Source organism: Lentzea aerocolonigenes, from assembly GCF_000974445.1.
GTDB classification, from domain to species: domain Bacteria; phylum Actinomycetota; class Actinomycetes; order Mycobacteriales; family Pseudonocardiaceae; genus Lentzea; species Lentzea aerocolonigenes.
Window position 1 is genome coordinate 348,937 of the sequence record NZ_BBOJ01000005.1, and the last position, 57,671, is coordinate 406,607.

Annotated in this window: 53 protein-coding genes, 1 tRNA gene and 1 pseudogene (1 of these 55 running past the window's edge); 38 read left to right on the top strand and 17 right to left on the bottom strand. The window is 67.7% G+C overall.

Annotation, left to right across the window (positions count from 1 at the left end; genetic code table 11):
* The 21 genes from AOM45_RS52810 to AOM45_RS12350 all read left to right on the top strand — a co-directional run.
* On the top strand, positions 1 to 226 hold a 226-nt coding region (locus AOM45_RS52810; protein WP_236703368.1), incomplete at its 5' end, for a hypothetical protein.
* Positions 227 to 1,058: 832 nt separating this feature from the next.
* Positions 1,059 to 1,448, top strand: a complete 390-nt coding sequence (locus AOM45_RS12260) for a hypothetical protein (RefSeq protein WP_156094312.1) — start codon at positions 1,059 to 1,061, stop codon at positions 1,446 to 1,448.
* Between the two features lie 320 nt (positions 1,449 to 1,768).
* The gene (locus tag AOM45_RS12265) at positions 1,769 to 2,584 is read left to right on the top strand and encodes a DUF7178 family protein (RefSeq protein ID WP_169792634.1); all 816 of its coding nucleotides are present in this window, start codon (positions 1,769 to 1,771) and stop codon (positions 2,582 to 2,584) included.
* A 24-nt stretch (positions 2,585 to 2,608) separates the two neighbouring features.
* On the top strand, positions 2,609 to 2,908 hold the full coding sequence (locus AOM45_RS12270) for a hypothetical protein (protein ID WP_156094311.1): 300 nt from the start codon (positions 2,609 to 2,611) through the stop codon (positions 2,906 to 2,908).
* Positions 2,909 to 2,955: 47 nt separating this feature from the next.
* Positions 2,956 to 3,264, top strand: a complete 309-nt coding sequence (locus tag AOM45_RS12275) for a hypothetical protein (RefSeq protein WP_030472519.1) — start codon at positions 2,956 to 2,958, stop codon at positions 3,262 to 3,264.
* A gap of 195 nt (positions 3,265 to 3,459) precedes the next feature.
* Positions 3,460 to 4,029: a hypothetical protein gene (locus AOM45_RS12280; RefSeq protein ID WP_030472518.1), complete on the top strand. Its 570-nt coding sequence runs from the start codon at positions 3,460 to 3,462 to the stop codon at positions 4,027 to 4,029.
* Between the two features lie 56 nt (positions 4,030 to 4,085).
* Entirely contained in the window at positions 4,086 to 4,961 is an 876-nt protein-coding gene (locus AOM45_RS12285; RefSeq protein ID WP_030472517.1) for a hypothetical protein, read from the top strand.
* 161 nt (positions 4,962 to 5,122) lie between these two features.
* Positions 5,123 to 5,710: a hypothetical protein gene (locus AOM45_RS12290; RefSeq protein WP_030472516.1), complete on the top strand. Its 588-nt coding sequence runs from the start codon at positions 5,123 to 5,125 to the stop codon at positions 5,708 to 5,710.
* 33 nt (positions 5,711 to 5,743) lie between these two features.
* Positions 5,744 to 6,301 carry a hypothetical protein gene (locus AOM45_RS12295; RefSeq protein ID WP_030472515.1) on the top strand — a complete coding sequence of 186 codons (558 nt, stop codon included), beginning with the start codon at positions 5,744 to 5,746 and terminating at the stop codon, positions 6,299 to 6,301.
* A 6-nt stretch (positions 6,302 to 6,307) separates the two neighbouring features.
* Positions 6,308 to 7,114, top strand: a complete 807-nt coding sequence (locus AOM45_RS12300; RefSeq protein WP_051784553.1) for a hypothetical protein — start codon at positions 6,308 to 6,310, stop codon at positions 7,112 to 7,114.
* Between the two features lie 77 nt (positions 7,115 to 7,191).
* Positions 7,192 to 7,575 (top strand): hypothetical protein, encoded by a 384-nt coding sequence (locus AOM45_RS12305; protein WP_030472513.1) that lies wholly within the window; start codon positions 7,192 to 7,194, stop codon positions 7,573 to 7,575.
* A 116-nt stretch (positions 7,576 to 7,691) separates the two neighbouring features.
* Entirely contained in the window at positions 7,692 to 8,123 is a 432-nt protein-coding gene (locus AOM45_RS12310; RefSeq protein ID WP_030472512.1) for a hypothetical protein, read from the top strand.
* Between the two features lie 240 nt (positions 8,124 to 8,363).
* Positions 8,364 to 9,392, top strand: coding sequence for a DUF4365 domain-containing protein (locus AOM45_RS12315; protein WP_162185749.1), 1,029 nt, complete (start codon positions 8,364 to 8,366; stop codon positions 9,390 to 9,392).
* A gap of 128 nt (positions 9,393 to 9,520) precedes the next feature.
* Positions 9,521 to 9,712, top strand: coding sequence for a hypothetical protein (locus tag AOM45_RS12320; protein WP_030472510.1), 192 nt, complete (start codon positions 9,521 to 9,523; stop codon positions 9,710 to 9,712).
* Positions 9,713 to 9,837: 125 nt separating this feature from the next.
* Positions 9,838 to 10,365, top strand: a complete 528-nt coding sequence (locus AOM45_RS12325; protein WP_030472509.1) for a hypothetical protein — start codon at positions 9,838 to 9,840, stop codon at positions 10,363 to 10,365.
* 59 nt (positions 10,366 to 10,424) lie between these two features.
* On the top strand, positions 10,425 to 10,598 hold the full coding sequence (locus AOM45_RS50770) for a hypothetical protein (protein ID WP_156094309.1): 174 nt from the start codon (positions 10,425 to 10,427) through the stop codon (positions 10,596 to 10,598).
* A gap of 54 nt (positions 10,599 to 10,652) precedes the next feature.
* Positions 10,653 to 11,732, top strand: a complete 1,080-nt coding sequence (locus AOM45_RS12330) for a hypothetical protein (RefSeq protein ID WP_059362374.1) — start codon at positions 10,653 to 10,655, stop codon at positions 11,730 to 11,732.
* A gap of 41 nt (positions 11,733 to 11,773) precedes the next feature.
* Positions 11,774 to 12,574, top strand: coding sequence for a DUF8317 domain-containing protein (locus AOM45_RS12335; protein WP_030472507.1), 801 nt, complete (start codon positions 11,774 to 11,776; stop codon positions 12,572 to 12,574).
* Between the two features lie 70 nt (positions 12,575 to 12,644).
* Complete coding sequence (gene dprA, locus AOM45_RS12340; RefSeq protein WP_051784551.1) at positions 12,645 to 13,526, top strand: DNA-processing protein DprA; 882 nt, start codon at positions 12,645 to 12,647, stop codon at positions 13,524 to 13,526.
* Entirely contained in the window at positions 13,523 to 14,308 is a 786-nt protein-coding gene (locus AOM45_RS12345) for a M48 family metallopeptidase (RefSeq protein ID WP_030472505.1), read from the top strand. The genes dprA and AOM45_RS12345 overlap by 4 nt, the downstream gene beginning before the upstream one ends.
* A gap of 180 nt (positions 14,309 to 14,488) precedes the next feature.
* Positions 14,489 to 14,767, top strand: a complete 279-nt coding sequence (locus tag AOM45_RS12350) for a hypothetical protein (protein WP_030472504.1) — start codon at positions 14,489 to 14,491, stop codon at positions 14,765 to 14,767.
* Positions 14,768 to 15,021: 254 nt separating this feature from the next.
* Here AOM45_RS12350 and AOM45_RS52145 read toward each other — a convergent pair whose 3' ends face one another.
* Positions 15,022 to 15,213 carry a hypothetical protein gene (locus AOM45_RS52145; protein ID WP_030472503.1) on the bottom strand — a complete coding sequence of 64 codons (192 nt, stop codon included), beginning with the start codon at positions 15,211 to 15,213 and terminating at the stop codon, positions 15,022 to 15,024.
* A gap of 42 nt (positions 15,214 to 15,255) precedes the next feature.
* On the opposite strand from AOM45_RS52145, the gene AOM45_RS12360 reads away from it, so the two are divergent.
* Both AOM45_RS12360 and AOM45_RS12365 read left to right on the top strand, forming a co-directional pair.
* Entirely contained in the window at positions 15,256 to 15,849 is a 594-nt protein-coding gene (locus tag AOM45_RS12360) for a hypothetical protein (protein WP_156094308.1), read from the top strand.
* Positions 15,850 to 16,290: 441 nt separating this feature from the next.
* A complete protein-coding gene (locus tag AOM45_RS12365) occupies positions 16,291 to 17,208 on the top strand; it encodes an aminoglycoside phosphotransferase family protein (RefSeq protein WP_162185748.1) in 918 nt (305 codons plus the stop codon).
* A 383-nt stretch (positions 17,209 to 17,591) separates the two neighbouring features.
* Here the strand turns inward: AOM45_RS12365 and AOM45_RS12370 are convergent, their stop codons facing one another.
* From AOM45_RS12370 to AOM45_RS12410, 9 genes are all read right to left on the bottom strand, one after another.
* The gene (locus AOM45_RS12370) at positions 17,592 to 18,551 is read right to left on the bottom strand and encodes a C40 family peptidase (RefSeq protein WP_030472500.1); all 960 of its coding nucleotides are present in this window, start codon (positions 18,549 to 18,551) and stop codon (positions 17,592 to 17,594) included.
* Positions 18,552 to 18,555: 4 nt separating this feature from the next.
* Positions 18,556 to 19,599, bottom strand: coding sequence for a replication-relaxation family protein (locus AOM45_RS12375; protein WP_030472499.1), 1,044 nt, complete (start codon positions 19,597 to 19,599; stop codon positions 18,556 to 18,558).
* 127 nt (positions 19,600 to 19,726) lie between these two features.
* On the bottom strand, positions 19,727 to 22,270 hold the full coding sequence (locus tag AOM45_RS12380) for a helicase HerA domain-containing protein (protein WP_030472498.1): 2,544 nt from the start codon (positions 22,268 to 22,270) through the stop codon (positions 19,727 to 19,729).
* A gap of 47 nt (positions 22,271 to 22,317) precedes the next feature.
* Positions 22,318 to 23,163 (bottom strand): GP88 family protein, encoded by an 846-nt coding sequence (locus AOM45_RS12385; protein ID WP_035913249.1) that lies wholly within the window; start codon positions 23,161 to 23,163, stop codon positions 22,318 to 22,320.
* A 56-nt stretch (positions 23,164 to 23,219) separates the two neighbouring features.
* Positions 23,220 to 25,124: a VirB4 family type IV secretion system protein gene (locus AOM45_RS12390; RefSeq protein ID WP_030472496.1), complete on the bottom strand. Its 1,905-nt coding sequence runs from the start codon at positions 25,122 to 25,124 to the stop codon at positions 23,220 to 23,222.
* Positions 25,121 to 26,356 carry a PrgI family protein gene (locus AOM45_RS12395; RefSeq protein WP_030472495.1) on the bottom strand — a complete coding sequence of 412 codons (1,236 nt, stop codon included), beginning with the start codon at positions 26,354 to 26,356 and terminating at the stop codon, positions 25,121 to 25,123. Before AOM45_RS12395 ends, AOM45_RS12390 begins: the two co-directional genes overlap by 4 nt.
* Positions 26,353 to 28,269, bottom strand: coding sequence for a TrbL/VirB6 family protein (locus AOM45_RS12400; RefSeq protein ID WP_030472494.1), 1,917 nt, complete (start codon positions 28,267 to 28,269; stop codon positions 26,353 to 26,355). Before AOM45_RS12400 ends, AOM45_RS12395 begins: the two co-directional genes overlap by 4 nt.
* A 2-nt stretch (positions 28,270 to 28,271) precedes the next feature.
* A complete protein-coding gene (locus AOM45_RS12405) occupies positions 28,272 to 28,571 on the bottom strand; it encodes a pilin (RefSeq protein WP_156094317.1) in 300 nt (99 codons plus the stop codon).
* A gap of 200 nt (positions 28,572 to 28,771) precedes the next feature.
* A complete protein-coding gene (locus AOM45_RS12410) occupies positions 28,772 to 29,662 on the bottom strand; it encodes a hypothetical protein (RefSeq protein WP_236703377.1) in 891 nt (296 codons plus the stop codon).
* A gap of 628 nt (positions 29,663 to 30,290) precedes the next feature.
* Here AOM45_RS12410 and AOM45_RS12415 point away from each other — a divergent pair.
* From AOM45_RS12415 to AOM45_RS49425, 4 genes are read left to right on the top strand one after another with little or no spacing between them, the layout of a single operon-like run.
* Positions 30,291 to 31,271 carry a hypothetical protein gene (locus tag AOM45_RS12415; protein WP_030472491.1) on the top strand — a complete coding sequence of 327 codons (981 nt, stop codon included), beginning with the start codon at positions 30,291 to 30,293 and terminating at the stop codon, positions 31,269 to 31,271.
* On the top strand, positions 31,264 to 32,202 hold the full coding sequence (locus AOM45_RS12420; RefSeq protein WP_081902658.1) for a DNA methyltransferase: 939 nt from the start codon (positions 31,264 to 31,266) through the stop codon (positions 32,200 to 32,202). Before AOM45_RS12415 ends, AOM45_RS12420 begins: the two co-directional genes overlap by 8 nt.
* The gene (locus AOM45_RS12425; protein ID WP_051784550.1) at positions 32,199 to 32,960 is read left to right on the top strand and encodes a recombinase family protein; all 762 of its coding nucleotides are present in this window, start codon (positions 32,199 to 32,201) and stop codon (positions 32,958 to 32,960) included. Before AOM45_RS12420 ends, AOM45_RS12425 begins: the two co-directional genes overlap by 4 nt.
* On the top strand, positions 32,957 to 34,276 hold the full coding sequence (locus AOM45_RS49425; protein ID WP_162185747.1) for a DNA cytosine methyltransferase: 1,320 nt from the start codon (positions 32,957 to 32,959) through the stop codon (positions 34,274 to 34,276). The genes AOM45_RS12425 and AOM45_RS49425 overlap by 4 nt, the downstream gene beginning before the upstream one ends.
* 27 nt (positions 34,277 to 34,303) lie before the next feature.
* Here the strand turns inward: AOM45_RS49425 and AOM45_RS12435 are convergent, their stop codons facing one another.
* Positions 34,304 to 34,591 carry a helix-turn-helix domain-containing protein gene (locus tag AOM45_RS12435; RefSeq protein WP_236703379.1) on the bottom strand — a complete coding sequence of 96 codons (288 nt, stop codon included), beginning with the start codon at positions 34,589 to 34,591 and terminating at the stop codon, positions 34,304 to 34,306.
* Positions 34,592 to 34,885: 294 nt separating this feature from the next.
* Between AOM45_RS12435 and AOM45_RS12440 the strand changes: the two genes are divergently transcribed.
* A complete protein-coding gene (locus AOM45_RS12440) occupies positions 34,886 to 35,371 on the top strand; it encodes a recombinase family protein (protein ID WP_156094306.1) in 486 nt (161 codons plus the stop codon).
* A gap of 130 nt (positions 35,372 to 35,501) precedes the next feature.
* Positions 35,502 to 36,590, top strand: a pseudogene (locus AOM45_RS53775) (recombinase family protein); the annotation flags it as partial.
* Positions 36,591 to 37,478: 888 nt separating this feature from the next.
* On the opposite strand, the gene AOM45_RS12455 reads toward AOM45_RS53775, so the two are convergent.
* A tRNA-Arg gene (locus tag AOM45_RS12455) sits at positions 37,479 to 37,550 on the bottom strand.
* Positions 37,551 to 37,700: 150 nt separating this feature from the next.
* Here AOM45_RS12455 and AOM45_RS12460 point away from each other — a divergent pair.
* Positions 37,701 to 38,609 carry a cation diffusion facilitator family transporter gene (locus tag AOM45_RS12460; RefSeq protein ID WP_030472483.1) on the top strand — a complete coding sequence of 303 codons (909 nt, stop codon included), beginning with the start codon at positions 37,701 to 37,703 and terminating at the stop codon, positions 38,607 to 38,609.
* 259 nt (positions 38,610 to 38,868) lie between these two features.
* Here AOM45_RS12460 and AOM45_RS12465 read toward each other — a convergent pair whose 3' ends face one another.
* From AOM45_RS12465 to AOM45_RS12480, 4 genes are all read right to left on the bottom strand, one after another.
* Positions 38,869 to 43,101, bottom strand: coding sequence for a GH92 family glycosyl hydrolase (locus AOM45_RS12465; RefSeq protein WP_030472482.1), 4,233 nt, complete (start codon positions 43,099 to 43,101; stop codon positions 38,869 to 38,871).
* Between the two features lie 471 nt (positions 43,102 to 43,572).
* A complete protein-coding gene (locus AOM45_RS12470; RefSeq protein ID WP_030472481.1) occupies positions 43,573 to 45,447 on the bottom strand; it encodes an acyl-CoA dehydrogenase family protein in 1,875 nt (624 codons plus the stop codon).
* A gap of 137 nt (positions 45,448 to 45,584) precedes the next feature.
* Positions 45,585 to 46,271, bottom strand: coding sequence for a DUF305 domain-containing protein (locus AOM45_RS12475; RefSeq protein ID WP_030472480.1), 687 nt, complete (start codon positions 46,269 to 46,271; stop codon positions 45,585 to 45,587).
* A complete protein-coding gene (locus AOM45_RS12480; protein ID WP_030472479.1) occupies positions 46,271 to 47,092 on the bottom strand; it encodes a thioredoxin-like domain-containing protein in 822 nt (273 codons plus the stop codon). Before AOM45_RS12480 ends, AOM45_RS12475 begins: the two co-directional genes overlap by 1 nt.
* Before the next feature lie 477 nt (positions 47,093 to 47,569).
* Here AOM45_RS12480 and argS point away from each other — a divergent pair, with 477 nt between their 5' ends.
* The 6 genes from argS (at position 47,570) to rho (ending at position 56,094) form a co-directional block, all read left to right on the top strand.
* Entirely contained in the window at positions 47,570 to 49,198 is a 1,629-nt protein-coding gene (gene argS / locus AOM45_RS12485) for an arginine--tRNA ligase (protein WP_030472478.1), read from the top strand.
* Positions 49,198 to 50,616, top strand: a complete 1,419-nt coding sequence (gene lysA, locus AOM45_RS12490) for a diaminopimelate decarboxylase (RefSeq protein WP_030472477.1) — start codon at positions 49,198 to 49,200, stop codon at positions 50,614 to 50,616. Before argS ends, lysA begins: the two co-directional genes overlap by 1 nt.
* Positions 50,613 to 51,914, top strand: a complete 1,302-nt coding sequence (locus tag AOM45_RS12495; RefSeq protein WP_030472476.1) for a homoserine dehydrogenase — start codon at positions 50,613 to 50,615, stop codon at positions 51,912 to 51,914. The genes lysA and AOM45_RS12495 overlap by 4 nt, the downstream gene beginning before the upstream one ends.
* On the top strand, positions 51,911 to 52,966 hold the full coding sequence (thrC, locus tag AOM45_RS12500) for a threonine synthase (protein ID WP_030472475.1): 1,056 nt from the start codon (positions 51,911 to 51,913) through the stop codon (positions 52,964 to 52,966). The genes AOM45_RS12495 and thrC overlap by 4 nt, the downstream gene beginning before the upstream one ends.
* Positions 52,963 to 53,808: a homoserine kinase gene (thrB, locus tag AOM45_RS12505; RefSeq protein ID WP_030472474.1), complete on the top strand. Its 846-nt coding sequence runs from the start codon at positions 52,963 to 52,965 to the stop codon at positions 53,806 to 53,808. Before thrC ends, thrB begins: the two co-directional genes overlap by 4 nt.
* 321 nt (positions 53,809 to 54,129) lie before the next feature.
* Positions 54,130 to 56,094, top strand: coding sequence for a transcription termination factor Rho (gene rho, locus AOM45_RS12510; RefSeq protein WP_030472473.1), 1,965 nt, complete (start codon positions 54,130 to 54,132; stop codon positions 56,092 to 56,094).
* 184 nt (positions 56,095 to 56,278) lie between these two features.
* On the opposite strand, the gene AOM45_RS12515 is transcribed toward rho, so the two are convergent.
* Positions 56,279 to 56,665: a hypothetical protein gene (locus AOM45_RS12515; protein WP_063757166.1), complete on the bottom strand. Its 387-nt coding sequence runs from the start codon at positions 56,663 to 56,665 to the stop codon at positions 56,279 to 56,281.
* A gap of 256 nt (positions 56,666 to 56,921) precedes the next feature.
* On the opposite strand from AOM45_RS12515, the gene rpmE reads away from it, so the two are divergent.
* Both rpmE and prfA read left to right on the top strand, forming a co-directional pair.
* Positions 56,922 to 57,134 carry a 50S ribosomal protein L31 gene (rpmE, locus tag AOM45_RS12520; protein ID WP_030472471.1) on the top strand — a complete coding sequence of 71 codons (213 nt, stop codon included), beginning with the start codon at positions 56,922 to 56,924 and terminating at the stop codon, positions 57,132 to 57,134.
* Positions 57,135 to 57,222: 88 nt separating this feature from the next.
* Positions 57,223 to 57,671: the start of a peptide chain release factor 1 gene (gene prfA / locus AOM45_RS12525; RefSeq protein WP_030472470.1), read on the top strand. It continues 616 nt past the right edge of the window; 449 of the gene's 1,065 nt are visible here — the first part of the coding sequence; the start codon lies at positions 57,223 to 57,225; its stop codon lies beyond the right edge, outside the window.

Below are 57,671 nucleotides of genomic sequence, written 5' to 3' on the forward strand. Positions count from 1 at the left end.
CGTGCGCTGGGCGCCGTCGTGCCGGTCGCTGGTCGCGTGCGCTGGGCGCCGTCGTGCCGGTCGCTGGTCGCGTGCGCTGGGCGCCGTCGTGCCGGTCGCTGGTCGCGTGCGCTGGGCGCCGTCGTGCCGGTCGCTGGTCGCGTGCGCTGGGCGCCGTCGTGCCGGTCGCTGGTCGCGTGCGCTGGGCGCCGTCGTGCCGGCTGTTCCCTTCCTATGCAGTCCCTGAACCAAAGGGTGCGGGTTGGCGCGAGTGTTGATGCCACGTGCACGTGGGGGCTGACCAAGACATTTACAAGATCAGGTCACGGCAAGGTCACGGCAGAGGCCCCTCCTCTTGCGAAGTGTCCTACTTGGATGTCTAATAGACATGTCAGTAGGACAGCAACCAAGGGGGCGACGAGGACCAGGGCACGGCGTCCCTGCGAGTCGATCACCACGGCAACTTTCCTAACGACAACAACCTTAAGTCCCGTATAGCGCGGGCAACGGCTTGGGCCGTGCGGTCAGCAGCGAATCCGTGCAGAGCGGAATGGTGAACGACGCGTAGCCAAACGCTCATTTCCGAGCGGGAATGTGTAGTAACTGCGCTTGCAGCACCATTTGTATAGCTCTTGCTATAGAGCGGAGTAGCGCGCATAAATGGCATGCCTGCCACAGGTGTGTCCCCAAGATAAGTCAATGGTGGTCTAGCACCGAAAAACGTCGCAATGTGTAGGCGTTCGGGGTTGTCTTAGGTGGTTGCCGACATTGGGTTTCTCTGGCTTGAGAGCGTCGCTCTCGCCTGCCCATAGCACGCCAAACCCTTACGGACATGGTTCCTTGCGTTGCGCGCTAGACATAACGGCTTATCCCAACAGTTTAGAGATTCAGGGAATGTGCCATCGGAACGCGCAACCCTCATCACGCGAGTAGTGCCGTATTGCACGGATACGGGATGTGTCCCCTTTGCGGAGATCTCACAACGGTGAGGGTTGCGCGTTTCGGTGCCAGTTCACAACTGGCCTGAATCACTGCCGGTCAATCACTTTTCTCGCACGAAATGGAGTACCGCCATGACTATGACTCTGATCGATTGGTCCGCCCGGATTAGCGCCATGGCGGACGCTTTGTCCGTTCCTGACGGCGGATTTTCCGTCAACCCGAACGACGGTTCCGACATCGGCACGGGCTATGCGGTTGCCGTACACCCGGAACACGAACGCGTTTTCGACGGCCCCGTGACCAGTAACGATCTTCACGAATACATCGGGCAAGCGAAAGACGCTCTTTCGCTGCCCGGTCGCGTTCTCGGCGGATGGCGCGACCCTGCGACCGGTCGCGTCTACTTGGACGTTTCCGTCGTGACCGCAGACCTGTCCGAGGCAATGACGCTCGCGCGGGAAACCGCACAGCTCGCCATTTTCGATTTCTCCGCCATGGAATCAATTCCGGTCACAGTAGCGGCGTGAATCAAAGAGGCAAACCATGAGTGTAGTCATCGTCATGATCAGCGACGGATAAGCGCGGCGTATCGCGTCCGATTGGCACGGCGGCATGTCGTCCGCCCTGTATTCCCTCGCCTCATCGGGCGCGATTGACCTTGACCGTGCGCGGGATGAGATCTCCCGTGAACTGTGGCAATTGGACGTCGGAGAAGTGCGACGCGCATTGCTCGCCCTGGACAAATACGTACGAACGACCGGCGCGCGTCCCGCGCAATCGGGATGGGCCCGCTTGTGGGACGACTCGCCGGCGACCGTGAATCACACCTAAAAGGGACTGAATTGTCATGCCTGCCCCCAGCGATCACCCATGGTTCCGGGCACACCCCGTGAGCCACGAAAACATCGTGTGGCACTGGGAACAGGCCACACCCGACGAAATCGCGCAGGGAATGCGCTGGTATGCCGACGCACACCACGTGGCAACCGCCATCGCGAACGGTGACGCCCATCTCGGCGCCGGAATGCTCGCGATCTACTCGCCCCAGCAAGGATGGATCGGCAACGTCCTTAATGCCGCTCGCGTACTGCGCGAGGGTAAGGGAATCGGCGGGCCCGGTTCCGGAATGTTCGCCACAACCGGGCAGAAACGCGCGGCTGACCGGTTGCTCGACGGTGAGCGGTATGAGGACATCCTGAACGGTCCCAAGATCCGCGACTTTGCCCACCTGATCGAGTTCGGCGGAGATCAGGACCCGAATGACCCGCGCGTGGTGATCGACCGGCACGCGCTGTCAGTGGCGCACGGTCGCGCGCTCACCTCCGAGGAGTACGACTCCGCACCGGTCAACGGGTTCCGCCGCAAGGACGGAACGGTTTCCCGTCGGCAGTACGACCACGTGGTGAGCCTGTACCGCCGTGCCGCGGAGCTGATCTCCGAACGCACGGGAGAACGGGTCTCGGCACACCAGGTGCAGGCCGTGACCTGGCTCGCCCGTCAACGGCTCAACCAGGAAGCCGAACAACGGCGCGGCCCCAACCGACTGGACCGTGGACGCAACCGGGCCCGCGCGAACTCCGAACGCGCGTGGAACGACTTCCGAACCGTCTACCTGCCCCATCTCGCCAATTGCCCCGGCACGGGCTACCAGTCCGCCGCCTAACGCATCACCGAGTGAGGTCTCACGATGACTAACACGCAACGCCATTCGATTCGGATGACCGCTATTCGGATCGGTGATCTTATCTTCCTTGACAGTTTCTCCGGACTCGTCCCGGCCAAGGTGACCGGGTACACCCCGCGCGGCGAAATCGCCGTGCGGGTCACCGCCACGCGCGGCGCCTACCGCCGTGGCGAACACACCACATTCACCCCGAGTGGCTCTGTCCCGCGCGCACACGTCCGCGTGCGTTGCGGACAGTTCCGCATTTTCGGCGCGTGGACCTTTGACGGACTGCGCGACGAATTTCAACCGCGCTGGGCCTGAAACCGGCGCACGTAACCGACCGATCGGCCAACGTCAAGGGAGATCACATGTCCACCGACGCGGACAACGTCGTAGAGCTTCACTTTCAGTACGCCCAAAACGGCTACGTCATGACAGACGACACGTACGGCGAACAGGACGCCGATAGCGCGGTCGCGTTCACGCGCGATGGGTGTGCGTTTGTCGCCTGCGAGCGCGCACCGCGCGGACGTTGGCGTATCGAGTCCACCGACGGCGCGGCTGGTCCGGTGCCGCTGTCCGCCTACCGGTACCGATTTTCGGACCTGGCGGACGCTGCGGAGTACGTCGCCAATAAGTGCGGCGCCACGGTCCGCCGAGTCGATTCCTGGATCTAGCGCAATCGTCCAGCGCATTCCCGAAAATTTCACTGATAGACAGCCGCGTGTCTCGGCGCCCGTTCATGACGGGCGCCGCGCAGCTCTCACCCGCGCGCAACGGTTGCAACGGCTCGGCTTTCCGTTGCGGATTGTTCGACTCATCCGCGCGCACGTCATCACCACTGTTTCCCGAATCAGTAAAGGAGTTCAACCATGTTCGTGTACGGCGTGTCCCTCACCGATATTCACCGCGTCGTACGCGACGCGTCCAGCGCGCTCTACGACGGAAACATCGCCGTGCGCACGGGCGAGGATCGCAGCAACCGCGCCGGCCCCCGCGCGACATTCACTCTCCGCGCAACCGACACGGCCGGTTGTGGCGCCAAGGGGAGCGCATCCGCGTTCGGCAAGGGCACCGGCCCGAACGGCAGGCGCCGCACGATTTCCGCGTGCTGGCACGCCCATTACGACGTGTTGGCCGAGTTGTTCGCCCGATTCCCGGCCGCTCGCGTGGTTACCGCGATTGCCACCTATACCGCGCCCACGTTCCGTGACCGCGCGCTGGCCACCGCGTCCCGGAACGTCGGAAGCCAGTTGTACCCGGTCACCGCGCCGGACTGCTGCGAATGCGACCACACCGACTACGTCAACACCTTCGACCACACCGACCGCGCCGACTACGTCGACGACTTCGACTGGATGCCCTCCGGCGACGCGATGCGCCCGAACACCGACGTCGACTACTTCCTTGATCAGCTCGACCGCGTGCTCGCCGAACAGTGACCCCCTTTCCCATCACGCACATTCACGCAATTCGACCGACGAAAGCGAGCACCACGATGACCACCGACCACCCGACCACGCTGGACGCACTGCGCGCGGAACTCGACCGGGAACGCGCACGGGCCGACTCCCTGGAGACGGTGAACCGCGTGCAGGCCGCGAGCCTCTCCGGCCTGGCCAGGCTCGCGGCGGAGCTCCGCTGCCAGGTGGCCGACCTGCACGACGACGCGCTGAGCTCGCGACCGATGCCGGTGCAGGGCCTGCGCAGCGTCACCGGCCGCATGAACGGCTTGGCCGACACCTTGAGCCGCGCGGCACGCGGCTACTCCGGCGTCCGGACCACGGACATGATCTACCCGACCATTGACGACGATCTCCGCGCACACGGGTGGACGCCCCGACCGGACCGGGGCCTGGACGGCGTGCTGCCACCGATCCCGATCACCGAACTGGGCGACCGGCGCGGCTATGCGCGCGGCTGGCATCGCGGCCCGCAGTGGATCACGTTGTGGTTCACCGGCCCGTGCGCGCTGGCCTACTCGGACAGCAGCGACCACGGCCGGCTCACCGACGTCGACACCGTGCGCGCCGTGATCACCTCCCGCCGACCGCTGTCCGCGGACGCACTGGCCGAATGGGGCGCGGCCCGGCAGAAGGCCCACACGGTGCCGTTCGACGCCCCGTACGTCCGGGTGTTCGCGCACCTGCGGTCATCCTGGGGCGGGGGCCTGATCGTCGATGATCGGTGCGACCAACACGGCGCCCCCGCGCCCGACGGGCCCGGTCAGCGCTCCGTGTGGGCCTGCCCGAGCGACCCCGATTTCCGGCTCTACGTCTGGGGAATCGGCAACGAACCGGCCCACGTCCGCTACTGGGCCGGTCCCGTGGTCGACATGGCCCACCTGGTCCAGATCACCGGCCACTGCCGCTGACCTCCGTCTCTCTCCTTTCCCACCGGTCGGCCGTCCCCGTCGACGGTCGACCGGCGCCCCGTTGATCACCTCCGGCCGTTCAAGCCGCCTCCGTGGCCGAACGGCCGGCCTACGCCTTCCCCGATTCCGCCCATTACCGGCCTGAAGGGACCGATACCGCCATGACCACCTCCTCTACCGCCCTCGTGGCGGACGTCCTCGACTGCGGCCACCCGCCCACCCCGGACCCCAGCGGGATCGGCACCGGCCGCGCCATCGACTCGACCACCGGCGCCACGAGCTGCTACCCGTGCTCGGACGAACACGAACGCCACGCGATGACCCGCGCGAACACCTTCGTCGCCTACGTGTCCTCGACCGGTGACGCGCTGACTACCTGGCCCGGCGGGCACCTGGCCACGATCGACCCCGCCGACGCCCACCAGATCGGCCGGCGCACCTACACCCCCTCCGGCGGACGGTGGACCCGCTACGTCTGGCACGCCACCGACATCGACGGAGGCCGCTGGACCGGCGTCAACGGCGGCCCTGGCCTCGTCATCCGCGTCCACCGGCTGCGCGTGTGCACCTGGCAAACCGAGTTCGGCAACGGCCGCACGCCGCGCTACTGCCACCGCCGCGCCACCCACGCCGGCCAGGGCGGCGCCTTCGACCTCTACTGCCGCACCCACGCCCGCCAGGTCCTCGACCTCTACGGCTGGACCACCACCGCCCTGCCACCCCACGCACTCGCCCAGACCCGCGCGTGAAACCGCGCCACCGCACCGAAAGGGGAGTCCCTCGTGTTCGTGAAGTTCTACGACCGCCTCGACCTGTCACGTGCCCGCCTGGACGACGTGCTCACCGTGCCCGCCAACCGCGCCAAGGCGCTCGACGTGGCACGGGAGCGCCACCTGCCGCGCCAGTCGCTCACCCGCGCGACCAACCGCATGGGCTTCTGGGTCTACGTCTTCCAACTCGGCGCCGACGTCCAGCTCGGCACGGTCACGCTGGCCGGCGCCGAGCCCGGACCCGAGCACGTGGTCACGCTGCCGGTCCGCCAGCTCGACCACTACACCACCCCCGGCATGCCGTTGCCCGAAATGGCCGGGTTGCTGGCCGCGGTCGCCGAGGACTACCCACCCACCGCGCTGACCGCGCTGCTGGCCGACAGCCTCACCAAGGTCATCGACCTGTGGGCCGACGCCCGCCGCAACGGCCGGACCGCGATCGACATCCGCGACCTCGACCGCGCCGTCACCAGCGAACTCGCCCCCGCCGTCCGCGCCTGGCGCACCGGCGACGCCTTCCCACGCCCTCGCCTGGCCGACACGGCCTGGCCCGAACCCGTTCCGAGGTGAACCACCATGCCCATCGACGACCCCACGACCGCAACCCCGTCCGAGATCGACGAAGAACTCGCCCAGCTCGGCATCGAGCACGCCAAGGCCCAGGACGCCCTCGACAAGCTCACCGCCCGCGTCCAGCGCTTGGTGAACGACGGCATGGCCGAGTACGCGACCGAGTCGCAGCCCCGGATCGAGCAGGCCCGCCAGACCATCGCCGAGTGCGAGGCCGCCGCGCGCCCCCTCGATGCGGAGTTCGAACGCCGAGGCGGCTGGACCCGCGCCTGGCTTGTCCTCAACACCGGCGGCCACGTCCACCGCACCATGGAGTGCCGCACCTGCTTCCCGTCCACCCGCTTCGCCTGGCTCACCCAGTTCTCCGGGCACGACGAGACCGAGATCGTCGAGCAGGCCGGCAAGGCCGCGTGCACCGAGTGCTACCCCAGCGCGCCGGTCGACGTCCGCAATCGGCCCAGCCGGATCAAGACCCCGGAGCAACTCGCGCGGGAAGCGGAGAAGACCGAACGCGCGAAAGCCAAAGCCGCCAAAGCGATCACCGCACCCGACGGAACCCCCTTGCACACCAAGGGCTACGGGCAGATCGACACCGAGTTCACGGCCCGCCGCTCCTACGCGGACGCCTTGGCCTACGCCCGGTACCTGACCAGGGCAAGCATCGCCCACCATCGGGACACCATCGCCGCGTACCAAGAGGACGCACGGCTCATCCTGGCCGCCCTGGCTGCAAAGCATGACCGGACCGAGGACGACCTGCGCGCCGAACTGGCGCCCAAGGTCGAAGCCAGGTGGAAGCGCGAATACAAGTAGCGCCGCCACCTGCCGCCTGCGTCCGGCCACGTCCCCTTCCCGCGCACCCATCCGCTTCCCACGAAAGGGTCCAACCGATGATTCTGGTCGAAACGCTGGAAGACCTGGTGCACAACTACCTCGAAAATCCCGCTCGGCCCGGCTCGGCCGTCGGCAAGGTCAACGCGCAAGACCTGGTCAGCCACGTCGTGCAACACCTCGCCGAGCGCGGAGTCGACGTGGGATTTCAGGACGGCTCACGCCTCACCGTATCGGGCTGCACGCCCCAGCGGCCCGAGCCCGAGCGACACCGACTTCCCTTGGTACTCCAGGAAAACGACGACGGGCACGTCCGCATCTACTGCGACGGCCGCGACTGCGTCTGGTCCTGGCCGCTCTACCAGCACACGAGCGCGCAGACCAACGGCGACACGATCACCAACGCCGTCGAGCACGCCCGCCGGCGACACCGCCACTCCTGACCACTCCCTCAACCAGCAACGCAACATCGGCGCGATGCCCTCCCCAGCACCAACTCGCCACGGGGAGGGCATCGCGCTGCATGGGCTGATACACATCCGAAGGAGCTCTAACCGCCATGACTACCAACGACATTCACGATGCCCGGCAACTCATCGCCGAGATCGACGTCCCCACGGAACGCCCGCGCTGGGCTTGGTGGGCCCCCGGTGACGCCACCCGGTACCACGCCACGCTGATCAACGCAGCACCCAGCGCCAGCATGATCGGTACCGCGCCCGGCGCCACCTTCCGCGCTCTCGTGATCACGATCGACCTGTTCACCTTACGTCCCACCTCGATCGTGATCCCGCGGCCCAATGCCGACCTAGACCGTTACACCGCCGAGGAATGGCTCTTCCGGCGGCTTCCTGGTGGCTGGTGGGCCGGTATCCGGCCGCTGCTGGCCGCACTGGGCTGGACGCCCACGACCGACCGCGACACCAACTACCGCAGCACGGACCACCGCGACATCACCACGGCACAGTGCAACCCAGACGCCGATCGCTAGGACCAGGAACCCGCGGGTTGCCTCCGGCCACACGGCCGGGACCATTCCACAAGCCAGCGGCTGCGTTCGAGCACCAATGATCAGCTATAGCAGCCCGCCGGAGCGGACGTCTTGGCTGCTGCCTGGTCGGCATCGTCGATGCAGCGCATGGTGGCGGTGAGTCGGGTCGGTGCCGCGGGTCGCCGAGTCGCCCTTGACCACGTACACCTCCCACGGCTCCCCGCGCGGTACCGTTTGTTCATGGGGCCAGCGTCGGACAGGGTCGGACGGTCAGGCGTTCATGGAGTCGCGTCCATCGTCCTGGACGGGCTGGGATGGAAGTTTCGTGAGCACCACGAGTCGGACTGGGGAGTCGACGCGATCATCGAGATTGCCGACAACGACCAGCCAACGGGGCGCCTGATCGCTCTGCAAATCAAGGCCGGCGACGCGCGTACAGCTGACCTTCGTCGAGCTGGGCACTGGACTCTGTACGGCCACAAGCACCACCTAGCCCGCTGGCTTGAATACTCCATCCCCGTCCTGATCGTGCTCTACGACCGCACGCGAAAGACTGCGCACTGGCAGCACGTCAACGACAAGACCGCTGTGTGGACGCCACGCGGATTCAAGATCGACATCCCTGACGGCCAACGCCTGGACGCCTCGGCAGCCGAGACGATCCGCGCCATCACCGATCGTTGGGTACCGCACCGCGGCAGCCAACGATCCCGTGCGCTGCAGACCATAGCGATGTGCGGTGTCGCGGGCGTGCCGGTGCTGCCCACGGAACAACTCTGGCAACTGTTCATGGGCGAAGCGGCGAACCCGTCGCGCAGTGGAGCTTCGGCCGTCCGAACGTATCGACTGCCGTTGACCGGTGATGCGCCTGCGGTCGCGTCGGTCAACGAGAGCCCAGAGAGCGCTGTCACTCTTGACATGGACAAGCTCCGAGGCATTTGGAGCGTGCCAGCCGACACGACCGTTTATGTCTGCGAAAACGGCATGGTGCTCGACACAGCCGTTGCTCAGCTTGGCGCCAACTGCCAACCGATCGTGTTGCTGAACGGGTTTCCTACCCTTGCTGTCGAGTACCTTTTGATCGGCCTCGGTGCCTGTGGCGCACGGCTGCGGGTCCACGTCGATCACGACTCGACCGGACATCGCATCGCGGACTCCTTGTTCATGCGCAGCGTTCGCTTCGAACAGTGGTGCCCGCACGGATTGGTTGGCAACGCGAGGTTTGAGGAAGACTGCCTCCCGCAGATGCTCGGTGAACTCGCCGACTGACGCTCCGGCGGGAAACATCGTGCTATAGCGCGAGAAGGACGAAGCTGCCAACTGTGGCGACATCGTGCGGTCCCTCGCACCCTCCACGCCCTCGGTCGGCGAGGAGATCCACGCTCGGCGCCGGCACGTTGTTCACCGACACCGATGCTGATCTCGGTGTACCTACCGCCGTCGGCCTCGCGCCGGACGACGACCGGGACACCGACTGGCTCGACCCGCGCGCCTTGTACCGCTGCCACAACCAAACCGTGCGGCTCGAAGTCCGCATCGGCAGCCACACCAACGGGTGCGCACGCGACACCACGTCACGCGCCGCCTGACAGCCCGGCAGCCGAACTCGACGCGGGCAAGTCGCCTGGCCGTCATTCACCCACCTTCAGCGTCGCGCACGGGCCTTCGCGTGCGTGCGCGACGCCATAAACCCATGGAGACAGGAGAAAGGATCATGAACGACGTCATCGTGCCCCCGATCCCGTTGTCGCTACAGCACCTCCCGACCGTGGGCGGACTGGTCGTGCCCTGGATCACGCCCCGCATGGCCGACGGTCGATACCTGTTCGGCTCGGTCGACCGCGATCGGATGGGCCGCGCCTTGGTCAACCGGTGGTGCGGAGTGTGCGGCCGGCCGCTGGAGCACCGCGCCGTGCTGATGATGCGACTGTCCGACCTACCACGGCAGTGCACGAGCGAGCCAGCGCTACACCCGTGGTGCGCCGCGTACACCAGCGAGTCCTGCCCGATGATCGGCGGACGCCTGGATCACTACCGCTCGTCCCTACCTCGGCTGGACACGAACATGCTGTCGGCGCCCGACGCGTCGGCCCGCCGAGGCGCTGCTGCCGAACCGTGGTTCGCCGTGTGGCTCGCTGGCTATCGAGTCGTCACCGACCACGGCAACCTCGCCGCCTCCTACGCCGGCGCGCGGCCTCTGCGTATCCGGCCCATCACCTGGCGCCTGCCGAACATCTTCTAGTTTCGCAGGCGATCCACGCGGATCGCCTGCCCGGCAACGACATCGCCACGGAGGACAACATGCAAAGGAGGACACGAACAACCGCCGAACCCCTCGACCTGATGCCCTATGTCTGGTCGTACGGGATGGGCGCGGAATCAACAGCCGGAATCCTCTGCATGCTCACCGACCCGACTGCTCGACCTGACACGATCGCGTCGGACTTCTCGAACCTGGTCGTCGTCATCGCCTAGACCGGAGACGAGTGGAGCACAGCCGGAAGACTGGTCCAGCACTACATTCTTCCCTTGCTCCGCAAGCACAACATTCGCCTGGTCGAAGTCGCCCGCAAGGGCCCGACCAAAAAGGATGGTGTCGCTGTACTTCAGGACACCCGGCAGCCGTGTCGGCTGCACCTCGACGGGGTGTACAAGCTTTCCCGCGAGAACCGCGTCACCGGCACCATGCCGCAGCTCGGCGGAGTCCGCAAGTGCAGCCAGAAGGCGAAGGGTGCACCGCAGGATGCGTGGCGTGCCAACGAGTTCGGTGACCGGCCCTACATCCATGCGATCGGTTTCAACGTCCACGAGGGAACCAGGATCACGCGCGACTCCGCGTATTCCATGGGCGGACAACGCATCCCGACGTACCCGATCTACGAGTGGGGATGGAGCCGACAGGACTGCCTTGACTACCTGTACCGCAAACTCGGCGTAGCGTGGCCGAAAAGTTGCTGCCGACACTGTCCATACGCTGGCAACAAATCCGGCTGGCCCGAGCAACTCGCACGGTTCGCCGCGCTGCCAACCGAAGCGGCGCAGCACATCATCGACGAGTACGTGTGTCTGGCGCTCAACCCTCGATCGGGACTGTTCGGGCCCGGCAAGTCACTGATCACCCGACTGCGCCGTGACCAGGTGACCGAGCCCATCGCCCTTGCCGTCGCCCGGATGAAGACGATGCCGTGGACGATCTACCGCGTGCGCCGGCTCTACTACGCGCCGGCCAACGCTGCCCGGTCCGTGGACAGCGTCCTGCTCGGTGGACACCGCACCGTCCACACCGCGCTGACCGAAGTCAGCCGGCTCGTCGACATCCCGCTGACGAACAACGAGGAGATCGCTGGAGCACCGGCCCGCGATGGCGATCGTGATACCCACCGCCGGCTGTGGCTCCGCAGGCGCGGTGACGGGACCTATCCAACCCAGGAAAAGTTCTACACGGTCGCGCCCGCCCAGGCACAGGACAAGGAGCTCGACAGCTTCGCCGACGCCTGGACCGACCACACCGACGAGGCACTGGCCCGGCTGGAACGCCGCGTCGACACGGCCGTTGCCGTTGTGCAGCAAGCCCTCGTCGAGGGCCAGGGCCGCAGCAACGCGGCCTGAACCACTCACCGAAGTTTCCGCTCTCTTGAAGGGATACCGCCATGTCTCGGTTCGACCTGCAGCCTGCGCACATCGACGGACTCGTCAACGCCGGACTGCAATTCGGCCTGATCGACGTCTTCGACGATCTCACCCCGGTCGGCCAGATGCTGCTCCAGCAGCACCAACCTCACCGCGACATCGAGCAGGACGACGGTAAGCCGCCGGACTACGTCGCGACGGTGACCGACCGCGTGCTGCATCCGATCGCTGTGCTGTGCCTGTTGGAGTGCTACGAGTACCAGACCAGCGGAACGATCGGCTGGCGCACCAGCCAGGCGTACGCCTGGACACAGCGTCTGCGTGAGACGGTGCTGACCCGGCTGCCCGCCGAGGCCAAAGCCACTGTGCGCCATGGCGCCGACAAAGTCCCGGCCTACCGGCTTCTTGCGGCGTACACCGAGACACCCTGGGGCATCACGGAACTCGACCAGATCTCGGAACTCGGGGACGGCGTCATCGCGGTTCCGGTCATCCGCAAGGGACTGCGCGCGGAGATCCTGACCGGCCCGATCCACTGCCCGAACAAAGGTCTGTCCTCCCGCGTCCGCTACGTGACCATCCTCGGCGTCGGGGAGGACCGGAGCCTGCCCGCCTTCGCCCGGATCTCCGAACCCTCGGACGACGCCCCAGGCGTCTACCTGCTGTTCCAGTACGGCCGCTTCGTTGCGCGCCCGGCCGATGCCCCGCCCGGCAAGTGGTTCATGGCCTCCGGTGCTCACATCCACACCGGCGATTCCCGCTGGCGCGAGCTGATCGGTCACCGGCTGCCGATCCCACTGCACGACCGCACCGAGCCCTAACCAGACCAGCGCCGGTCAAGGCTCGGAACCTCCCCGACTCATCAATCCCAACACATCCAGGAGTGTGACCATGCCTTCACGCGATGAACTGCACGCCAGGCTGTTCCTGCTGCGCGCAGCCGAACCACCAGCACCCGCCATCCACCAGTACGTCGCCGTCCACGGGCCGGTCGACGCCGTCGCGCGCATCCGGCACGGCACCGCCCCCGCCGCCGTCCTCAGCGAGATCACCCGGCCCGAGGCCGAGATCGATAACGACCTACGAGCCCTCGACGGCGGCACGGCGCGCCTGCTCACACCCGAAGACGACGACTGGCCATTCGGCCGGCTGACCAGCCTGGCGGCCAGCCACGGCGTACCGCTCGCGCTCTGGGTGCGCGGCAGCGGCTCGTTGGCCGAGCTCACCACGCCAGCAGTCACGGTCACGGGCTCACGTGCGTCCTCGGCGTACGGAAACACGGTCGCCGCGGACCTCGGCTACGAGCTCGCCCGCGCCGGAGTGACCGTCGTCAGCGGCGGCGGCCTCGGCGTGGACGAGGAGGCGCACCGCAGCACGCTGGCTGCTGACGGTCGGACGATCGTTGTGCTCGCCAACGGTGTCGACCGGACCCATCCGCACCAGCACGCTCGGCTCTACCAGACCGTGATCGAGCAGGGCGGATTGCTGGTCAGCGAGTACCCGATCGGCACACCACCGGCCCGCATCCGGTTCCACGCACGGTGCCGCCTGCTGGCTGCTCTCGCCGCGGCGACCGTCATCGTCGAGGCAGGACAGCGCAGCGGTGCCCTCGCCGTCGCCCGTGCCGCTGGAGAACTCGGCCGCCGGGTTTACGGCGTGCCGGGCTCGATCCACTCCGTGACGTCGAAGGGCGTGAACGAGTTGCTGCGCACCGGCGCGGCGACGGTGGCCAGCTCGGTCGAGCACATCAACTACCAGGAGGGAGTGCGATGACCGGCCCTGACGCCTTCCGGGCCGCCCTGGCCGCCCTCGACCTGCCGCCCGAGTGGCAGGTCGAGGTGGCCATCCGTCCACGACGGCGCAAGACCGGCATTCAGGTCAATCCAGGAGGCGGTGTCGCCGTGCTGATCCCGCCGACGGTCGCCCCGGAGCAGGTTGCGCGGTTTGTCGGCAGCCACCGTCGATGGATCGCCGAGAAGGTCGAGAGCGCCACGCGGTTGGCCCCGGATCACGCGGTCAAGGAGTTCGTCGACGGCGAGGAGTTCGACCTGCTCGGCCAGCGTTACCGGCTCCAGCTCGTCGATGCGGCGCCCGCGGGCGCCGCACAGCTGCCTCTGATCACGGCCGACGGAGTCCTGTCCGTGCGGAGACAGCGGCCAGAGCTGGTCCGCCGGGCGGTGATCGGGCTGTACCAGCTGGTCGGGCTCGCCTGGTTGCGCCGCGAGGGACGCCAGTACGAACTGGACGGCCACGTCATCGGCCTGAGCTACGCGGTTCGCGATCTCGGACGGCGCCGCTGGGGCAACTACGAGGAACCGCCGAAGCACACGACCACGCTGCACTGGGCCGTGTTCGGCCTGCCGATGCAACTCATCCAGTACGGGCTCGCACACGAACAGGCTCACGCCACCCAGCCCGACGGACGCCCACACGGACGCGCCTGGCAACGGCGCATGAACCTGTGGATGCCCGACTGGCGGCAGCGTCAGGCCGAGCTTGCCGAAGTCGGCCGTCACTGCTGGCTCGGGGACTACAAGGAGCGTGCGGGTGGCTAGGTCATCGCTCCTGACTTCCAGCCTTGTCGCAAGCATCAGCGAGGGCGACGTCAGCCTTATCCGACGTCGCCCTCGCTATGTCCTCACAGAGGGGAATGATAGACATGTGTGATAGACATACCCAGAACACGCCGTGTCGTCGCGTACGACACAACGACGACACGCGAGAGAGGCTCCCTGATGAGCGACCCCGAGGAAGTCCTTCAGCTTCGGGCCAGCCGGGCCGAGGTCGAGGGGATCAAGAAGGAACTGGAAGCCGCCCGCACTCAGCAGGCCGAACTTGAAGAGAAGATCAACGGGCTGCTCGCAAAGCAGCGAGAGGCCCGTAAGAAGCGCCGCAAGGCTGTGCTCGCCGCGGACGCTGCCGGAGTGCCTCGTTTGCGGATTTCCAAGGAAGTCGGCATGCAGCGCAGCAACGTCTACAAACTGCTCGAAGGCGACGACAGCGACGAATCCTAGGTGCCGTTGGCGCCCAGCCGAATCCCGTGGCAGGGGAGAGAACGGCAGCACCGTCGCGCAGCAGGAGTCACATCATGAGCAAGGACCAGTGGCCGACCTCCGACCACTGGGCGGAACTGTTGGAACCAGATGTGCCACAGCTCCCGATCTGCCGCAGCCTCACGCCGAGCCGGAACCCGGTGACGTCCAAGCGCTCGTCCAGACTGTCCACGATCAACTGCGGCCAGTTGATCACGATCGAGCGGAGCCGGGGTCTAAGCGCCGCAACAACTCCGGATGCATGCAGGACAGCGTTGTTCGCCCTCGTAGTAGGCGTCCAGCAGTTCGAGTTCAGGGAGCTGCGCGTTGTGCAGCCGCGCGAGACGGGTCACCCACTGCTCGGGCGACAACGTGAACTTCGTGGTGATGGCCAACGGGACCACCACCAGCGAAGTCAGGGCGTGCACGCCCGTGGCTATGGTTGATCGATGGGTGGAGCGTCAGCGCCGTTGTGGGTCACGATCATGCTCGGCGTTCTCGCTGTGATCGGCACAGTCGGCGGAGCATGGGGCGGACAGGTCATCGCGGCACGCCGTGACGACCGCAGATGGGAGCGGGAGCAAGCTCGCGAAGACCTGCGATGGCGTCGGGACCAACACTTACGTGCGGTACAACTCGATCACGACGCTCGGATGCAGTGGCGGGAGCAGCGTCTCCAGGCGTTCACCGAGATGGTCAGCGCAGCGGCCGCTTGGACGAATCTCGTCGCGTTACACCGTCACTCCATTCTTAAAGAGGGACTGTCTGTCGATCGCTTCAACCTGCTGCACGACGCCTTCAAGGCGGTAGGACATGCGTGGTCCAGCGTTGAACTCGTCGGCTCCGAGAAGGTACTAGCTCGCGCCCGGTCACTCTTCAAGATCGTGCAGGAGGAGTTCTTCGCAGTACTGCAAGAAGATCTCGACTTGCTCGATCAGCGTGACCGTAAGTCGGTCCTCTCAGGGATCGAGGAGCTAAAGGCGGTGTTCCGGCACGACCTGGGAGTACGCTGCAGCGACACCGAACCGGTTAGCCGAGAACGACCATTCGAGACGACTTCTTGAGCTCGCTCGGGCTTGTCCGGCCGGATGGGATCGGGTTCGCCGGGCGGGTGGCGGATCTCCACGGAGTCGAAGCAGTATTCGGCGACGGGGGTGCCGTGGGCGACCAAGCGGGCCAGCGCTCCACACACCACCAGGTACGCGTCCACATCCCAGGCTGTGAGCACCCCGCGTTCCTCCAGGTCGGGGCGAGGCGCTGCCAGATGGTACGTGCGTCCTCGGATACCCAGTCTGGGCAGCGGACATCGTCGTCTGGTGGTTCGGATTCGTCGACGTTGATCAGGTCGGCACGGTCACCATGCAGGACGCGCAGCTTGGTGGGCTTACCGGCGTGCCCGCGCTAGCACATGGCATCACCCCGTGTCGCCGGGCATGTGGTTGCCGCGGTGGCTAGCCTGTGATCAAGCGTGGTTGACGGGGATGTGTGAGGCGGCCGTGAATGCTGTGCGTGATGCCGTGGTGGCGTCGACCTATGTCTCGGTGGGCGCGTTGTTCGGCGTCGAGCTGGTCGGGTGGGAACCGCTCTCCCTGGGCGTGACGGGAAGGGCGTACAAGGTCACCGATGGCCACGACGACTATGTGTTGAAGGAAGTAGCCGACGAGCCGGGTGTGAGCTTTGAGCTCGCCTGGCTGCGCGACCTCACCGGAAACCCCGATGTCCGCACGCCCGTACCGCTGGAGCGGGCAGACGGTGGCCTGATGCCGGTGTCGCGGGGTGGCCGGAAGTGGACGCTGTCGCGCTGGGTCCCAGGACGTGCCAGTGCCTTGGAGACCGAACAGCTCCTGACCGCCTACGCACGTGTGCTGACGGCATTGCAGCGCACCGAGCTGTCGAAGTCGACCACGCGCGTGATGGGCTCGGCCCGCCGCTATGACTCCACCTACTTCGACAACGCCGCGGGCATCGTCACTCACGCCGTGGGGGACGTGCTGGGAGGTGGGGAGTTCGGTTCCCTGTGGCGGGCGATGATGCGCGCCGAAGAAGTCTTGGAGAGCCTGGACAAGATCCCCGGCGAAATCGGTCCTGTGCACGCCGACGTCCATGAGGATCACCTGATGTTCGACGAGGCGGCTGGATCAGTCGGGGTGGTGGACTTCGCACGCTGTGGCGTCGGGGTCCGCGGACTCGATGTAGCGATGGTTGCGCACTATCTGCCCGACGAACTGCACGACGAACTCCGCTTGCAGTACACCACGCACGGCGGCAGCGCCGCAGGACTGGACGGCGACGAGTGGCCGAGCCTGCTCCTGCTCGCCGCCGTCGACAATCTCGCGACACTGACGACGAAGTCCCCCACCCGAGAGATGCTCCTTTCCGGGGTACCGGATCTCCTGCACTGTGTTCACAACGCGTTGAACTGAATTGCTAGGTGCCCGAGCTGCGGCCCGGCGAAGGGATGGCGGCGCGGCGCGAGATGGCGCAGCGGGCGCCTGCGATCAGTCGGCCGAGACGGCTTCGCAAACGTTCACTCCTCTCCGTTGTCGGTGGCGGCATGTTGACGCAGAGGACCGCGGCGGCGGCTCGGCCGTCGAGGTACTTGTCTCCGATGTGCATCAGGAGCGCGGCCGTGAGGAACGGTTCCTTGTCCTCGCGGGACTTGAAGCACAGGGCGAACCAGGACTCGGAGTCGGTGGCGGGGCGGAAACGTTCGTCCTGGCGCTTGGTGCGTTCGCGGAACCGATCGCGAGTGCGTCAGTGAATCGTTCGCGGTACATGATCAGTGGTCATGTGTGCGCGGGAGTGGTCAAATGCGCGCGGAAGCCACAACGCGCGAATCGGTGGCAGGGCGACTCGCGGCTAGATAGTCATCACCGTTCCAGCGGTAGTTGCTGACCTGGACCGGCTGGCCGAACGTCGGCGCGTGCACCATCTTGCCGGCACCGATGTACAGGCCGACGTGGTGGACGTTGCGCGGTGTGCCGTAGAGGACCAGATCTCCAGGCATGAGTGGCTGCCCGCTGGGGACCAGCGGTCCGGCGTTGTAGAGGTCCTGGGTGTGCCGGTGAATATGGATTCCTGCGGCGGCGTAAGCGGCCTTGGTGAGACCGGAACAGTCCCAACCAACTTCCCCGTTACCGCCCCACACGTAGGGTTCGCCGAGTTGCTCACAGGCGAACTTGATAGCGATGGCTGTGGCGGTACTGGGCGCCTGGATGTTGTTGCAGTCGCCGGTGCCGACCAGGGTGTCGCTGTATTTCTTGGCTTGTGCAAGGACTTCGTCGACGTACCAGTCGGCGTGGTTGTAGGCGAAGATCGCCTTGCGTAGGTCCTTGGGTGCTCCCGAGTCGCAGAGGTAGTAGGCCGCTGCGTAGATCGCGTCATGCGGGTTGTACCGGGATGGTGGTGTGGCGCCGCCTGGGGGCAATGAGTGGCGGGCGACGACGCCGTCGAATGTGGACTGCAAGAACTGCATAGGCCCACCGGCACCGGCGTAGTTTTCTCCGCTGGAGACCCCCGGCAGCGGTGACCGGCCGTGGTTGGTTTCGACCTTGCCTATGGCGGCGAGGATCGACCAGTCCAGGCCGGGGCACACGCTCGTGGCTTGCCGGTAGAGGGTGAGATAGTCAGCGGGGATGTCGGCGAGTGCTGCCTGGCTGGGTTGGGTGCTGCTGCCGAAGAGGGCCTTGACGACGGCTTGGCCGACACCGCCGATGAGGATGGGGACGGCGATGATGGCCGCGACAGCGGCAACGGCGATCTTCATGGGGTCACCTCCGGAAGCGGCTGGTGGGAAGCGGTGGTGGAAGCGGGTCGGGCGCGGCCAGTTCCGCAGGGGTCTGCTGGGCCTGGGCGGAGGTCGAGGATGGCGTCGCAGTGAGTGGGTCGGCGTGGGGCCACAGCTGCGCGAGCTCGACGAGGCGCAGTCGGCCGGGCCGTTGCGATGCTGGACCGGAGATCGGCAGCCACCGCGCGACGGCGGGGTTGTTCTCGCCGGCCACGCCCGCGACGTTCGCGGCGCTGGTGGCCACAGGTACGAGCGCTGGGCGGTCCAACTGGGACAGGGCGTCGGCGAGTGCTCGACGTGCTGTGGTTTCGCGGCGGCTGGTGGGCAGCCACATCAGGACGGGTGTGGTGATTCCTGTTGCGGTGGCGAGCTTTTCGTAGCCGTGCAGCTTGCGGCCGAGCTTGCCGAGGTCCTCGGTGCCGAAGTCGAATTCGAGGAAGAACTCGATCTGGTGGCCGTCTTCGCGCCAGCGGCCGTAGGCGTCGGGGCGGACCATGTCGCCGAAGAGCCGGCCGCAGCGTAGCTCGGACCACCACGCGGTCAGTCGGCCGCGGGCACTGGGCTTCCGGCTCAGTGCGACGAGGCCGGTGAAGAAGCCGTTGACGCCTACAGTGTGCGCGAGGCGCAGGGAGTGGGCGATGCCGATGGCGTCTTCGTGGCGATAGCCGAGTTGTTTCGGGTCGAGACCGTCCTCGTAGGCGAGCGCCACGGAGCCGGCGATGTCGAGCACGTAGTGCATCGGCGCAGTGCCGGAGCTGACGAACGGCTGAAAGCGGTCGACGACGCGCCACTTGAACAGGTCGAGCAGGCGGTGGTTGGCCGCGCGCATGGTCGGGTAGCAGAGCTCGACGATCTGCTGGGTGGTGAAGACCTTGTGTTCGTGCAGCATCCGGGCCAGCCACCGGTCCCGAAGGGTGAGCCGCCCGGCGAGCCGGGTGTGGTGCTCCCCGGTGGTGGCCGCCCGCGGTGTGGGGCGCTGGGGCATGTGCCCGCGCAATGCCCTTTGAGGCGTGGGATTCGAGATCACGGGTAAGCACCTCCCAGGCGTTGGCCGGAATGAGGGAAGGTGAAGCGCAACGCATGCGGGGATCACCGGAGCGGACGTGCGCAATAGGTGAGCCCGCATGCGTTTAGGGAGAACGAGATCTGCCGAGTCAGGCCGCGAGGCGCGGGTCCACAGTGGGCTGATCCGCGCGGCGTGTTGCGGCGTCAGCGTCGGTGACGGGTGGGCGTGTGTTGACCCTGGCTGCTTTGCGGATTGCCTTGGCACGTCCGGGAATCGCGGGCGGGAGCTTCTCGGTCACCGCGGTGAAGGGTGGTGCTTCCTCGCCGCCCAGGACGAGCCGGGCTGCGACGTGGTAGACGCCGAGGTTGGACAGGTCGTGATCAGAAAGTCGCGGCATGGTGTGCCGTGCCAGGCGTTTGGCGTCCTCGGGGCTGGCGTTGAAGAAGATCTTTGATCGGGCGTTGGTGCTGATGCCCTCTTCGAGCTCCTTCGGTAGCTGCCCGAGGTACTGGTGCGCCAACGCCATGGAGAGCCGGTAGCCGCGGGCCTCGGCCAGCATGTCCTCCAACGGATAGGCCAAGTTCAAGAAGTTGTGGCACTCGTCCACGTACAGCCCGCAGTCACGGCGTTGACGCTGCGGGACGCGAGCTCGGCGAGTCGCGGCCTGCCAGGTGCGCGCCACGACGATGGAGCCGACCAGCCGCGCGGTTTCCATCCCCAGAGCGTCGCGAGCGATGCGCACCAGGCAGATTCCGCCGGTGTTGAGCACCTCGTCCATGTCCACTGTGGACTGGCCACCGGCGATGGCCGCACGGACGAAGGGACGCAAGAGGAATCCACGGACCTTGTTCATCAGCGGCGCGATCACTTGCGCACGGTTGGCTTCGGACAGGTCGTCGTACCAGGACCAGAAGCCCTTGAGGACCTCGTCGTCGATCTGACCGCAGACCCGCTGCCGGAACGCCGGCACGGTCAGCAGCTTGGGCAGATCGACCAGCGTCGGCGTACCCGGCATCGCGGTCAGCGTGAGCAGCCCCGCCCGCAGGATGTCGTCGGTGCGCGGGCCCCACGAGGAGGCATAGACCCGCGCGAAGATGCTCACGAGGTTGTCGACCGCGCGGGCCTTGTCCGCACCCTCCAGGGGGTTGAGCACTGGGGGACGGGTTCGGGAGTCGGCGTCGAAGAGCACGACCTTCTCGCCGAGCTCCTCGGGCAGGCGCATGAGGATGTCGGAGACGAGGTCTCCCTTGGGGTCGACCACGACGACGCCGCGGCCGGCCTCGGCATCGGCCAGGATCATCCGGGCCATCAGCTCGGACTTGCCGGAGCCGGTGGCGCCGAGGATGTGCAGGTGGTGGCGGGCGTCGGCGACGTGCAGGCCGACCGGGCGGGAGTGCCCGGAGTCCGACAGCCCGAGCGGTTTGATCTGATCACCGGTCGTAGCGATGCCCGGCGGGGGCGGCACGGCCTTCGCTCCGGCCCGCTGCAGGCCGGGAATCGACTCGTCGATCGGCAGGTGCGCGATCGCGGCCAGTTCCGGGATCGAGAGCAGGTCACCCTTGCCGAGGCGACGTTCGGCCAGGACCTGGACCGGATTGCGGCGCAGCCGGACCCGGCGGTAGTAGTTGTGCTCGGAGTAGGCCGCGAACGCCGAGGCGATCGCGTGCCCGCGGCCCCGCAGCACCTCCCGTATCGCCTGGACCTCGCCCGCGGTGGCGTCCTCGGGCACGGTGGTGGCCACGGCGTAGCGGATGCGGGTCTCGAACTGGTTCGCCCGCAGCTTCTCGACCACAGCACGGTCCTCGGCGGCGTACTCCAGACTGGTCTGCCGATCCAGCTGCGGTATCCGCGTGCTGGTCGACGCCTTCGGGGTCTTGCCCGGCGTGATGACATCGAGCAACCGGCCGACCAGGTGGACCGAGCCGCCCTCGTGCACCCGCCGCGCCGCGCGGCGCGCCTTGGTCACTCGGTGGCCGGTGACCGGGCGGGCAAGGATCTGCACGCAGGCGCGCTCGTGAGGGCCGAGGCCGACCGGTGCGCCGAGCATCGCCCGGATCGGGTCTGCTGGGTGCTCGGTGCGGATCGGCAGGGCCTCCGAACGCGCCAGCCGCAGCTCGCCGCCGACCGCTTCGACGCGCCGGCCCGGTGTTGCCCTGGTCGGGATCGGGGACTTGGCGGGGGTGGTGCGGGTGTGCGCGCCAGGCCAGGCGGCCTCGATCGCGCGCTCGACCATGCCGGGTGGCACCAGGCCCGGCACCCACAGACGGATCTGCACGCCGTCGTCGGTGAAGGTCAGCTCGAAGGCCAGGTGCGGCTGCCCGCCGAAGCGGCGCAGCCAGCCGGGCCGCAGCAGGCCGACGAGGTTGGACCACACGGTGATCGCGCCCGTGGGGTCGACCGTGGGCGGCGCGAGGACGGTGATCAGACGGGCGTCGGTCATCAGGCGCTGGTGGTAGCGGCGGTGCCACCGGCGCCGCGCGATGACCGCGGCGGTGACGGCGACCGCGAGCATCGGCCCGATGATCGGACCCCACGTGAGGGCGAGGTCGCGCAGGTGCGCCAGGACATTGTGGAACGCACCGAGCGGGTCACGCAGGTAGTCGCCGATCGGTGAGGCGAGGACCTCCGCCGTTCGCTCGACGCGCGGGGACGGGGCGGTGGACAGGGGTGTGGTGGTGATTGGCCAGGACATCGGGTACCTCTCATGCAAAGCGTCGATGGGACGGGCGTGAGCTGCGGTCAGGCCGCTCGTGGCTGGTCGCCCCGTGCCGGGCGGGGCTCGACCGTGGGCGGTTGGCTGTGGTCGGGGCGGGTGTTGTCGACGACGAGCCGCAGGTGCCGGCGGCCTCGGCGGGCGGAGCGTTCGGCGTCGACCTCGGCTTGCCACTCCGAGAACCGGCGTCCGGCCAGCCGCTTGAGGTAGGCGGGAATGCGGTTGGCCGGTACCCCGACCAGCCGCGGGCCCAGGACCGCGAGCAGGTCGCTGGCTTCCTGCGAGGCCCAGCCCGCCTCGGCGATCGCGGACTCGTCGGGAAACACATCCGCGACCCGGTCGACGGCGGGATCCAGCGCGGCATCCTGTGTCCCGCCGTAGGAGTAGACCCACAGAAAATTCGGCGGCGGGTCAGGCTCGACGAATGTCCGGAATCGGGATACCTCTTTGGTGTAGGCGTAGAAATTTGTGTCGGGGCGTGCCCGGCAGATATCCAGCCATGCTTGCAGGTATGCGTCGGAGAAGAAATCGCCGCTGTCGTGGATTCTGATCCAGGCGCCGCGGAACTTGGTCGCGCCGAGTTCGGTGACTATCGCGGCCTGCCAGCCGGTCAGGTCGTCGAGGACGTACGCCAGGTTCGCTTGGTGTTTGGCGCGGACGACCGGCCAGGTGTAGGTGCCGTGCCGGGCGTAGCACGCTTGGGCGCAGATTCCGGCGCTGGGACAGGTGTTGTAGGTGCGGCCGTCGGCCAAGCGGCCGGCCCAGGCGGGCAACGACCAGTTCCACACGCCGATCTGGCGCATCTCGCTGTTTTGTGTCAGGAGCCGAGCGGGTCGGCTGACTGTGGCGGAAATGGGCAGCGACGTAGACATGGGTATCCCCTGGGTATGATTCGGTATGAATGGATTAGTTATTGCGATTAAGGTGGTTAGGCAGCGTCGAGTTCGATGTGTGACGCGTCGCCTTCGTCGAACGAGTTCGGGATTCCTGCGGTGTCGTCTGCGCCGAGTTCGACGAAGCCTGAGTTCGTTTCGGAATCCTGAAGAGTTGCGAGGAACTCCGGGGAAGTCGTGACCAGTTCGTGCTCGACTGGCGAGGCGATGGACTGGAACGCCACGCGCTGCGTTCCGGTCGACAGAAGCCCTTGGCCGCGGTCGGCGGAGAGCAGGAACTGGCGTTCACCCATGGACAGGTCGAAGGTGCGGGTGATCTCGTCGATCGCCTGGGAGGCTTGCCGCAGCAGGATCTGCGTTGCTGCGTTGGCCACGACGGCTTTGCCGAGATCGGAACCCAGCACGTCCGCGGTGTCCTGGGTGGCGACCGTGAGGCCCGCCCACCGCTTGCGGCTCGCCTTGGCCATCCGGAACAGGAACTCGGCACCGGCGGGTTGCTTCATCAGTAGCCACGCCTCGTCGACCACTACCAGCCTCGGCTTGCGGATGGCAGGGTTGGAGACCTGGCGCCAGACCGCGTCGAGCGTCAGCAGCGTGCCGATCGGCTTGAGCTCGTCGGCGAGATCCCGCAACGAGAACACCACCAGGTGCCCCTCCGGACGGGTCGACGTCGGACCGGAGAACAACCCGGAGAACGCGCCGGTGACATACGGGTGCAGCCGCGCCGCGAGCTCCACGCCGGCCGGATCTCCGGCGTCGGCGAGAACCTCGGCGAGATCAGCCAGCAGCGGCGCCGGACGGGTCCAGGTCCGCGGATCCGAGGTGATCCCCGCGCGCTGGTAGGTGGCGGTAATTGCCCGGTCCAGCGCCGCCCGTTCTGTCGCTTCGAGCTCGCTGCCCAGCAGCACCGAGATCACGGTGTGCAGGAACAGCGACCGGCGGATCAGCGCGTCGCGCGGCGCGGTACGGCGCCCGTCCGGGCGAGTGTGGATCGGCAGGTCCATCGGGTTGAGGCGGACCTGCTCGGCGCCGAGATGGACATAGGTGCCGCCGACCGCGGCGGCCAGCCGGGCGTACTCGTCCTCAGGGTCGATGACGTGGATCTCGATCCCGCGGTACAGCGACCGCAGCAACTCCAGCTTCACCAGGTAGCTCTTGCCCGCGCCGGAGCGGCCGAGGATCACGCTGTTGTGGTTGTCCAGGGCGAACCGGTCGTGGTGCACAAGGCCCTGGCTGCCGATGTTGAAGCCGTAGAGTACGCCGCTCGGCGCGCCGACCGAGGTCGGGTCCGGTGGGGGCAGGTCGGGTGAGGTGAACGGGAACGCGGCGGACAACGCCGAGGTGTCGAAGGTGCGGCGCATGCCGACCAGATCGAGGCCCATGGGCAGGCTGGTGATCCAACCCTGCAGGCTCCGGTAGGTGGTCGGTTTGCAGTCCAGCAGTAGCGACGCCGCCAGCGACCGGATGGCCGAGACCTCGTCGCCGAGGGCTTCCTCGGTGGGGGCGTGCACGGTCAGATACAGCCCGAGCCTATAGAGCTTGCCCTCACCACGAGCGACCCGTGCGGACAGGTCGTAGGCATCCTCGGTGGCGGCTTCGACGTGCGGGTCGATCAGCCGTCCTTTCTCGCTCGTATGCCGGCGACCGCTTTCGAGCTTCGCCAGCTGTTTCTTGAGCCGGTTGGCCGCGGTGACCGGGTCGATCGGCTCGATGTGCAGCGAGACGTCGACCCGTCCGGGGTAGGTCAGCAGCGGCTGCAACCAACCGGGGTGCACCTCGCGCGGGTAGCCGGTGACAGCGAAGGAAGCGACCCATTCGCCGCCGACTTCAAGCGCGCGTGGGCGTATGGAAACGGCGTCGGGTGTGAAGGCGCTGGCCCGTCCGAGCGGAGGCTGCACGGCCTGGGTCTTGCGGTCGCGGCGCTTGGTCTTGGTCTTCATCGGTGGAACCTCCTCGCGGAGTTGGCGTAGTCGTCGGGGTCCTCGGCGAAGTCGTCGAAGCCGTCGTCCCAGGTGTCCTCGGCCTCACCGAACCTGTCGTCGGCGGGGAACGCGGCGCGGCCGAACGCGCCCGTGTCCCAGGCTTCGTCGGGGGCGGTGGTGATGACCTCGTCCGAGCCGGCGAGACCAGAGTTCGGCGGGATCGCGCTGTCGGGGTTGCAGGCCGCGGCGAGCACCGCGGTGGCCTGTCCAGCGTCCAGCGGAGTCACCACGATCCCCGACGGGGACAGCAGCTCGACCGCCTCACCGAGCCGGCGCACAAGCCGCGCTTCGGCGGCCCGCCGGGTGGCCTCGTCGACAGCGCCGGCCTGCTTGGCGACCCGGCGTTTTACGGTCAACGCGGCCAGCGGCGAGGCGCCGCCCAGCCCGTCGGTCGGCCCCGTGGCCAGCAGCGGTTCGCGCAGGATCAGCAGGACCTGGCGGCGCAGCAGGTCGGTGGCGCGGCCGAGCTGGTCGAGGTACTCGGCGTGCTCGCGCGCTGCCTGTTCCAGCGCCGGATGCGGCAAACCGCCGGCCTGCTCGCGAAGCTCGGCGATCTGCCCGGACAGGTCCAGCCGTTCCGCACGCACCAACACCTGCACCGGCGCGGTCAGCGAGTGCAGATAACGCCCGAAGGAGGCGACGAGGGACTCCTGCTCGGCCGGGGTGCGCAGTCCGAAGTTGATCGTGGAGCAGACCGCGACCACGGCGACGCCGTCCTTGCCGAGGTCGATGACACCGGTGTCGGTGACCGCTTCGGCGGGCAGACGCAGCGGGGCCGGCGATACCGTCGATGCCGCGGCATCCGTGCTGCCCGCGTTGTCCTTCCGCTTGGCCCGGCCGTTGCTACTGGTGTTCGCGACCTGGCTGCCCAGCCACTCGGGGACGGGCCGGATGCCTTCCGGCGCGGCCACCCGATGCTGCGGGCTCATCCGCTGCCGCAGCGCCGCCAGCACCAACTGGTCAAGGGGAATGCCGTCGCGCTGACCGAGCGCGAGCAATGCGGCGATCACCCCGATCGGGATGGCTACGACGAGGAACGCCACTAGCGGCACGAACTCGCGAGTGAGCGTGTACGCCCCGTACAACACGATCCCTGCGACGGCGAGGACGAGCAGCTGCCGCGCGGTCAGCGGACCGATCACGCGGTCCTCGCGATCGACGTCGGCGGGAATCCTAACCGGTTGACTCATGTCCCTTCACCTCCTGGTGCGGGTTTCGGTGCGCGGAACACCGGCGGCGGAACCGAGTGGGTGCGCCGGTAGGCATCACCGATGCGCGGCTCGGGCTGCGCTTGCCGGAACACGGGTGCCGTAGGAGCTGACTTCGGCGTCGGGGGCGACGGTTGCGGCACTGGTGGCCTGGCGGGCTGGAACTGCAATTGCGGAGGCACTGAGGCGGTGCGGATCGCGCGAGCCGGAGGTGGGGTGCCGCGTCGACGAGGACCTCCGGCGGCTTGGAACTGGGGCGAAGAACCGGGACGTGGTCCACGCCGAGGCCGAGTCATCGGCGTGTCGGGTGCCTGTGCGGAGCTGAACTCGGGCTGAGCCGGTCCGAGAGTCGCGGACATGACGGCGGGATCGTGGATGGTCTGTTGTGGCTGCGGCTGGAGGAACTTGGGTGCTTGGGAGGGCACTCGTGGCCGACGCGCCGTACGCCTGCGTTCCGCGTCGTAGGCCTCCTTGAGCCGCTTGCTGACCATCTGCGGGGTAGGAGCCAAACGTGGCTGTGCGGGCCATGGCGGGTCTCCCGCGCCGGACGGTGTGCGGCGTGCCCCACCAGGCCCGTGCGCTGCCCGAGCACCCGCGAAGCCGAGACGGCCTCCCGATACGAGCGCCATGGCTTTGCCGAAGGCGAAGGCGTAGGCCAGGCCGCCGAGAAACGAGCGACGCCCACCGCCTATCCGGACCTGGTGCAGCACCCACGTCGGGATCTTCACCAGGATCCACACCAGCGCGATCAGCACGATGAGGTTGACGATCCCGTCCGGCGTGGGCGTACCGAAGAAGCTGAAACCACCTGGCTGCAGGAACACCTTCAACGCACAGATCAGCGCCAGGCTCTGCCCGACTTGGATGCCGAGCACGCCTCCTCCGACGCGCCAGTACCACTGCGCCACACCTTCGGTCTGCGGCAGGCCGTGACACATCAGCGCCAGTGGTGCACCGCCGAGCCAGATGACGGTGAGCGCGACCCGCACGACATAGCCAATCAGCAGCCCGACCAACAGGATCGCCAGTACAAGCGACAACAACCCGGCGGACAGACCGCCGTCGAGCATCGACCTGCTCACCAACGCCACGAACAACTCGGAGATCGCCTGGCCGGCGGACTGTGGATCCAGGCCGTCACCGAGTACGGCCAGCGACGCCGCGTTGGCGAGCCGGATCGCCTGGTCTCCGAACAACAGACTGAGGTTCGCGGCGAGGAACCCGACCACGAGGCGGGGCGCGATCTCTCGGATCGAGTAGCGGGTCTGAACGCTCTGGTGGCTCATCACCAGGATCCCGGCGAACAGCACCAGCAGCGAGTACACCGCGACGACCAACAGCCGAGACTGCTCCCAGATCTCACCGACGCGCGGCAACTGGTCCAGCGTCGGCGTGGAGAGGAGGGTGCTGCCGAGCATCCGGAGCAACCAGTTCAGCGACTCGCCAACCAACAGGTTGATGAAGGAGCCGAACCCTTCACTGACGCACGCGGTCAGATCCGTGATGCCGCATTCCGAGCCACCCGTGCCGGGCCGCGGCGCACTGATGCTCGGCGGCGGAGTAGTCGGCAGTGACGTCGTTGGTGCCGCTGACGTGGTGGAGGGCGGTGTCGGTGTCGGGGCGCACGGAATCGGCCGCGGTTCAGGCCCGGAACAGGGGGAGGCGGGAGCTGGCGCGCTGGGTTGCGCAACGGCAGTCGCACCGAGGATGCCCACCAGTACGACGACGATGCCGAGCACCAGCAGCCAGCCCACACGGCGTGGCCGACCACCAGACCGCCGACCGGTCGTGGTGGCGAGAACCGGGGACAGCAACGCCCGGTCGTCCGCGGTGGAGGCAACCGGACCGCCACCACCGCGGTACGGGCGAACCGTGGGCAGGACGCTGACGGCCATGATCAGGCCCCCACGATCCCTTTGAGGATCTCCACGACCAACGGTGCGAGCGCGGCCAGGCCATAGCCCCACCCGGCGGACTTGAAGCACTCCTTGGCCTTCTCGTGCTCGCCGGGATCACCGCCGGCCATCACCCGTCGGACGCCGCCGATGGTCAGGAACACGGTCGCGAGCCCCGCGAGGATGCCCATGATCCAGTTACGGATGTTGTTCAGAACATCGGTAACTGAGCCGGCAAGGGCCAGGACCGCCGTATCTGCGTGCGCCGGGAGAACTGAGGCCAGCAGCACCAGGACCACCAGCCCGGCTGCTCCCGTCGCCCGTGACAAGTGACTGCGGCCAGCCCGCGCCAGGGAGTCCGGTTTAGTGATCGGAGCACTGATCGGCTGGCGGTCGATAAGTCCGTAGAGCTTGCTCGACGTTGCGGGGTCGGCCGTTGGCTGCGGATTGCCGATGAGGCGGGCGCGACGCGGCTCGCTCGCGGCGGGGAGGAAACGATCGATCAGGCGCATTGGGGCACCTCCGAAGGTCGGGCTGAGCGCGGGTGTGTCCCGCAGCCCTGAACTCCGGATTTCGCGTCCGTTTTGGACACGGGACCCTGAACTTTCTGCGCCGATTCGCCCTCGACGATGGACACGGAAAGTGACGACCGTGGCAGGTCGCCGACCGGCGTGACCGGACGCGTCAAGGCCACCGCGGTGGCCACCTGGTCGGTCAGCGGGTCGGTCGGATCGGTCTCGGCGGCACCGTCACGCAGGTACGCGGCGAGCCGGAGCTCTGCGCGTTTGCGCATCTTGTAGACCGCCCACTCGCCGGTCTGGTGCGCCTCGGCCCAGTCCGCGACGGGCACCTCTTCCAACCGAGTCGCCCCGATCAGCGCTGCCTCGGTTTGGGTCAGGACTCCGTCCGCGACCGCGCGGGCGAGGACCAGATCTGGGTGTCCCCACGGCGTATGCGGCGGGGTGGATCGAAAGCCCGGCGCAACCGGAGTCGGACCCGCCAGTGCCTCGGCGAGCGCGTCGTAGCCGCACCGGTAGGCGGCCCATCGCAGCCGCAGCATGATCCGCGGTGGACGCAGGTCGATGGTCGACAACGCGGTCAGAAAGCCGCGCAGCACCTCGGCGTGGACATCGGCCGGATCGCCGGCGAACCGATCGGACAGGGTGGCCGCGACGCAGGTCAGCGCGGGCAGTGCGACACCTACCGCGGCGACCGTCCAGGTCGCTCCTTCAGTGCGGGAGCGAAGCACCAGATGCGCCCACACCGCGTCCCGCGTCGTCTGCGGGCACCGGCGCGCCAGCAGACGGTCGCGGACCTCGTCCAGCGGGATGTGCCGGTCTGGCAGACCGGGGAAGAGCCGGCCGTTCAGCGACACCGGATGTGGTCCGGTCACCAACCAGGTAAACGTGTCCCGCGCGATATCCAACGAGTTCGGAACAGCCTCGCCGCCACCGCGACGAAAGACGGATTGTGCTGCCATGTCGTGACTCCACAGCGTCGATGCGAACAACAACGACGTCAGGAAGCCACAACCGATACCACGGAAATACCACGGCACTACTAGGCGCCAACTAGCAACCCGCGTTGAGGCTACTAGCGAACTACTATTTCGCCCCACAGACGAGCTCCAAAAAGATCAACTAATCGGCCCTGTGGACTGCGTGAATTGATCGACACTAGTAGCCGATTAGCTGCGGTAATGGTTGCTCACTAGTACGACGCTAGTAGTCAGTCCGCGCGTCAACGCGGTCGCCTGTAAAGATCAACATGGCTACGGTGAAAAAATCTTGAAAAATCTTACCCCAGGCCGGTCCAGTGAGCGGTTCTGGGCGCGGCCAGGAGTCGCCGAACCAGCTACTGCGGGTCGCAGCTTGGTGAACTGTCTGAGCCCTTTCGAGGTGGGAGCAATGCGGGCTTCGTGATGCAAAGAAATTTGACGAGGCGTGTCCAAAACGGGGTCGAAAAACGGAGTTAAGGGGCGTCAGAACGTACGGCACCCACCTCGTCAGAGGAGACCCGCGATGACCCCGACATACGGCAACGGCTCACCGGGAGACAGCTCCCATGAGCACGGCCCGACCGTCCCGATCCCGCTCCACCAGAGGCGGCGAACATCACGTCTGCGCGCCCTGCGCCTCACGCTGCGCCATCCGCGTCCGGCCCGGCCGAGCACCGTCTGGCCGTGCGCTCAGGACGACCTCCGTGAAGGCACCGGACTGCTCGCCAACTGGCTGCTGACGGCGATCATCAAGATCGTCACCACCTACACCCAGCCCGGCCAACGGGTGCTCCTGCTCGACCCCGCGCCCTACCTCGCGCCGCCCGCGTCGTGGTCACCAACAGGGAGCCGCAACCAGTTCCGGCCCAGGCCGTACGCCGGACTGCACGAAGCGGGCTGGACCGTGGTCCGACTCGGCCGCAGCGTCCACACCCAGACCGCCGTCGCACACCCCGACCCGCTCGACGAACCCGTCAGCACCGCGGCAGCTGAGTCCGAGTCCGGACCCCGGCCGAACGCCGACAGTCCGACCGCCGACCAGCCCGCCGGGCCGTCAACGCACTGCCGGACCGGATCCGGTCCGACTGCAACCGGCGTCGGTCCGGACCGCTACGACCTCGTCGTCACCGCGGCCGACCCGCGCACCCTCGACTGGTTCTGCCCCGCCGACTGGGCCGGTCTGCTGACCCCGACCGGCACCCTCGCGGTCATCACTCACGGTGACCGTTCCTGTGACCGGCTCACCGACCCCGCCGGCTCACTGGTGCGCGCCGCGCACCGCACCGGACTGCGCTACCTCGATCGCATCGCACTGCTGCGCGTCCCCGTTCGCGACGGAGCGCTCGCTGCCGCGACCCCGGCCCCACACCCCCGGCCGCAGGGACCCGCGCGACCGTTCGCGACGCCCGCTCGGCACACCCAGGTGCATGACGACCTCCTGGTGTTCGCCCGCCAGCCGGCCCTGACCGACGCCGCCGACGGTGAGGAGACCTCCGATGACTGACCGTCCCACGTCGCCCTGGCCGCTGCCCCAGCCGCCGGGGGAGGAGCCACCGATGCCGCTGCTGTCGGTCTGGCCGACCGGCCAGCGTGACCCGCTCGCGCAACTGCACGAGGCCGGCTGCGTGCCCGGCACCGAGACTGACACCGAGCGGATTCCGCCCGCCGTCGCCGCCCACGCGATCGCCCTCTACACCCGTCCCGGCGACCTCGTCCTCGACCCCGACTGCGGCGCGGGCACCGCCCTCATCGAGGCTCTGCGCGCCGGCCGCCATGCGCTCGGACTGACCGTGCGCAACCGGTGGTGGACGCTCGCTCGCGCCAACGTCACCGCCGCCAAGACCGCGGGCGCCTGGCGCGACGGCTCGGTCCTCGACGCCCGGCCGAAAGTACTCGCGACCGTCCGGGCGGCCGGACTGATCGGACGAGTCGGACTCGTCCTGACCACCCCGCGCACCGCGGACCGCGCGAGCAGTCCGGACCGCGACCCGGTCGAGTCCGCCCTCACCGACCTCGCCACGACCCTGCTCTACTGCGAGCCGCTGCTGCGCTCCGGCGGTCACGTCGCCGTCATCGCGCGACCTCTCCGGCACCCGGACGGCTCGCTGGCTGATCTGACCACCCCGCTCATCGCCGCCGCCACCGCTGCAGGGCTGGCGCCGGTCGAGCGGTGCATCGCGCTGACCGCCGGCCTGCGCGGCAGCCGACTGGTCACCCGAGCCTCACTCGCCGAACGTCGCGCCGCTGCCCGAGCACGCGCCGCCGGTGCGCCGACCGCGCTCACCGCGCACCACGAGGTGCTGGTTTTCCAACTCGCCCACGACGCCGAACTCGCCGCCGCGACGGCAGCCGGCATCCCGTGGCCGAACGAGGACGACGTCATCCGGCCCGCCGTCAACGGCGTCACCTACCCCGGCTGGAGGCGAGCGGCATGACCACCCGCCTGCACTGCCGCGAGTGCGGCTGGCACCCCGAGTTCCGCCGCAAGCGCGCCGCCCTTCGCGCCGCCTCCCGCCATCAATGCCTCGGCGCACCGGTGGCCGAGATCCGTCCACCGTGGTGGTCCCGCATGTGGACAAATCTGTGGACAACGCGGTCGGGCGACTCCGGTGGCGACACCGAAGTCGGCGCGGGCGACCGGACCGGTGACGGCGAACTGGTCGACGCTTGCGGCAACCGGATCCAGTGGGCTGCGCTCGCCGCGCATCACGCCGAGACCACTCGCCGCGCCCGCGCCGCGATGGTCGACATCGTCCGAGCCGGCTACCAGATCGGGCCGCCGCCCTACGGCTACCGCGCCCTGCGCATCCGGGTCACCGACCCGACCGGACACAGCAAGCTGAGGGCGGTCCTCGTGCCGGACTGGCAGACCGCTGCGGTCGTCAAGCAGATCTTCATCTGGCGCGCCGACCACGGCATGACGTTCGCCGTCATCGCCGCGCGACTCAACAGCGACCCAGGGCAATACCCGGCATCCGTGCCCAACACGCGGTGGACCGCCCAGGCTGTCCGGCGGATCGTCGCCAACGTCAAGTACACCGGGCGCCAGGTCTGGGCGCGCACCATCTCCGGCCGCCCGGCACCGGTGGAGCAATGGGTCATCTCGGCGCCGAAGGTGCACGAGCCACTGGTCGACGAACGCACCTTCCACCAAGCGCAGCCCAAGCGTGTGGCAGGGGGGAGGCGGCCATGACAGTGCTGCGTGACTGCTTCCCCTCACATCTCGGAGAGAAGGCCGACCTCACATTTGGCTCGCTCTGCACGGGATACGGCGGCCTAGACCTCGGCGTGGCGACCGCGCTTGGCGGCGGACGACTGCTGTGGGTGGCAGACCCGGACCCACACGTGAGCAAGGTCCTTTCCACTCGTATGCCGGACGTTCCCAACCTCGGCGACATCACCACCATCGACTGGCAACAGGTTGAGTCCGTCGATGTTCTCACCGCCGGATTCCCATGCCAGGACATCAGCGCCGCCGGCCGTCGAGCCGGCATCAGGAAAGGAACCCGAAGTGGAATCTGGCACCAGGTCGTCACAGCCGTTCGCCGTCTACGACCGAGGCTCCTCGTCGTGGAGAACGTCGCTGCCCTCCGCTGGCGCCAAGGCGGCCTCGACATCGTTCTCGGCGACTTGGCCGAAGTCGGGTATGACGCGCGGTGGACAAGCGTTCGAGCGTCCGACATCGGTGCACCCCATCGACGCGAGCGGGTGTTTCTGCTCGCCTACCCAGCCGGGACCGTCTTCTCCACGCAACCGGTCACGAAAGAAGACAACCTCGACGGCAGCCCGGCCGAGCCGGAATCCGTGCGAGACCGTCAGGCTGCTCCCGACACCGCAAGCAAGGGACGACACGCGAGGCGGTTCCTCGCCGGAGTCCCGTCTGGCAGGTGGACACCAGGTGAACCTCACCGACACGGTGACGACCTTCCTGCCGACACCGGCGAGCAGCAACCCCAACGACGGCGAGGACCCCTCCGGTTGGTTGCGGCGGCAGGCTCGCCACCGTGCGCGGGGCATCAATGGCAACGGAATGGGCATGCCCCTGTCGATCGCAGTAAGGCTGCTGCCGACGCCACGAGCGAGCGACACGGGGACGTCCGGCAGGAGAGCAGGAGAGGGTTTCCGTCCGCCCTTGTCCCAGGAGGTTCTCCCGCTGTTCCACACGCCGCCCGAACCGTAGACGCTCATCAGGCCAAGTCCGAGACTGAGCACGTCAACTGGGGCCCGTATGCGCCAGCGATCCGGCGGTGGGAACTCGCCCGTGGCATAGCGGTCCCGCATCCGACGGAACCTGGCACCAGGGGCCGTGCCCGCCTGTCACCGCGATTCGTCGAATGGATCATGGGTCTCGACCCAGGCTGGGTGACCGCCGTCGAAATACCTCGGGCCGCACAGCTGAGAGCACTAGGCAACGGCGTCGTTCCTCAACAGGCCGAGTTCGCCGTCCGACTCATGCTGGCCGACCTGCTGCATCTCGATATGCACGATGACGAGGCTCAAGCCGCATGAACGTCCACCACACCCTGAGTTCGGACGTCACCGGCTCGCCGGGGAATCGCTCGCCCCCGGCTCGTCGGTGAGCGAGATCTCGCGCGGAGGTACGACGCCGTACAGCTCGTCCGGCGTGCACTTCAGCGCGGTACATAGCGCTTGCAGGGTCTCGGTCTTCATCTGGACCGGCTGGTTGTTCATCAGCGCAGAGATCGACGGCAGGGACAGGGCGAAGTTGGCGCGTCGGGTGAGCAGTTCCTGCAGCTCCGTGCCTTTCCACACGTCGCGGGAGGCCATTACCTGCCTGAGCCGCCACCGAAGCTGCACCGCCACGCCTTCCCACGCTCGCCCGTCACCGGCACCTGTCTGAGCGCCTGGTTGCCGCTGAGTCTCCCGTATGGACGCCGGGGACCCGACGGACCTCGCGGTGTGTTTCGGCCACTGCGACTAGGTAATACGTGAAGCACCTCATCTTCTTAAGTTGCACGTATGAAAATTAGGCATTACCTTAGTTTGATGGCAGACGATTGCCGCCACTCCGAGCCGACGTAGTCGGCACTCGCAGCCGTGCAGTCCTCGGTACGGCCCGGAGCCGCCGCGGCCTGCGTCGCCGAAGGGAGCAAAGCCATGAGCCGAACCGTCAGTTCTGGGCCGACACGTGTGCGGCTCGCCTTCTACGGACGTACCAACCACACCGGGGAGAAAGCCGGGGCAGACATGTCCCGTCAGTACCTCGCCTGCGGTGCGATAGAGGCCAAGCTCGGCGCGATGACCCAGTGGTTCTACGACGCCCCGCATGCCCTCGACGGCAGCTTCTGTCTCAGCGTCCGCGACGTCGAGTCCCGGCTCGGCGCAGCACGCGGCGACTGCCGGGCGCTCGCTGTCAGCGTTGCGGATCCGGAGCGTGAGTTCGACGCGGTCGTCTGCGCTGCGCTCGATCGACTTCCACGGCAGCCGCGCATGCGGGATCCACTTCTGCGCGCGGCGAGCATGAGCAACGTGCCCTTCGTGTTCGCTGACGACGACCTGTCTCTGGCTCGGCAACTTGCGTCCAACGCCCTGGTCTTCTACCGACTCGGGCTCAGCTGTCCCGAATGGCCGGCGCTTCGATGACCCCCACGAACGACCGCTTTCCCGAACCAGTCGCTGACCCGGAGATGCGGCTGGACATTCGCATTGCTGAAGGCGCCGAAGCCGAACGGCTCCGGCTCGAACAGGCCCAGGTACTGATGGAGGTGACGCAATGGCTGGCCCGGAGGCAATCCGAGACTGGCTCAACCAACAGGGCAGCCTGAGTGCCCACGCGGGCCCGTACCGCCCCGGCTGGCGCGGCTTCGAGTCGGCTGTGGTCACAGCCGCGCCCGCCCTGATCCCCGTCGCGTTTCTCGGACGCACCTCCACCGACGACCAGCAGGACCCAGTCGGATCATTGCTGCGCCAGCTGCGCATCTCGCAGGAAGCGCTGCCTGAGGGCTGCGTCATCGTCGCGCACTTCTACGACGTCGAGTCAGGTCGCAAGGATCTCAACGCACGTGGCCGGGGCGACCGTCATGAACGGCTCGCTATCCCCATTCCGCGCGACGGTGGCATCCATGATCTGCTCACTGAAGCGGCCAGCCCTGACCGGCGCTTCCAAGCCGTCATCTGCGAACAGATCGACCGCATCGCCCGCCGGACGTACTACGGCACACAGATCGAGCACCAACTCCAGTCGGCCAACGTCGGACTGTGGGCAGCAGACGAACCCATCCGGCTCGACACCGACATGCTCATCGACCCGACCACGGTTCTCACGCGGCGGGTCAAGCAGGGCATCGCCGAGTGGTACGCGCTGGACATGATCAAGCGCGCACGCGACGGGTTCGAGACCCACACCGATCAGGGCTATAACGTCGGTAAAGCGTGCTACGGCTACCGCAACGTCCAGGTGCGCCTCGACAAGCCGGACCCTGGCAACGGGGGCGTCGAACACGCGGTTCGGAACCGTCAAGGCAACCGGGGCAAAGGTCGAAACGGCCCGCGGACGAAGAGCAAGCTGGTCGTCGAGCCGGTCGAGGCTGCAGTCGTCAGAAGGATCTACGACTGGCGGATTACTGAACGGCTCGGCTACGAGGCGATTGCGGACCGGCTCAACCTCGACCTCTCGACCAACCCTCCGCCCATGCCGCCGGATCCCGAACGAGCGGTTGGCCGATGGACGGGCAGTAGCGTCCGGGAGCTCCTGAACCAGCCCAAGTACACCGGCTACATGGTCTGGAACCGGCGGGCGATGAAGACTCGCAACGGCAGCCCCAACCCGATGGAGAAGTGGGTCTGGTCCGAGGCGCCCACCCACGAAAAGATCATCGAACTGGAGGACTTCATCGCGGCCCAGCAGGTCGTCCAGCGACGCGAGCGGTCCCGCACTCAGGCGGGCGCGAACCCCCATCCGCAGACGAAGCGCACGTACCGGCTGCGGTCCTACCTGTTCTGTGAACTGTGCCACCGCCGGATGTTCGGCAAGAGTCGGCACGAGACCGCCTACTACGCCTGCGCGGCGAAAAAGGGCTACGTCCCCGAGGGGCATCCGAACAGTCTCTGGGTTCGTGAAGACGCGCTGCTATGCGGCCTGAATGACTTCCTCAGCCACCACGTGTTCGGGCTGTACAGGCAAGAGTTGCTGGCGTCCGCCATGCGAGACCTTGACGCGCGATCGGAGCAAGAACGAAACGATCGAATCGCGGCCATCAAGAAATCCATCGCGGATCTGGATGCGCGGAAGAAGCGACTGGTCCGCACCCTTGAGGTCACCGGTGACGACGACGGTGAGCCCGACCAGGAACTCATCCAGGACATCAAGAACCGGCGTGCCGAGATCAAGGCCGAACGTGCCGAACTCGCCGCCGAGTTGACGACGCTTGAGGAGCAGGCCAACGACCAGCAGAACCCCGATCTGCTTTGCCTCCTGCCGGTCGGCAGGAGCGATCTCGAAGAACTACCGGAGGCACTCGCTCGCAAGCTGTTCGAGGCGCTCCGGCTGGAGGTGCACTACAACAAGATCGACAACACTGCTGTCTGCAGGATCACGCTGAGCGGCGAGACCCTCCCCGCGGTCCAGCAGGCTGTGCAAGAGAGCGGGGTGGTGATCCCGTTCAAGAAGCCGACGCGCGGAGCCAAGACGAGTTCAAACAGTGAGGGCGAGCCGTTCGACGGCTCGCCCTCACTGTTCCCATCTGCTGTGTGCCCCCGGCAGGATTCGAACCTGCGCACCCGCCTCCGGAGGGCGGTGCTCTATCCCCTGAGCTACGGGGGCGCTACCAACGTGGAAGATCCTAGCGCACTCCGGCGAGCCCGTTTCACGCCTACCCCCAAGAACGGTCCGACCGTGGTGTCCGTCACCTCCGCGCCTGGTCAGAGGTGCTGCCGATTGCACTCATGCGCATATCGCTATATGTTCCTGGTCATGGGTCACGGCCACGGTCATGGACACGCGTCGGGGAGCGGGCAGCACGTCGGCAAGCTCTGGATCGCGTTCGGGATCGGCGCGGCGTTCATGGTGGTCGAGTTCGTCGTCGGGTTTGCGACGTCCTCGCTCGCGCTCATCTCCGACGCCGCGCACATGCTCACCGACGTGCTCGGGGTGGGGATGGCGCTGGCCGCGATCATGGTGGCGCGCCGGGCCAAGGCCGGGAAGAACCGCACGTTCGGCTTCTACCGGGCCGAGGTGCTGGCGGCGCTCGCCAACGCCGTGTTGTTGTTCGGCGTTGCCGGTTACGTGATCTACGAGGCGGTCGGGCGGTTCCAGGACCCGCCGGCGGTGCCTGGCTGGCCCGTTCTCATCGCCGCGTCGCTCGGGCTGGTGGCCAACCTCGTCAGTTTCGGCGTCCTGCGAGAGGGCGCGAAGGACAGCATCAACGTCAAGGGTGCCTACCTGGAGGTGCTGGCGGACCTGATCGGGTCTGTCGGTGTGCTGGTCTCGGCGTTGATCATCCTCACCACCGGGTGGCGGTACGCGGACCCGATCATGGGTGTGCTGATCGGGATCTGGGTGTTGCCGCGGACGTACGGGCTCGCCAAGAACGCCTTGCACATCCTCTTCCAGCACGCGCCGGAGCGGCTCGACGTCACGGAGATGCAGAAGGCGCTCACCGCGCTGCCTGGTGTCACGGAGGCGCACGATCTGCACGTGTGGACGCTCACCAGTGGCATGGAGGTGGCTTCGGCGCACCTCACGACTGCTGAGGACGCTGATCACGAAGGTGTGCTCAAGGCCGCGCAGTCGTTGCTGGCGACCGAGTACGGCATCGAGCACGCCACGTTGCAGGTCGAGGGCGGCTCGTCAGCGCAGCGGTGCCGGGAGCTTTCGTGGTGAGCCGGGCAGGTCGCGCAGCTCGTCCTTAGTGGACGGGGCGCCGGTCCGTGACGGAACAACCATTCGCGGGTGTGGCACGAAGACCCGGACACGGCCTCGTTCGAACGGCACCACAACAGCCTCCCCAGTCACCACCACACGAATTGCCAAGATCTCATCGGAGTATGTCCGAAGGAGATAGATCCTTTCAGGTGAATGAGAAAGGCCGCGCTCCGTGACGGAACGCGGCCTTTCTCATTCGAACGAACTCAGTTGGTCGTTACAGACCAGTGCACTGTCCTGCCTTCGGTCCCTTGACGTCGTTGGCGAACCCGTTGTTCGACGGCTCCGGGTCGTTGCCCGTGCAGGACAACGGGCCGCCGACCGTGGAGAAGGCCACGACCGTCCTGGTCCTGTTCGACGTCAGTGACACCGGGCCGCCGACCGACGTGTTCTCGACGGCCACTTCGGTCGCGGAGCCGTTGACCGACACCGGGCCGCCCACGCGCGTGCCCACGAGCACCACGGAGGCCCCTTCCGACGCCGACAGCGGGCCCTTGATCTTGCCGCCGAAGACGTACAGCGTGGCGCCCTTCTCGACGGTCACCGGGCCGTTGATCGTGGCACCGTCCACATAGGTCACGCCCTTGACCTGCAGCGGACCGCTGACGGTGCCGGTCACCGTGGTGGTGGCCGCGGGCAGCGGCTTCGACATCAGCTCGAACTCGGCGAGCGTCACGTCTGCCGAGAACTCCAGGCGGTAGAAGTTGTAGCGGCCCGGCGAGGCGATCTTGAACGACCGGGTGTACTGCTGCCACTGGAAGTTCTCACCGGAACGCTTGTCGACCGTCGCCCACGTCTTGCCGTCGTAGGAGGCCTTCAGCTCCCAGGACGACGGGGACGTGCCGGTCTTGGCGTTGGTCAACGTGTAGAACTCCGCCTTCTCCTTCACGTCCGCGGCCTTGAAGTCGAACGAATGAACCACCGCGGAGGTGCCGGAGTTGTTGTCCACCAGCGCGCCCAACGACACACCGGACGACACGTCGCGCAACGGCGTCGGCACCGCGTCACCCTTGGTGATCGAGTCCGGCACGTCGTTCACGCCCGTGCCCCACTTCGACGGCGCCGGGCCCATGTCGAAGTCGATCGTGGCACCGGCCGCGAGCACATCGTGCGGCAGCGACGTCTTGTTCCACGCCTTGCCGTTGACCTTCACGCCCTGCACGTAGATGTTCTTCGCGCTGTTCTTCGGCGCGTTGATCACCAGCTTCTTGCCGTTCTCGAGCGACACCGTCGCCTTGGTGAACAGCGGCGAGCCGATCGCGTAGGCCGGCTTGCCCATCTGCAACGGGTAGAAGCCGAGCGACGAGAACAGGAACCACGCGGACATCTCGCCGTTGTCCTCGTCACCGGCGTAGCCCTGGCCCTGCTCGGAGCCCACGTACAGCCGCGACAGGATCTCGCGCACCTTCTCCTGCGTGCCCGACGGCTTGCCCGCGTAGTTGTACATGTAGGCGATGTGGTGCGACGGCTGGTTGGAGTGGCCGTACTGGCCCATCCGCACGTCCCGCGCCTCGATCATCTCGTGGATCACGCCGCCGTAGCCGCCGGGGAACTTCGCGGTCTCCGGCAAGGTGAAGAACGAGTCGAGCTTCTGCGCCAGCTTGTCCCGCCCGCCGTACAGGTTCGCGAGGCCCTGCCCGTCGTGCGGCACCGTGAACGCCATGTTCCAGCCGTTCGTCTCGGTGTAGTCGTAGCGCCAGTCCTGCGGGTTGTACTTCGCCGGGTCCTCGACGCGCCACGAGCCGTCGACGTTGCGGCCCTGGAAGAAACCGATCCGCTGGTCGAACGTCAGCACGTAGTTCTGGGCGCGGTTGAGGAAGTACTCATGTTCTTCCAAGTACCGCTTCTCGCCCGTCTTCTCGTGCAGCGCCTTCGCCATCGACGCGATGCCGAAGTCGTTGAGGTAGCCCTCGATCGCCCACGACCACGCCTCGCCCAGCTGGTCGTGGCCGGTCCAGCCGAGGAAGACCGAGCGGTCCATGCCCTTGCGGCCGACCCCGCTGCTCGGCGGCACCACGGACGCGTTCTTCACCGCCGCGTCGTAAGCGGCCTTGATGTCGAAGTTGCTGACACCCTTCAGGTACGCGTCGGCGAACGCCACGTCGGAGCTCGTGCCGGTCATCAGGTCCGCGTAACCGGGGGAGGACCAGCGCGAGATCCAGCCGCCGTCCTTGTACTGCTGGACGAAGCCCTCGGCCATCTCGCCCGCCTTGGACGGGGTGAACAGGCTGTACGCGGGCCAGGTGGTGCGGTACGTGTCCCAGAAGCCGTTGTTGACGTAGATCTTGCCGTCGACGATCTTCGCGCCGGTCTTCGTCGGCGTGCTCGGCCCGGACGCCGGCGACACCGGGGACGCGTACTGGAACTTGTCGCCGACCTTCTCGGAGCCCGAGTTCGGGTACAGGTAGAGCCGGTACATGTTGGAGTACAGCGTGATCAGCTGCTCCTCCGACGCGCCCTCGACCGAGATGATCCCGAGCTGCTTGTCCCACGCCGCCTGCGCGCGGTCGCGCACCGAGTCGAACGTGTCGGAGCCGCTGATCTCCTGGTCGAGGTTGGCGCGAGCCTGGTCGACCGAGATCAACGACGTGGCGATCCGCAGCTGCACGGTCTTGTCCGCGAACGCGAAGTACCCGCCGACGTTGTCGCGGCCCGCGCCCGTCAGCTTGCCGCTCGCCGTCACCGCCTTGTCGACCTTGCCGTAGACGAACAGCCGCGACGCGCCCGCCGACTCGCCGACGCCCACGTCCGAGAAGCCCGTGACGGTCCCGGTCGCCGCGTCCAGCGTCAGGCCGCCCGAGTTGTTGACGTTGTCGAAGACGAGGTTCTTCTGCGCCTCGTCGTTGAACGTGAACCGGAACACCGCCGCGTGGTCCGCGGGAGCGATCTCGGTCTTGATGCCGTTCTCGAAGGTCACGCCGTAGTAGTGCGCCTTCGCGATCTCGTTGTCGTGCTTGAACGCCAACCCGCGCAGAGCTCGGTCCTGCGTCGGTGCCTTGTCGGACGGCATCACCTGGAACGTCTGCCGGTCGCGCATCCACGGGCTGGGCTCGTGCGACGCGGTGAACGCCTGCAGCACCGGCAGGTTCTGCGCGTTGTTGCGCTGCTGGTACTCGTACAGCCAGGACATCGAGCCGGCGTTGGTCATCGGCGTCCAGAAGTTGAAGCCGTGCGGCACCGCGGTCGCCGGGAAGTTGTTGCCGCGCGAGAACGAGCCGTTCGAGTTCGTGCCGCGCGTGGTCAGCACGTAGTCCGACGGCTTCGCGTACTGCTTCTTGACGACGTCGCCGATCCGGATGTCGTCGACCCAGGCACCGAACTCCGTCGGGCCCTTGGGACCGTCGTAGGCGACCAGGATCCGCTTGATCGTCTTGCCGGCCGCGACCGCGCCAATCGTGGACGCCACCTTGTTCCACTGGTTGGCGTACAGGAACTTGCCCGCGCCCTGGCCCTGCGGCGACAGCACCGCGCCGTGCTGGTCGACCGCCTTGAGGTCGCTCAGGTACGTGCCGTCGGAGAACGCGAGGTCCACCGAGGAGTACGTGCTCGGGTAGTTCAGGTTGTCGGTCACGAAGTCGGGGAAGATCATGTACGACAGCTCGGTCTGCTGCCCGACCTTGATGTCGACGTCGAAGACCTTGTTGTAGCTGTACGCGCGGCCTTCGGCGGTGTGGCGTCCCTGGAAGCGGAACGACTTCACGCCCGTCCAGCCGACACGGGACTTCGAGGTGTAGCCGCCGGTCGGGCCGTTGCCGACGACGCTGCGCATGTTCGGCGCCGGGGGCGTGGACGTGCCGTCGGAGAACTGCACCTCGGCGAGCTGCACGATGTTCGTGGACCCGTTGTTCGCCGTGATGTCGAGCTTGTACTGCGAGAACGTCACCGGTGCCGGGAGCTCGTAGACCTTGGTCTGGAGCCGCTCGGCGAACGTCTCGCCGGTGCGGGTGTCGAGCACCGTCCAGTCCGTGCCGTCGTTGGAGCCCTGCAGGGTCCAGTTCTTCGGGTCGCGGCCCGGCTCGTCGTTGGCCGACGAGAGCGCGTACCTCACGACCTTCTGGGGCTCGCCGAAGCGGAACGACGCCCAGCCGGTGGTGGCGAAGACGAGCCACTTGGTGTTGACGCTCCCGTCGACGAGGTTCTCCTTCACCTCGCCCGCGTCCGCGTACTCACCGTTGGCCTTGACCTCCAGCACCTTGCCGGAGACGTTGCCGGGGATCTCCGTGCCCTCGGACCCGATCACGTTCGCCGACCTGGGGTTGCCCGCCGCGTCGGTCTCGACGGTGTTCGCCCACGATGGTTGCGGTTGACCGTCCTCAAAGGACGAAGAAAAGCCCACGCCCTGCTCCTCTGGTGCGGCGGCCGCGTGGCCGGTGGTGACGCCGCACACCAGTGTCGCAGTGATCGCAACGCTCAACAGAGTTCTGGTTCGTCTCTTCCCCAGTTGCCTCATTGCAACCCTTCCGCCGCCTGCCCCATGTGCGAGGGAGCGTTTCGGCACGTGACATCGTTGTCAAGGGACCGGACGGAGATTGTCTTCAAACCTGTCCTTTAAACAGTTGCGCCCGTGAAGGTGATCGGCACTGTTGATGTCCACAGTGGACAGTCGAAGGGTGCGGCCGTGGGGTTCGCCGTGGTGGCGTTCAGGGCATCACGAAGGGCCGGGGAGCGACTCGCAAACGGACCTTCGGAGTCACTCTCTGAGAGTAGTCGAACGACCCTCACCTGGTAGTTCACTCAATCGTCGTAACTGTTAACGGCGTTTTGTGGCTTAGCGTTACCGGAACCTCCACCTGGAGGGTGTTGTGTCCTTCCGTTGCAAGGGGAGTCGGTAGGGGGATGCGGGGGACGTAGCCCCCTACCGGCCGTGCACTGGGCAGGTGCCGCGCCCGCACCATCAGCCTGCCCAGTGCAGTAACGGGCCTCAACGGGGCGTCGGCCGGTGCACGTTCGTCGCCGTCGACTCGCGGTGCGTCGAGTCCGCGATCCACCGGCCGGGGATGGACGCGTCGACCACGCCCTCCTCCAGCCACGTGAAGTTGCCGTCCATGACCTGCCTGGCGAGCGCCACGTCGCTGTCGTCGGTGTTCGTCCAGAGCTTCTCGAACAGCTCGTCGACCCTGATCCGCGCCTGCTTGGCGAACGCGTCCGCGAGCAACTGGGCGTTCGGGTTCTCGTCCTGCGCGGCCCGCACGCACGCGGCGCTGATGGCGAACAGCTCGGCGCCGATGTCCACGATCCGGCTGAGGAACCGCTGCTTGCGCTCCATCTTCCCCTGCCACCGCGACATCGCGTAGAACGTCTGCCGCGCCAGCTTGCGCGCCGACCGTTCGACGAACCGCAGGTGCTTGGCGAGCGGCCCGAACTCCGTGTAGCCGGCCGGACTCTGCCCCTTGCCGACGATCAACGTCGGGAACCACTTGGCGTAGAACCCGCCCGCCTTGGCGGCCGCCTTCATCTTGGCCTGGCGGTCCGCGTCGGGGTCGATGATGTCGCCGGCCACGCTGAGGTGGGCGTCGACGGCCTCGCGCGCGATCAGCAGGTGCATGATCTCCGTGGAGCCCTCGAAGATCCGGTTGATCCGGAGGTCCCGCAGAATTTGCTCGGCCGCGATGCCACGTTCCCCGCGCGCCGCCTGCGACTCCGCCGTCTCGTAGCCGCGCCCGCCGCGGACCTGCACGAGCTCGTCGGCCACCAGCCAGGCCTTCTCGGACGCGTAGAGCTTCGCGAGCGCGGCCTCGATGCGGATGTCGTGCTTGCCGGCGTCCGCGAGCTCGGAACTGAGGTCCAGCACGGCCTCCAGCGCATACGCCGTCGCCGCGATGTACGCGATCTTGCCCGCGATGGCCTCGTGCTTGCCGACGGGCAGGCCCCACTGGATGCGTTCGGTGGACCACTCGCGGGCGATCTTCAGGCACCACTTCGCACTGCCCGCGCAGAGGGCGGGGAGGCTGAGGCGTCCGGTGTTGAGGGTGGCCAGCGCGATCTTGAGGCCCGCACCCTCCTTGCCGATGACGTTCTTCTTCGGAACCCGGACCTCGTGGAACCTGGTCACGCCGTTCTCGAGGCCCCGCAAGCCCATGAACGCGTTGCGGTTCTCGACGGTGATGCCTTCCGCGTCCGCTTCGACGACGAACGCGGTGATGCCTTTCTCGGGGACCTGGGCCATCACGACCAGCAGATCGGCCACGACACCGTTGGTGGTCCACAGCTTCACGCCGTTGAGCACGTAGTCGTCGCCGTCCGGGGCGGCGGTGGTGCCGAGCCTGGCGGGGTCCGAGCCGACGTCCGGTTCGGTGAGCAGGAACGCCGTGATCTCGCCCTTGGCGCACCTCGGCAGGAACTCCTGCTTCTGCTCGGGGCTGCCGAACATCGCGATCGGCTGGGGGACACCGATGGACTGGTGCGCGCTCAGCATCGCGCCGATCGCCGGGCTGGCGCTGCCGACCAGCATCAGGGCCCTGTTGTAGTAGACCTGGGTGAGCCCGACACCGCCGTACTCCGGCTTGATCTTCATGCCGAACGCGCCGAGGTCCTTCAGGCCCTTCAGCACCTCGTCGGGGATCTGGGCGTCCCGCTCGATGACGGTGTTGTCGATGTGGGACTCGGTGAACTTCTGAAGCTTCTCGAGGAACGCTTCGCCGCGTTGGCGGTCTTCTGCCGTGCCGCTCGGGTGCGGGTGGATGAGGTCGATCCGGAAGTGACCGAGGAAGAGCTCTTTGCCGAAGCTCGGTCGCTGCCAGCGGGTTTCCCGTGCTTGTTCGGCGACCTGCCTGGCCGCGCGCTCGTCGACGGTCATGGTTACCTCCGAGTAGGGGTGTGACCCACGTTACTCAGCGGTAGGCGGATGTCCACTGGTCTGGAGGGTGAAAGCATGAACGGCGCATTCGTCCACCTCAGGTGGATGAATGCGCCGTTCGTCGAGGAAGTACCGGGCTACGGCAGCGGGGCGGCTCCGCGCTTCGCCAGGTAGTCCTTCATCAGCTCGGTCTCGGCTGACTGCGACTTCAGCATGTTGTCCGCCAGCGTCCGGACGAACGGCTGGCTCGCTCGCTGGGCCGCGTACTCGGCCATCGGCGCGCCGCCCACGTGGTGGCGGAGCATCAGCTGGAGGAAGTACACGTCGAAGTCACGGCCGGCCGGCATCGTGCGCAGCTTGGTCAGTTCGTCGGTCACCGCCATGCCTGGCATCAGCGGCTTGCCCGCTTCCGGTGTGGTGGCGCCGTGGCCGTGGACGCCCGAGTCGTTCATCCACGCCATGTAGACGCCGGAGACGTTCTGCTCGTGCTCGTTCCACATCATCAGCCAGCCCTTCATGCGCCCGACCTGTTCGAGCTGGGTGGAGGCGATGTCGAACGCCAGCTGCCGGACCTCCGGGTCGCTGGAGCGGTCGCGGGCGATGTTGGCCATCTGGATGCCCTGCAGGTGGTGCTGGGACATGTCCTGGCAGAAGCCGACGTCCACGGAGCCCGAGGCCGGGACCGCCGAGGACGACGAGCCCGGCAGCTTCACGAGCAGGCCCACTGCCGCGCCCAGGAGCAGCACGGCCAGCACGGCGGCGCCGATGACCAGGGTCCGAGCGACCCCTGAGGGGCGCTCGGACGTGGTTTCCTCTGACGTCATCAGCTCGACGGGGGCGTCGAGACGGAGCTCGACGGCGGCGTGCTCATGTTCGGCTGGCCCTCGGTCTTCGACTCGTCGACGCCGCCGTCCATCGGCACCGCGTCGGCGCCCGGCTTCTCGGCCACGAACGGCGCCGGGTTCGACAGGAACTGCGAGTTCTCGCAGGACGCGCCGACCTCGGGGTAGGTGTTCGGGTTGCGCAGCAGCGACGAGATGAACTGGTCGACGCGCTCGTCGTCGGCCTTCTCCAGCTTCAGCTGGTGGCCCCACGACTGCAGCGAGATCGGCTTGTCGAGGCCGGGGAACGGCGACAGCATCATGTACGGCACGCCCTCGACCTTGGTCTTGAGCTTGGCCAGCTGGTCGTCCTTGACCTGGTCCGGGTTGTACGCGATCCAGACGGCGCCGTGCTCCAGGCCGTGGACCATGTTCTCCGTGCGGACGGCCTTGTCGTAGACGACGCCGGTGCAGTCGGCCCACTGACCGTCGTGCGGACCGCCGAAGGCCGGGGTCTGGTCGTACGCGACGCGCTGGGTCGGCTGGACGTGGCGGGAGCCCTTGTACTCCTTGGTCACGATGCCCGCGAGCTGCTGCGACGGGTCCTTGTTCGTGTCCGAGGGCTTCCACTTGGCCAGGGCGGCCTCTTTGACGTTGTTCGCGTGGATCTGCGAGTACGCATATCCGAACACGCCGCCCGCGAGGCCCAGCACGGCGATCACCGCGATGATCGTGCCCCACGGCTTGGGCTTGCTCGCCACCACCGAGGAACGGGCTGCGGCCACGCTGTTGCGTGTGGCCTTCGTCTTCTTGCCGCTGGTCATGTCCGCCTCAGATGTCGTCCTGGTCAACCGGCGCCAGTGTAGGGACTTCGTGTCTGGTCACTGTCAGCGCGTGGCGATACCACGTGGGCATTAACACTTGCCGTCTCACCGTTACCTGGGACGTGAGCGAACGGGTGTTCGCTCGGTCTCGGTAGCCGTCACCTCGCGGTGTGGCGTTGACCTGGCCAGATGTCCGGGTCTTCCCGTGGCGGTACCCGCTGCCCGCGCGAGGCGGGGCTGACATGGGTTTCCATCGGGCTCGTTTCGCGTCGCCCCGCAACTCGGGGAGGACGTACCGCCCGCAACCTCGGCCGCGAGCCGGGCGAGGTTGCGAGCGCATACTGGTATGCCTGGATCACCGCGGTCATAGCGTCCCGACGGTAACGGGCACCACCGACAATCCCGGCGCCGTCTCACCCTCCGAGACCCGGTAACCCGGTCGAGACCTGCGACAACACTTCTCTAAACTCTCGGGGCGTGACCCCCGAAGCGCTCGCCGATCTCGTCCGGACCGCGGTTGCCCAGTTGCTGACCGACCGAGGCCTGGACGTCACCGCCGCCCCCCGGCAGGTGACGGTGGAGCGACCGAGAAACCCCGAGCACGGGGACTACGCCACGAACGTCGCGCTCCAGCTCGCCAAGAAGGTCGGCGTCGCGCCGCGCGACCTCGCGACGTGGCTCGTCGATGCCCTGAAGGACCAGCCCGCGATCGCCGAGGCCGACGTGGCCGGGCCGGGCTTCATCAACCTCACGCTCGCCACCGAGGCCCAGGGCGCGATCGTCGAGGACGCGCTGAAGGACGGCTACGGCACGGGCACCGAGCTCGCCGGCCAGAAGATCAACCTGGAGTTCGTCTCCGCGAACCCGACGGGCCCCATCCACCTCGGTGGCGCGCGCTGGGCGGCCGTCGGCGACGCGATCGGCCGCGTGCTGCAGGCCCGCGGCGCCGAGATCACGCGGGAGTACTACATCAACGACGCGGGCGCGCAGATCGACCGGTTCGTCCGGTCGCTGATCGCGGCCGCGAAGGGCGAGCCCGTGCCGGAGGACGGCTACGCGGGCACGTACGTCGGCGAGATCGCGGCCGAGGTGCTGCGCCGCGAACCGGGCGCGCTCGGCGATCCCGAGACCGTGCGCCGCGTCGGGCTCGAGCTGATGATCGACGAGATCAAGCGCAGCCTGGACGACTTCGGCACCCACTTCGACGTCTTCTTCTCCGAGCTCACGCTGCACCGCAGCGGCGCCGTCGCCGACACCGTCGCGAAGCTCAAGGCCAACGGCTCTCTGTACGAGAAGGACGACGCCTGGTGGCTGCGGTCCACCGACTTCGGTGACGACAAGGACCGCGTGGTCATCAAGAGCGACGGGAACCCGGCCTACATCGCCGGTGACATCGCCTACCTCGCGGACAAGCGCAGCCGCGGTTTCGACCGCTTCATCTACATGCTCGGCGCCGACCACCACGGCTACACCGCGCGCCTCAGGGCGGCCGCGGCCGTGCTGGGTGGCGACCCGGACAGCGTCGAGGTGCTGATCGGCCAGCTCGTGAACCTCGTCAGCGGCGGCCAGCCCGTCCGGATGAGCAAGCGCGCGGGCACCGTCATCACGATGGAGGACCTGGTCGACGCGGTCGGTGTGGACGCGGCGCGGTACGCGATGATCCGGTCGAGCGTCGACTCCGGTCTCGACATCGACCTCGACCTGCTGCGCAAGCACAGCAACGAGAACCCGGTCTACTACGTGCAGTACGCCCACGCGCGCACGTCGTCGATCCTGCGCAACGCCGCCGACCTCGGCATCACCCCTGGTGGGGACTTCGCGCTGCTCACCCACGAGCGCGAGGGCGACCTCATCCGCACCATCGGCGAGTTCCCGCGTGTGGTGGCCACCGCCGCCGAGCTCCGGGAACCGCACCGCGTGGCTCGCTACCTCGAAGAGCTCGCGGGCACGTACCACCGCTTCCAGCAGGACTGCCGCGTTCTTCCGCGCGGCGACGAGGAGACGACTCCGTTGCACCAGGTCAGGCTTCAGCTCGTCAGCGCCACCAGGCGTGTCTTCGCCGCAGGTCTCGGTCTGCTCGGCGTGACCGCCCCGGAGCGCATGTGATGCGCGCGCACCCGGCCGGACCCCGGCACGCCGACGTCGTGGTCCCCGGCAACACCGCCGGCGACCGCCCCAGCACCGCCGACCAGCTCGACCACCTGCCGCCGCACGTGTGGCCCCGCAACGCCAAGCGCACCGACAGCGGTGTCGTGGAGCTGGCGGGCGTCGACGTGCGCGAGCTCGCCGAGCAGTACGGCACCCCGTTGTTCGTCATGGACGAGCAGGACTTCCGCGCGCGTTGCCGTGAGCACGCCGAGGCGTTCGGCGACCCGACGCTCGTGCACTACGCCTCCAAGGCGTTCCTGAGCGTTCAGGTCGCGAAGTGGGTGGCCGAAGAAGGCCTCTCGATCGACGTGTGCAGCGGCGGCGAGCTCGCCATCGCGCTGCGGGCGGACTTCCCCGCCGAGCGCATCGCGTTGCACGGCAACAACAAGAGCGTTCCCGAACTGGTCGCCGCCGTCGAGGCGGGCGTCGGCGGGATCGTGCTCGACTCGTACCACGAGATCGCGCGCCTCGACCAGATCGCGCGCGAACGCGGTGTGGTGCAGCCGGTGCTGATCCGCGTGACGGTCGGCGTCGAGGCGCACACGCACGAGTTCATCGCGACCGCGCACGAGGACCAGAAGTTCGGCTTCTCGCTGTCCTCCGGCGACGCGGCCGAGGCCGTGCGGCGCGTGCTCAAGGCGAGCGGGCTCAAGCTCGTCGGCCTGCACAGCCACATCGGCTCGCAGATCTTCGACGCGTCCGGCTTCGAGGTCGCCGCCCGTCGCGTGATCGGCCTGCTCGCGGACATCCGCGAAGAGCACGGCGACATCGAGTCGCTGACCGTCGTCGACCTCGGCGGTGGCCTCGGCATCGCGTACACGCCGGACGACGACCCGCCCCCGCCCGCCGAGCTGGCGCGGCAGCTGCACAACATCGTGCAGAAGGAGTGCGAGCACAACGGCCTGGAGATGCCTCGCATCGCGGTCGAGCCCGGCCGCGCGATCGTCGGCCCCGGCACGGTCACCGTGTACGAGGTCGGCACCATCAAGGACGTCGAGCTCGACGGTGGCGCGCGGCGCCGGTACGTCAGCGTCGACGGCGGGATGAGCGACAACATCCGCACCGCGCTGTACGACGCGGTCTACGACTGCAAACTGGTCTCACGCGCCGCGGAGCCGGAGTCGCGCGCGGTGCTGTGCCGCGTCGTCGGCAAGCACTGCGAGTCCGGTGACATCGTGGTGCGCGACTGCTGGCTGCCGGACGACCTCGCGCCGGGGGACCTGGTGGCGATCGCTGCGACGGGGGCCTACTGCTACTCGATGGCGAGCGGGTACAACCGACTTCCACGGCCCGCGCTCGCCGCGGTGACCGGTGGAGAGGCGCGGCTGCTGCTGCGTCGTGAGACCGAGGACGATCTGTTCCGTCTGGAGGTATGAAAGCCGTGAAACCGATTCGGGTCGCCTTGCTGGGTTGCGGCACGGTGGGCACGGAGGTGGTTCGGCTGCTGACGGACCAGGCCGAGGACCTCACCCAGCGCATCGGCGCGCCGGTTGAGCTCGCGGGCATCGCCGTGCGCAGGCCGAACAAACACCGCGAAGTACCTGAGCACCTGCTCACCACGGACGCCGCCGGGCTCGTCTCGTCGGACGACGTGGACGTGGTCGTCGAGGTCATCGGCGGCATCGACCCGACGCGCGGGCTGCTGCTGGACGCGTTGAAGGCGGGCAAGTCCGTCGTCACCGCGAACAAGGCGCTGCTCGCCGAGCACGGTTCCGACCTGTTCGAGGCGGCCGACGCGTCCGGCGCGGACCTCTACTTCGAGGCCGCCGTCGCCGGCGCGATCCCGTTGCTGCGCCCGTTGCGGGAATCCCTTGCGGGAGACCGGATCACGCGCGTCATGGGCATCGTCAACGGCACCACGAACTTCATCCTGTCCGCGATGGACGCCACGGGTGCGGGCTACGCGGAGACGCTCGAGGAGGCCTCGCGCCTCGGGTACGCCGAGGCCGACCCGACCGCGGACGTCGACGGGTTCGACGCCTCGTCGAAGGCCGCGATCCTCGCGTCGCTCGCGTTCCACACCCGTGTGACGGCTGCCGACGTGTACCGCGAGGGCATCCGTTCGGTGTCCGCGGCGGACATCGCGGCGGCCAAGGGCCTCGGCCGCACGGTGAAGCTGCTCGCGATCTGCGAACGCGTGGTCTCGCCGTCCGGCCAGGAGTCAGTCGCCGTTCGAGTGCACCCGGCCATGATCCCCAGGGCGCACCCGCTGGCTTCGGTCAACGGCGCGTTCAACGCGGTGTTCGTCGAGGCCGACGCGGCGGGGGAGATGATGTTCTACGGGCAGGGTGCCGGTGGCGCCCCGACGGCGAGCGCGGTGCTCGGCGACCTGGTCGCCGTGGCGCGCAACAAGGTCGCGAGCGGGCGTGGTCCGCGCGAGTCGGCCTACGCCGCGCTTCCCGTGCAGCCCATGGGGAACACGCCCACGCGCTACCACATCAGCCTCGACGTCGCGGACAAGGCCGGTGTCCTCTCGCAGGTCGCCGCCGTGTTCGCCGAGCACGACGTGAGCATCGCCGCGGTGCGCCAGGAAGGCCGCGTCGAGGACGCCAGCCTGGTGATCGTCACGCACGCGGCGACCGACGCCGCGCTGCGGTCCACTGTGGACAAGATCGGCGGCCTCCCGGTGGTGCGGGAGGTCGTGAGCGTGATGAGGGTGGAGGGCGAGGAATGAGCGGCGCTGCGAGAGCTGGCTGGCCTGGTCTCATCAACGCTTACCGGGACCGGATCGAGATCCCCGAGGGCGCGGAGGTCGTGACGCTGCACGAGGGCGGCACGCCGCTCGTGCACGCGAAGAGGCTTTCCGAGGTCACCGGTTCGGACGTGTGGGTCAAGGTCGAGGGCGCGAACCCGACGGGTTCGTTCAAGGACCGCGGCATGACCGTGGCGATGACGTACGCGCTCGCGTCCGGTCTGAAGGCGGTCATCTGCGCCTCCACGGGCAACACGTCGGCCTCAGCCGCGGCCTACGCGGCCAAGGCCGGCCTGACGGCGGCCGTGCTGGTGCCCAGCGGCAAGATCGCCATGGGCAAGCTCGCCCAGGCCGTCATGCACGGTGCGAAGATCCTGCAGATCGACGGCAACTTCGACGACTGCCTGGAGCTCGCGTCCAAGACGGCGGCCGAGTACCCCGTGACGCTGGTGAACTCGGTCAACCCCGTGCGGCTCATCGGTCAGCAGACCGCCGCGTGGGAGGTTGCCGACGTGCTCGGGCAGGCGCCGGACGTGCACTGCCTGCCGGTCGGCAACGCGGGCAACATCACCGCGTACTGGAAGGGCTACACGTCGTACGACAAGGGCCTGCCGCGGATGTTCGGCTTCCAGGCCGCGGGCGCGGCGCCGCTGGTCAGCGGCCAGCCGGTGGCGAACCCGGAGACCATCGCGACCGCGATCCGCATCGGCTCACCGGCGTCTTGGACGGGTGCGATCAACGCCCGCGACGAGTCGGGTGGGCTGATCGACGCCGTCACCGACGACCAGATCCTGGCCGCGTACCGGCTGCTGGCGTCGTCGGAGGGCATCTTCGTCGAACCCGCGTCGGCCGCGTCCATCGCCGGTCTGCTGATGACCTCCGAGGACGGCCGGCTGCCCAAGGGCTCGACGGTCGTGTGCACGGTCACCGGTCACGGTCTGAAGGACCCGGACACCGCGTTGCTCGGCGTCACCGAGGTCGAGCCGGTCCCGGTCGACCCCGGTGCGGTCGCGCACGCTCTGGAGCTCGCGTGAGGTTCCTCGTCTCCGTCCCCGCGTCGACCGCGAACCTCGGTTCGGGGTTCGACGCGCTGGGCATGGCCCTCGGTCTGCACGACGAGATCGAGGTCGCCGCTGCCGACGGCCTGTCGATCACGGTGGAAGGCGCCGGATCAGGTGACGTCCCGCTCGACGAGTCGCATCTCGTCGTGCGGGCCGTCCGCGCCGCCGGCTACTCGGGTGGGCTCGCTCTGAAGTGCCGCAACGTCATTCCGCACGCACGCGGACTGGGCTCGTCGGCCGCCGCGATCGTGGCGGGTGTCGCAGCGGGATTCACCCTGACGGGTCGCGAGTTGGACACGGACGCGTTGCAAATCGCTGCCGAGTTCGAGGGGCACGCGGACAACGCCGCTGCCTCTTTGTACGGCGGCGTTGTCGTTGCGTGGTCAGAGGGAGAGCGCTACCGCGCCGTGCGTATGGAGCCCGACGCACGGGTGCGACCGGTCGTGCTGATCCCGTCCCAGGAGTCGTCCACCAAGACGACGCGCGGCCTGCTTCCGGCCGAAGTGCCGCACGCGGACGCCGCGCACGCCGCGGGACGGGCCGCCCTGGCGGTGCACGCGCTGACGTCGGATCCGACGGTTCTCCTTGCCGCTACTGAGGATCGCCTCCACCAGAACTACCGCGAGCCCGCGTGGCCCGACACCATCCGTGTGATCAACGATCTTCGCAAGCTCGGTGTTCCCGCCTGCGTGTCCGGAGCGGGACCCACCGTGATCGCGTTCGGCGACCTGCCGTCCGAGGTCGACGTCCACGGCTTCGACGTGCGGAGACTCGACGTCGACACCGCCGGCGTGCGCGTTCGTCCATTGGACTGACACGCCCGACCCCGGTTGTTGCATGCGGGGGGACCGGCGTCTACCCTCGGGGGCGATCAGTCACCGCGCGCACGGGCGCCGGTGTCGCGCCCGGACACTCGTTCCGGGTCGCAATCCTTTTGTGTTCCGGCTCTGTGCCGTGCGGGCGGGGCGGACGCAAAAGAGGCACCCGATCGCCGTGTGACCTGAGAAAAGTCCCGTGCTTGCCGGAAGCGGTGTGTGCTTCCGTCTGCATCGGACTGACCGTCGTTCCCCAGTTGAAGCGGGAAGACGGGTCCGCTGGGCCGCGTAGGAGGCGGGGCCTGGTCAGGAAGGACATGTGTGAGCAACACCGATTTGCTGAGCAGCGAAGTCGCAGCTGCTTCTGGTTCTGGAGCCGAGGAGACCGCTCTGTCCACCCCTTCGAACGGCACGACGCCGCGCCGCCGCGCGGGTCTGTCCGGCATGGTGCTCGCGGAGCTGCGTGAGCTCGCCGGCCAAATGGGCATCACCGGAACCGCAGGTCTGCGCAAGGGCGACCTGATCGCGGCCATCAAGGAGAAGCAGGGCGCAGGCGCCCCGGCGAAAGCCGAGAAGCCCGCGAAGGCTGCGGCCAAGGCCGAGGCTCCCGCCGAGAAGCCGGCCGCTGCCAGGGTGGCCGAAAAGGTGGTCGAGAAGATCGTCGAGAAGGCCGCCGAAAAGCCTGTTCAGCAGCAGCTCGAGGTGACGGAGAAGCCTGCCGCCGCCGAGTCCGGGTCCTCTGCGGAGGACGGTGGGCGCCGGGGCAACCGCCGCCGCCGTTCCGGCCGTGGCGGTGGCAACGCCGAGGCGGGTGACGGCCAGCAGCAGGAGCAGCGCGCCGAGCGTTCCGACCGCGGCGAGCGGCAGGACCGCGGCGACCGCGCCGAGCGCCAGGACCGCGGAGAGCGTTCCGAGCGCCAGGACCGCGGCGACCGCAACGAGCGTGGCGACCGTGGTGAGCGGGGCGGCCGTGACCGCAACCGCGACCGTGGTGACCGCGGCGACCGCAACGACCGCCAGGGTGGCGGCCCGCAGGGCGACGACGACGGCGATGGCCGTCGTGGCCGCTTCCGCGACCGTCGCCGCCGCGGTGGTCGTGGCGAGGGCGGCGAGCGTGGCGACCGCGAGACCGAGGTGCGCGAGGACGACGTCCTGCTCCCGGTCGCGGGCATCCTGGACGTGCTGGAGAACTACGCGTTCGTCCGCACGTCGGGCTACCTGGCGGGCTCCAACGACGTCTACGTGTCGCTGTCGCTGGTCCGCAAGTACGGCCTGCGCCGCGGCGACGCCATCACCGGCGCCGTCCGCCAGCCGCGCGAGGGTGAGCAGCAGCGTCAGAAGTTCAACCCGCTGGTCCGCGTCGACAAGATCAACGGCCTGGACCCGGAAGAGGCGCGCAACCGCCCGGACTTCACCAAGCTGACGCCGCTCTACCCGAACGAGCGCCTGCGCCTGGAGACCGAGCCGCACATCCTCACCACCCGCGTCATCGACCTGGTGATGCCGATCGGCAAGGGCCAGCGCGCCCTGATCGTGTCGCCGCCGAAGGCCGGCAAGACCTCGGTTCTGCAGTCGATCGCCAACGCGATCACGAAGAACAACCCCGAGTGCCACCTGATGGTCGTGCTCGTGGACGAGCGTCCCGAAGAGGTCACCGACATGCAGCGTTCGGTGAAGGGCGAGGTCATCGCCTCGACCTTCGACCGCCCGCCGTCGGACCACACGACCATCTCCGAGCTCGCGATCGAGCGGGCGAAGCGCCTGGTCGAGATGGGCCACGACGTGGTCGTGCTGCTGGACTCGATCACGCGTCTGGGCCGTGCGTACAACCTGGCCGCTCCGGCGTCCGGTCGCATCCTGTCCGGTGGTGTCGACTCCACCGCGCTGTACCCGCCGAAGCGGTTCCTCGGCGCTGCTCGGAACATCGAGGGTGGCGGGTCGTTGACCGTCATCGCCACCGCGCTGGTGGAGACCGGTTCCGCCGGTGACTCGGTGATCTTCGAGGAGTTCAAGGGCACGGGTAACGCCGAGCTGAAGCTCGACCGGAAGATCGCGGACAAGCGGACGTTCCCGGCTGTGGACGTGGACTCTTCCGGTACTCGTAAGGAAGAGCTGCTGCTGTCGCCGGATGAGATGGCGGTCACGCACAAGCTGCGTCGGGTGCTGCATGCGCTGGACGGGCAGCAGGCGATCGACCTGCTGCTGGACCGGCTGCGGAAGTCTCGTACCAACATCGAGTTCTTGATGCAGGTCGCGAAGACGACGCCGGGCGCCGAGCAGGACTGATCGCCCGCGTGAGTTTCACGTGAAAAGACCCCCGGTGCAGGTCACCGGGGGTCTTTCCACATCTCGTCACCCGAATGCCGAGCCTGTTCGAGTGCACGCGGGGAGCTTTCGTTCGCTGTGAGCACACGCGGGGTCCCCGCGTGCCGTCCGGGGAAGCGGGAGAGGGCTGGGTGGGGAGCGGGGGTCAGCGGCAGTCTGAGGCCGATCTGCCCTCTTCGCTCTGCATCAGGCACTGGAACACCAGACCCAGCAGCACCGGCAGTCCCACCACCGCCGTGGCCAGGGCCGGGACCTCCACAGCTCCCACCAGCACGCCGAACACCAGGACGGCGGCCAGGTACGGCCAGCGCAGCCAGGTTCGCTGCCACGGGCGCCTCCACCGGACGCCGCCTGAGACGGCCGCGGCCACTGCTACGCCCGCGCCTGAGACCACCGGTGACAGAGGCACGGTGGTCCAGGAAGCCGTGATCAAGCCTGCTGACCCCATCAGGCCGAACACGGCGGCGGAGAACAGGAACGGCACGGCCAGCCAGAGGCGCTGGTGCATTGGCCGTTCGGCGGCGCAGAACACGGTGCACAGTCTGATGGACCGCCACCAACAACATGGAGCCGTATGTGGCCGAACGGGCTCACCTTGCGCCGAACGGCGTATCAGGGAGGTTGAGCGGTTGTGACATCAGCCACCCTCAAGGCCGTGCGGGAGCTCTGGGAACAACCGCGTTTTTGCACGTGTTGAAGGGTCTGGCAAACTAAACGGTCGAGTCCGGCTCCGGTTCACCCGCTCACAAACAGGGACCCGGCGGCCATCCTCTGAAAGGGACAAGATCTTGAAGACTGGAATCCACCCGGAGTACGTGACCACCGAGGTCACCTGCGGTTGCGGCAACACCTTCACCACCCGGAGCACCAAGACCTCCGGCTCCGTGCACGTCGAGGTCTGCTCGAACTGCCACCCGTTCTACACGGGCAAGCAGAAGATCCTGGACACCGGTGGCCGCGTCGCGCGCTTCGAGGCGCGTTACGGCAAGCGCAACAAGTAGCTGCGTTCACGGCGCCTGACCTCGGCAAGTCTGCCGAGGTCAGGCGCCGTTGCCGTCTGCACGACCTTCAACCAGGGAGTCAACGAACGTGTCGCAGTCGCTGGACAGCCTGCTCGCCGAGTACGACGAGCTCGAGAAGAAGCTCGCCGACCCCAGCGTGCACGCTGACCAGGCAGGCGCACGGAAGCTGGGCAAGCGGTACGCCCAGCTCGGGCCGATCGTGAAGACGGCCCGGGAGATCGAGCAGACCCGCAGCGACCTCGAGGCCGCCAAGGAGCTGGCCGGCGAGGACTCGGCGTTCGCCGACGAGGCGAAGCAGCTGGAGGAGCAGCTCCCCAAGTTGGAGGAGAAGCTCACCGAGCTCCTGCTGCCGCGTGACCCGCACGACGGGGACGACGTGCTGCTGGAGATCAAGTCCGGCGAGGGCGGCGAGGAGTCCGCGCTGTTCGCCGGGGACCTGCTGCGCATGTACACGCGGTACGCCGAGCGTCAGGGCTGGAAGGTCGAGATGCTCGACGGGACCGACTCCGACCTCGG

What these genes read in the sequence shown, in the direction of transcription:
- AOM45_RS12310 (WP_030472512.1), top strand. Translation starts at nt 7,692, where the DNA reads ATGACTACCAACGACATTCACGATGCCCGGCAACTCATCGCCGAGATC.
- AOM45_RS12395 (WP_030472495.1), bottom strand. Translation starts at nt 26,356, where the DNA reads ATGAGTCAACCGGTTAGGATTCCCGCCGACGTCGATCGCGAGGACCGC.
- AOM45_RS12470 (WP_030472481.1), bottom strand. Translation starts at nt 45,447, where the DNA reads ATGACCGTCGACGAGCGCGCGGCCAGGCAGGTCGCCGAACAAGCACGG.
- AOM45_RS12315 (WP_162185749.1), top strand. Translation starts at nt 8,364, where the DNA reads ATGGGGCCAGCGTCGGACAGGGTCGGACGGTCAGGCGTTCATGGAGTC.
- AOM45_RS12370 (WP_030472500.1), bottom strand. Translation starts at nt 18,551, where the DNA reads ATGAAGATCGCCGTTGCCGCTGTCGCGGCCATCATCGCCGTCCCCATC.
- AOM45_RS12380 (WP_030472498.1), bottom strand. Translation starts at nt 22,270, where the DNA reads ATGTCCTGGCCAATCACCACCACACCCCTGTCCACCGCCCCGTCCCCG.
- AOM45_RS12290 (WP_030472516.1), top strand. Translation starts at nt 5,123, where the DNA reads ATGACCACCTCCTCTACCGCCCTCGTGGCGGACGTCCTCGACTGCGGC.
- lysA (WP_030472477.1), top strand. Translation starts at nt 49,198, where the DNA reads ATGCGCGCGCACCCGGCCGGACCCCGGCACGCCGACGTCGTGGTCCCC.
- AOM45_RS12465 (WP_030472482.1), bottom strand. Translation starts at nt 43,101, where the DNA reads ATGAGGCAACTGGGGAAGAGACGAACCAGAACTCTGTTGAGCGTTGCG.
- AOM45_RS12440 (WP_156094306.1), top strand. Translation starts at nt 34,886, where the DNA reads ATGAGCCGAACCGTCAGTTCTGGGCCGACACGTGTGCGGCTCGCCTTC.
- AOM45_RS12335 (WP_030472507.1), top strand. Translation starts at nt 11,774, where the DNA reads ATGTCTCGGTTCGACCTGCAGCCTGCGCACATCGACGGACTCGTCAAC.
- AOM45_RS12495 (WP_030472476.1), top strand. Translation starts at nt 50,613, where the DNA reads ATGAAAGCCGTGAAACCGATTCGGGTCGCCTTGCTGGGTTGCGGCACG.
- thrC (WP_030472475.1), top strand. Translation starts at nt 51,911, where the DNA reads ATGAGCGGCGCTGCGAGAGCTGGCTGGCCTGGTCTCATCAACGCTTAC.
- AOM45_RS12300 (WP_051784553.1), top strand. Translation starts at nt 6,308, where the DNA reads ATGCCCATCGACGACCCCACGACCGCAACCCCGTCCGAGATCGACGAA.
- AOM45_RS12305 (WP_030472513.1), top strand. Translation starts at nt 7,192, where the DNA reads ATGATTCTGGTCGAAACGCTGGAAGACCTGGTGCACAACTACCTCGAA.
- AOM45_RS12265 (WP_169792634.1), top strand. Translation starts at nt 1,769, where the DNA reads ATGCCTGCCCCCAGCGATCACCCATGGTTCCGGGCACACCCCGTGAGC.
- AOM45_RS12480 (WP_030472479.1), bottom strand. Translation starts at nt 47,092, where the DNA reads ATGACCAGCGGCAAGAAGACGAAGGCCACACGCAACAGCGTGGCCGCA.
- AOM45_RS50770 (WP_156094309.1), top strand. Translation starts at nt 10,425, where the DNA reads ATGCAAAGGAGGACACGAACAACCGCCGAACCCCTCGACCTGATGCCC.
- AOM45_RS12415 (WP_030472491.1), top strand. Translation starts at nt 30,291, where the DNA reads ATGACCCCGACATACGGCAACGGCTCACCGGGAGACAGCTCCCATGAG.
- AOM45_RS12350 (WP_030472504.1), top strand. Translation starts at nt 14,489, where the DNA reads ATGAGCGACCCCGAGGAAGTCCTTCAGCTTCGGGCCAGCCGGGCCGAG.
- AOM45_RS12460 (WP_030472483.1), top strand. Translation starts at nt 37,701, where the DNA reads ATGGGTCACGGCCACGGTCATGGACACGCGTCGGGGAGCGGGCAGCAC.
- AOM45_RS12270 (WP_156094311.1), top strand. Translation starts at nt 2,609, where the DNA reads ATGACTAACACGCAACGCCATTCGATTCGGATGACCGCTATTCGGATC.
- AOM45_RS12400 (WP_030472494.1), bottom strand. Translation starts at nt 28,269, where the DNA reads ATGGCCGTCAGCGTCCTGCCCACGGTTCGCCCGTACCGCGGTGGTGGC.
- AOM45_RS49425 (WP_162185747.1), top strand. Translation starts at nt 32,957, where the DNA reads ATGACAGTGCTGCGTGACTGCTTCCCCTCACATCTCGGAGAGAAGGCC.
- AOM45_RS12285 (WP_030472517.1), top strand. Translation starts at nt 4,086, where the DNA reads ATGACCACCGACCACCCGACCACGCTGGACGCACTGCGCGCGGAACTC.
- AOM45_RS12390 (WP_030472496.1), bottom strand. Translation starts at nt 25,124, where the DNA reads ATGAAGACCAAGACCAAGCGCCGCGACCGCAAGACCCAGGCCGTGCAG.
- AOM45_RS12325 (WP_030472509.1), top strand. Translation starts at nt 9,838, where the DNA reads ATGAACGACGTCATCGTGCCCCCGATCCCGTTGTCGCTACAGCACCTC.
- AOM45_RS12260 (WP_156094312.1), top strand. Translation starts at nt 1,059, where the DNA reads ATGACTCTGATCGATTGGTCCGCCCGGATTAGCGCCATGGCGGACGCT.
- AOM45_RS12420 (WP_081902658.1), top strand. Translation starts at nt 31,264, where the DNA reads ATGACTGACCGTCCCACGTCGCCCTGGCCGCTGCCCCAGCCGCCGGGG.
- dprA (WP_051784551.1), top strand. Translation starts at nt 12,645, where the DNA reads ATGCCTTCACGCGATGAACTGCACGCCAGGCTGTTCCTGCTGCGCGCA.
- AOM45_RS12345 (WP_030472505.1), top strand. Translation starts at nt 13,523, where the DNA reads ATGACCGGCCCTGACGCCTTCCGGGCCGCCCTGGCCGCCCTCGACCTG.
- AOM45_RS12275 (WP_030472519.1), top strand. Translation starts at nt 2,956, where the DNA reads ATGTCCACCGACGCGGACAACGTCGTAGAGCTTCACTTTCAGTACGCC.
- AOM45_RS12280 (WP_030472518.1), top strand. Translation starts at nt 3,460, where the DNA reads ATGTTCGTGTACGGCGTGTCCCTCACCGATATTCACCGCGTCGTACGC.
- AOM45_RS12475 (WP_030472480.1), bottom strand. Translation starts at nt 46,271, where the DNA reads ATGACGTCAGAGGAAACCACGTCCGAGCGCCCCTCAGGGGTCGCTCGG.
- AOM45_RS12385 (WP_035913249.1), bottom strand. Translation starts at nt 23,163, where the DNA reads ATGTCTACGTCGCTGCCCATTTCCGCCACAGTCAGCCGACCCGCTCGG.
- AOM45_RS12425 (WP_051784550.1), top strand. Translation starts at nt 32,199, where the DNA reads ATGACCACCCGCCTGCACTGCCGCGAGTGCGGCTGGCACCCCGAGTTC.